The organism is Rhodobacter maris, assembly GCF_900217815.1.
GTDB lineage: Bacteria > Pseudomonadota > Alphaproteobacteria > Rhodobacterales > Rhodobacteraceae > Rhodobacter > Rhodobacter maris.
This window is the reverse complement of record NZ_OBMT01000004.1, coordinates 1-55,507: the sequence shown is the minus strand read 5'-3', so window position 1 is coordinate 55,507 and position 55,507 is coordinate 1. Positions and strand designations below refer to the sequence as shown.

Annotated in this window: 56 protein-coding genes and 1 tRNA gene (1 of these 57 cut by a window edge); 24 read left to right on the top strand and 33 right to left on the bottom strand. The window is 64.9% G+C overall.

Annotation, left to right across the window (positions count from 1 at the left end):
- Nucleotides 1-1,175, top strand: the 3' portion of a protein-coding gene (glmM, locus tag CRO22_RS08050; RefSeq protein WP_097069635.1) for a phosphoglucosamine mutase. It extends 172 nt beyond the left edge of the window; the window shows 1,175 of its 1,347 coding nt (coding positions 173-1,347); its start codon lies beyond the left edge, outside the window; its stop codon occupies nt 1,173-1,175.
- Between the two features lies 1 nt (nt 1,176).
- On the opposite strand, the gene CRO22_RS08045 is transcribed toward glmM, so the two are convergent.
- The 3 genes from CRO22_RS08045 to ilvC form a co-directional block, all read right to left on the bottom strand.
- Nucleotides 1,177-1,545 carry a hypothetical protein gene (locus CRO22_RS08045; RefSeq protein WP_097069634.1) on the bottom strand — a complete coding sequence of 123 codons (369 nt, stop codon included), beginning with the start codon at nt 1,543-1,545 and terminating at the stop codon, nt 1,177-1,179.
- A 60-nt stretch (nt 1,546-1,605) separates the two neighbouring features.
- On the bottom strand, nt 1,606-2,892 hold the full coding sequence (locus CRO22_RS08040; protein ID WP_176518589.1) for a DUF2254 domain-containing protein: 1,287 nt from the start codon (nt 2,890-2,892) through the stop codon (nt 1,606-1,608).
- A gap of 167 nt (nt 2,893-3,059) precedes the next feature.
- Entirely contained in the window at nt 3,060-4,208 is a 1,149-nt protein-coding gene (gene ilvC / locus CRO22_RS08035) for a ketol-acid reductoisomerase (protein WP_281254747.1), read from the bottom strand.
- On the opposite strand from ilvC, the gene CRO22_RS08030 reads away from it, so the two are divergent.
- The 6 genes from CRO22_RS08030 (at nt 4,207) to ureC (ending at nt 8,402) form a co-directional block, all read left to right on the top strand.
- Complete coding sequence (locus CRO22_RS08030; RefSeq protein WP_097069631.1) at nt 4,207-4,665, top strand: Lrp/AsnC family transcriptional regulator; 459 nt, start codon at nt 4,207-4,209, stop codon at nt 4,663-4,665. The genes ilvC and CRO22_RS08030 overlap by 2 nt on opposite strands.
- Nucleotides 4,662-5,120, top strand: a complete 459-nt coding sequence (locus CRO22_RS08025) for an Lrp/AsnC family transcriptional regulator (RefSeq protein WP_097069630.1) — start codon at nt 4,662-4,664, stop codon at nt 5,118-5,120. Before CRO22_RS08030 ends, CRO22_RS08025 begins: the two co-directional genes overlap by 4 nt.
- Before the next feature lie 136 nt (nt 5,121-5,256).
- Nucleotides 5,257-6,069, top strand: coding sequence for an urease accessory protein UreD (locus tag CRO22_RS08020; protein ID WP_097069629.1), 813 nt, complete (start codon nt 5,257-5,259; stop codon nt 6,067-6,069).
- A gap of 9 nt (nt 6,070-6,078) precedes the next feature.
- Nucleotides 6,079-6,381 carry an urease subunit gamma gene (locus CRO22_RS08015; RefSeq protein ID WP_097069628.1) on the top strand — a complete coding sequence of 101 codons (303 nt, stop codon included), beginning with the start codon at nt 6,079-6,081 and terminating at the stop codon, nt 6,379-6,381.
- A 9-nt stretch (nt 6,382-6,390) separates the two neighbouring features.
- Entirely contained in the window at nt 6,391-6,696 is a 306-nt protein-coding gene (locus CRO22_RS08010; protein WP_097069627.1) for an urease subunit beta, read from the top strand.
- On the top strand, nt 6,696-8,402 hold the full coding sequence (gene ureC / locus CRO22_RS08005) for an urease subunit alpha (protein WP_097069626.1): 1,707 nt from the start codon (nt 6,696-6,698) through the stop codon (nt 8,400-8,402). The genes CRO22_RS08010 and ureC overlap by 1 nt, the downstream gene beginning before the upstream one ends.
- A 3-nt stretch (nt 8,403-8,405) precedes the next feature.
- Here the strand turns inward: ureC and CRO22_RS08000 are convergent, their stop codons facing one another.
- Nucleotides 8,406-8,720, bottom strand: a complete 315-nt coding sequence (locus CRO22_RS08000; protein ID WP_097069625.1) for a hypothetical protein — start codon at nt 8,718-8,720, stop codon at nt 8,406-8,408.
- 77 nt (nt 8,721-8,797) lie between these two features.
- On the opposite strand from CRO22_RS08000, the gene CRO22_RS07995 reads away from it, so the two are divergent.
- The 8 genes from CRO22_RS07995 (at nt 8,798) to urtE (ending at nt 16,845) form a co-directional block, all read left to right on the top strand.
- Nucleotides 8,798-9,280 carry an urease accessory protein UreE gene (locus tag CRO22_RS07995; RefSeq protein WP_097069624.1) on the top strand — a complete coding sequence of 161 codons (483 nt, stop codon included), beginning with the start codon at nt 8,798-8,800 and terminating at the stop codon, nt 9,278-9,280.
- Nucleotides 9,267-9,908 (top strand): urease accessory protein UreF, encoded by a 642-nt coding sequence (locus CRO22_RS07990; protein ID WP_097069623.1) that lies wholly within the window; start codon nt 9,267-9,269, stop codon nt 9,906-9,908. Before CRO22_RS07995 ends, CRO22_RS07990 begins: the two co-directional genes overlap by 14 nt.
- Nucleotides 9,905-10,531, top strand: coding sequence for an urease accessory protein UreG (ureG, locus tag CRO22_RS07985; protein WP_097069622.1), 627 nt, complete (start codon nt 9,905-9,907; stop codon nt 10,529-10,531). The genes CRO22_RS07990 and ureG overlap by 4 nt, the downstream gene beginning before the upstream one ends.
- 219 nt (nt 10,532-10,750) lie before the next feature.
- On the top strand, nt 10,751-12,043 hold the full coding sequence (gene urtA, locus CRO22_RS07980) for an urea ABC transporter substrate-binding protein (RefSeq protein WP_097069621.1): 1,293 nt from the start codon (nt 10,751-10,753) through the stop codon (nt 12,041-12,043).
- Nucleotides 12,044-12,104: 61 nt separating this feature from the next.
- Entirely contained in the window at nt 12,105-14,090 is a 1,986-nt protein-coding gene (urtB, locus tag CRO22_RS07975; RefSeq protein ID WP_097069620.1) for an urea ABC transporter permease subunit UrtB, read from the top strand.
- A 94-nt stretch (nt 14,091-14,184) separates the two neighbouring features.
- Entirely contained in the window at nt 14,185-15,411 is a 1,227-nt protein-coding gene (urtC, locus tag CRO22_RS07970) for an urea ABC transporter permease subunit UrtC (RefSeq protein WP_097069619.1), read from the top strand.
- Nucleotides 15,408-16,148 (top strand): urea ABC transporter ATP-binding protein UrtD, encoded by a 741-nt coding sequence (gene urtD / locus CRO22_RS07965; protein WP_097069618.1) that lies wholly within the window; start codon nt 15,408-15,410, stop codon nt 16,146-16,148. The genes urtC and urtD overlap by 4 nt, the downstream gene beginning before the upstream one ends.
- Before the next feature lies 1 nt (nt 16,149).
- The gene (gene urtE, locus CRO22_RS07960) at nt 16,150-16,845 is read left to right on the top strand and encodes an urea ABC transporter ATP-binding subunit UrtE (RefSeq protein WP_097069617.1); all 696 of its coding nucleotides are present in this window, start codon (nt 16,150-16,152) and stop codon (nt 16,843-16,845) included.
- 80 nt (nt 16,846-16,925) lie between these two features.
- On the opposite strand, the gene CRO22_RS07955 is transcribed toward urtE, so the two are convergent.
- The 4 genes from CRO22_RS07955 to CRO22_RS07940 form a co-directional block, all read right to left on the bottom strand.
- Nucleotides 16,926-18,140 carry a UbiH/UbiF family hydroxylase gene (locus CRO22_RS07955; protein WP_097069616.1) on the bottom strand — a complete coding sequence of 405 codons (1,215 nt, stop codon included), beginning with the start codon at nt 18,138-18,140 and terminating at the stop codon, nt 16,926-16,928.
- 65 nt (nt 18,141-18,205) lie between these two features.
- Complete coding sequence (locus tag CRO22_RS07950; RefSeq protein WP_097069615.1) at nt 18,206-18,385, bottom strand: hypothetical protein; 180 nt, start codon at nt 18,383-18,385, stop codon at nt 18,206-18,208.
- A gap of 182 nt (nt 18,386-18,567) precedes the next feature.
- Nucleotides 18,568-18,789: a hypothetical protein gene (locus tag CRO22_RS07945; protein ID WP_097069614.1), complete on the bottom strand. Its 222-nt coding sequence runs from the start codon at nt 18,787-18,789 to the stop codon at nt 18,568-18,570.
- Nucleotides 18,790-18,897: 108 nt separating this feature from the next.
- Nucleotides 18,898-19,557: a pyrimidine 5'-nucleotidase gene (locus CRO22_RS07940; RefSeq protein WP_097069613.1), complete on the bottom strand. Its 660-nt coding sequence runs from the start codon at nt 19,555-19,557 to the stop codon at nt 18,898-18,900.
- Between the two features lie 155 nt (nt 19,558-19,712).
- On the opposite strand from CRO22_RS07940, the gene CRO22_RS07935 reads away from it, so the two are divergent.
- The gene (locus CRO22_RS07935) at nt 19,713-20,348 is read left to right on the top strand and encodes a GntR family transcriptional regulator (protein ID WP_097069612.1); all 636 of its coding nucleotides are present in this window, start codon (nt 19,713-19,715) and stop codon (nt 20,346-20,348) included.
- A 2-nt stretch (nt 20,349-20,350) separates the two neighbouring features.
- Here CRO22_RS07935 and CRO22_RS07930 read toward each other — a convergent pair whose 3' ends face one another.
- The gene (locus CRO22_RS07930) at nt 20,351-22,468 is read right to left on the bottom strand and encodes a glycosyltransferase family 2 protein (RefSeq protein WP_245860919.1); all 2,118 of its coding nucleotides are present in this window, start codon (nt 22,466-22,468) and stop codon (nt 20,351-20,353) included.
- 176 nt (nt 22,469-22,644) lie between these two features.
- Nucleotides 22,645-23,805, bottom strand: a complete 1,161-nt coding sequence (gene carA, locus CRO22_RS07925) for a glutamine-hydrolyzing carbamoyl-phosphate synthase small subunit (protein ID WP_097069611.1) — start codon at nt 23,803-23,805, stop codon at nt 22,645-22,647.
- Between the two features lie 169 nt (nt 23,806-23,974).
- Here carA and CRO22_RS07920 point away from each other — a divergent pair, with 169 nt between their 5' ends.
- A complete protein-coding gene (locus CRO22_RS07920) occupies nt 23,975-24,427 on the top strand; it encodes a GatB/YqeY domain-containing protein (protein WP_097069610.1) in 453 nt (150 codons plus the stop codon).
- Nucleotides 24,428-24,589: 162 nt separating this feature from the next.
- On the opposite strand, the gene CRO22_RS07915 is transcribed toward CRO22_RS07920, so the two are convergent.
- Together CRO22_RS07915 and lipB are read right to left on the bottom strand one after the other, a co-directional pair.
- Nucleotides 24,590-25,003, bottom strand: coding sequence for a c-type cytochrome (locus tag CRO22_RS07915; RefSeq protein WP_097069609.1), 414 nt, complete (start codon nt 25,001-25,003; stop codon nt 24,590-24,592).
- Nucleotides 25,004-25,116: 113 nt separating this feature from the next.
- Entirely contained in the window at nt 25,117-25,830 is a 714-nt protein-coding gene (lipB, locus tag CRO22_RS07910; RefSeq protein WP_281254746.1) for a lipoyl(octanoyl) transferase LipB, read from the bottom strand.
- 141 nt (nt 25,831-25,971) lie between these two features.
- On the opposite strand from lipB, the gene CRO22_RS07905 reads away from it, so the two are divergent.
- On the top strand, nt 25,972-27,753 hold the full coding sequence (locus tag CRO22_RS07905; RefSeq protein ID WP_097069607.1) for a peptidoglycan-binding domain-containing protein: 1,782 nt from the start codon (nt 25,972-25,974) through the stop codon (nt 27,751-27,753).
- A gap of 258 nt (nt 27,754-28,011) precedes the next feature.
- On the opposite strand, the gene CRO22_RS07900 is transcribed toward CRO22_RS07905, so the two are convergent.
- The 12 genes from CRO22_RS07900 to CRO22_RS07845 all read right to left on the bottom strand — a co-directional run bounded on the left by CRO22_RS07900 (nt 28,012) and on the right by CRO22_RS07845 (nt 42,034).
- The gene (locus tag CRO22_RS07900; protein WP_097069606.1) at nt 28,012-28,962 is read right to left on the bottom strand and encodes an ABC transporter permease; all 951 of its coding nucleotides are present in this window, start codon (nt 28,960-28,962) and stop codon (nt 28,012-28,014) included.
- 12 nt (nt 28,963-28,974) lie between these two features.
- Entirely contained in the window at nt 28,975-30,240 is a 1,266-nt protein-coding gene (locus CRO22_RS07895; protein WP_097069605.1) for an ABC transporter permease, read from the bottom strand.
- 90 nt (nt 30,241-30,330) lie between these two features.
- Complete coding sequence (locus CRO22_RS07890; protein ID WP_097069604.1) at nt 30,331-31,404, bottom strand: ABC transporter substrate-binding protein; 1,074 nt, start codon at nt 31,402-31,404, stop codon at nt 30,331-30,333.
- Between the two features lie 184 nt (nt 31,405-31,588).
- Entirely contained in the window at nt 31,589-32,692 is a 1,104-nt protein-coding gene (locus CRO22_RS07885) for an ABC transporter ATP-binding protein (RefSeq protein ID WP_097069603.1), read from the bottom strand.
- A gap of 95 nt (nt 32,693-32,787) precedes the next feature.
- On the bottom strand, nt 32,788-35,502 hold the full coding sequence (locus CRO22_RS07880; protein ID WP_097069602.1) for a Hint domain-containing protein: 2,715 nt from the start codon (nt 35,500-35,502) through the stop codon (nt 32,788-32,790).
- Between the two features lie 157 nt (nt 35,503-35,659).
- Entirely contained in the window at nt 35,660-36,610 is a 951-nt protein-coding gene (locus CRO22_RS07875; RefSeq protein ID WP_097069601.1) for an AEC family transporter, read from the bottom strand.
- On the bottom strand, nt 36,607-37,410 hold the full coding sequence (locus tag CRO22_RS07870) for an MBL fold metallo-hydrolase (RefSeq protein WP_097069600.1): 804 nt from the start codon (nt 37,408-37,410) through the stop codon (nt 36,607-36,609). The genes CRO22_RS07875 and CRO22_RS07870 overlap by 4 nt, the downstream gene beginning before the upstream one ends.
- Nucleotides 37,403-38,197: a TatD family hydrolase gene (locus CRO22_RS07865; RefSeq protein ID WP_097069599.1), complete on the bottom strand. Its 795-nt coding sequence runs from the start codon at nt 38,195-38,197 to the stop codon at nt 37,403-37,405. Before CRO22_RS07865 ends, CRO22_RS07870 begins: the two co-directional genes overlap by 8 nt.
- Nucleotides 38,198-38,212: 15 nt before the next feature.
- Entirely contained in the window at nt 38,213-39,328 is a 1,116-nt protein-coding gene (locus CRO22_RS07860; RefSeq protein ID WP_097069598.1) for a DNA polymerase III subunit delta', read from the bottom strand.
- Nucleotides 39,325-39,948, bottom strand: coding sequence for a dTMP kinase (gene tmk, locus CRO22_RS07855; RefSeq protein WP_097069597.1), 624 nt, complete (start codon nt 39,946-39,948; stop codon nt 39,325-39,327). Before tmk ends, CRO22_RS07860 begins: the two co-directional genes overlap by 4 nt.
- A 3-nt stretch (nt 39,949-39,951) precedes the next feature.
- A complete protein-coding gene (locus CRO22_RS07850; RefSeq protein ID WP_097069596.1) occupies nt 39,952-41,127 on the bottom strand; it encodes a D-alanyl-D-alanine carboxypeptidase family protein in 1,176 nt (391 codons plus the stop codon).
- A 13-nt stretch (nt 41,128-41,140) separates the two neighbouring features.
- Nucleotides 41,141-42,034 carry an SPOR domain-containing protein gene (locus CRO22_RS07845; protein WP_097069595.1) on the bottom strand — a complete coding sequence of 298 codons (894 nt, stop codon included), beginning with the start codon at nt 42,032-42,034 and terminating at the stop codon, nt 41,141-41,143.
- Nucleotides 42,035-42,236: 202 nt separating this feature from the next.
- Here CRO22_RS07845 and CRO22_RS07835 point away from each other — a divergent pair.
- Nucleotides 42,237-42,326, top strand: a tRNA-Ser gene (locus CRO22_RS07835).
- A gap of 460 nt (nt 42,327-42,786) precedes the next feature.
- Here the strand turns inward: CRO22_RS07835 and CRO22_RS07830 are convergent.
- The 8 genes from CRO22_RS07830 to CRO22_RS18555 all read right to left on the bottom strand — a co-directional run bounded on the left by CRO22_RS07830 (nt 42,787) and on the right by CRO22_RS18555 (nt 52,674).
- On the bottom strand, nt 42,787-46,254 hold the full coding sequence (locus CRO22_RS07830) for a class I SAM-dependent DNA methyltransferase (RefSeq protein WP_097069593.1): 3,468 nt from the start codon (nt 46,252-46,254) through the stop codon (nt 42,787-42,789).
- 189 nt (nt 46,255-46,443) lie between these two features.
- Nucleotides 46,444-46,962: a helix-turn-helix domain-containing protein gene (locus tag CRO22_RS18830; RefSeq protein ID WP_176518588.1), complete on the bottom strand. Its 519-nt coding sequence runs from the start codon at nt 46,960-46,962 to the stop codon at nt 46,444-46,446.
- Nucleotides 46,963-47,266: 304 nt separating this feature from the next.
- Nucleotides 47,267-48,766 carry a DUF3987 domain-containing protein gene (locus tag CRO22_RS07820; protein WP_097069591.1) on the bottom strand — a complete coding sequence of 500 codons (1,500 nt, stop codon included), beginning with the start codon at nt 48,764-48,766 and terminating at the stop codon, nt 47,267-47,269.
- Nucleotides 48,763-49,626 (bottom strand): DUF7146 domain-containing protein, encoded by an 864-nt coding sequence (locus CRO22_RS07815; protein ID WP_245860918.1) that lies wholly within the window; start codon nt 49,624-49,626, stop codon nt 48,763-48,765. The genes CRO22_RS07820 and CRO22_RS07815 overlap by 4 nt, the downstream gene beginning before the upstream one ends.
- Nucleotides 49,623-49,883, bottom strand: coding sequence for a hypothetical protein (locus CRO22_RS19030; protein ID WP_217991884.1), 261 nt, complete (start codon nt 49,881-49,883; stop codon nt 49,623-49,625). The genes CRO22_RS07815 and CRO22_RS19030 overlap by 4 nt, the downstream gene beginning before the upstream one ends.
- A 4-nt stretch (nt 49,884-49,887) precedes the next feature.
- Nucleotides 49,888-50,088, bottom strand: a complete 201-nt coding sequence (locus tag CRO22_RS07810) for a helix-turn-helix transcriptional regulator (protein WP_097069589.1) — start codon at nt 50,086-50,088, stop codon at nt 49,888-49,890.
- Nucleotides 50,089-50,395: 307 nt separating this feature from the next.
- Complete coding sequence (locus CRO22_RS07805) at nt 50,396-51,718, bottom strand: tyrosine-type recombinase/integrase (RefSeq protein WP_097069588.1); 1,323 nt, start codon at nt 51,716-51,718, stop codon at nt 50,396-50,398.
- Between the two features lie 716 nt (nt 51,719-52,434).
- The gene (locus CRO22_RS18555; protein ID WP_102024752.1) at nt 52,435-52,674 is read right to left on the bottom strand and encodes a DUF1127 domain-containing protein; all 240 of its coding nucleotides are present in this window, start codon (nt 52,672-52,674) and stop codon (nt 52,435-52,437) included.
- A 90-nt stretch (nt 52,675-52,764) separates the two neighbouring features.
- Here CRO22_RS18555 and CRO22_RS07795 point away from each other — a divergent pair, with 90 nt between their 5' ends.
- Entirely contained in the window at nt 52,765-53,628 is an 864-nt protein-coding gene (locus CRO22_RS07795; RefSeq protein WP_245860917.1) for a LysR substrate-binding domain-containing protein, read from the top strand.
- Between the two features lie 170 nt (nt 53,629-53,798).
- Entirely contained in the window at nt 53,799-54,077 is a 279-nt protein-coding gene (locus tag CRO22_RS07790; protein ID WP_097069586.1) for an SH3 domain-containing protein, read from the top strand.
- Between the two features lie 216 nt (nt 54,078-54,293).
- On the opposite strand, the gene CRO22_RS07785 is transcribed toward CRO22_RS07790, so the two are convergent.
- Nucleotides 54,294-54,500 carry a hypothetical protein gene (locus CRO22_RS07785; protein WP_097069585.1) on the bottom strand — a complete coding sequence of 69 codons (207 nt, stop codon included), beginning with the start codon at nt 54,498-54,500 and terminating at the stop codon, nt 54,294-54,296.
- Nucleotides 54,501-54,635: 135 nt separating this feature from the next.
- On the opposite strand from CRO22_RS07785, the gene CRO22_RS07780 reads away from it, so the two are divergent.
- From CRO22_RS07780 to CRO22_RS07770, 3 genes are all read left to right on the top strand, one after another.
- Nucleotides 54,636-54,944, top strand: coding sequence for an STAS domain-containing protein (locus CRO22_RS07780; protein WP_097069584.1), 309 nt, complete (start codon nt 54,636-54,638; stop codon nt 54,942-54,944).
- Nucleotides 54,945-54,971: 27 nt separating this feature from the next.
- A complete protein-coding gene (locus CRO22_RS07775; protein WP_097069583.1) occupies nt 54,972-55,340 on the top strand; it encodes a response regulator in 369 nt (122 codons plus the stop codon).
- A partial coding sequence (locus CRO22_RS07770) for an Hpt domain-containing protein (RefSeq protein ID WP_141399428.1) occupies nt 55,337-55,507 on the top strand: 171 nt, incomplete at its 3' end. The genes CRO22_RS07775 and CRO22_RS07770, both read left to right, overlap by 4 nt.

Here is a 55,507-nt window from a genome sequence, read left to right as displayed (position 1 = left end):
TGCTCGAAAACGCGCTCACCGCCGGGCTCACCTCCACGGGGATGAACGTGCTGCTTCTGGGCCCCGTGCCCACCCCCGCCGTGGGCTATCTCACCCGCTCGATGCGCGCCGATCTGGGCATCATGATCTCGGCCAGCCACAACCCGGCAAAAGATAACGGCATCAAGTTCTTCGGGCCCGATGGCTTCAAGCTTTCCGATGAGGCCGAGGCGGAAATCGAGGCGATTGTCGCGGGCGAGATCCGGCTTGCACAGCCGCACAACATCGGCCGGGCGCGGCGCATCGACGACGGGCTCGGCCGCTATGTCGAATATGCCAAAACCACCTTCCCGGCGCGTGACCGGCTCTCGGGCCTCAAGGTCGTGGTCGATTGCGCGCATGGCGCCGCCTACAAGGCCGCGCCGCAGGTGCTCTGGGAGCTTGGCTGCGAAGTCGTCTCGCTGGGGGTGGCACCCGACGGGTTGAACATCAACGAAAATTGCGGCTCGACCCATACGCAGACGGCGGCCGAGGCGGTGGTGGCGCATGGTGCGGATCTCGGCATTGCGCTTGATGGCGATGCTGACCGGGTGATGATCCTCGACGAGCGGGGCCGGGTGGCGGATGGCGACCAGATCATGGCGCTTTTCGCCGCGCGCTGGGCCGAGGCCGGGCGGCTGCGCGGGGGGGCGCTGGTGGCCACGGTGATGTCGAACCTCGGGTTGGAGCGGTTTTTGCAGGGGCACGGGCTCGGGCTTGAACGCACCGCGGTAGGCGACCGCTACGTTGTGGAGCGGATGCGCGCGGGCGGCTTCAACCTTGGGGGCGAGCAATCGGGCCATATCGTGATGACCGATTTTGCCACCACTGGCGACGGGCTGATGGCGGGGTTGCAGTTCCTCGCCGCGATGGCGGAAACTGGCCGGCCCGCCTCGGAACTGGTCGCGCAATTCGAGACCGTGCCGCAGATGTTGCAAAATGTGCGTTATCAGGCTGGCCAAGCCCCGCTTGAGGCCGAGAACGTGCAAAATGTGATTGCTGCGGCGGAGGCGCGGATCGCCGGAAAAGGCCGGATCCTGATCCGCAAATCGGGGACAGAACCGCTCATCCGGGTGATGGCGGAATGCGAGGACGAGGGCTTGTTGCAAGAAACCGTGGCCGGGATCGTTGCTGCGGTGGCGCGCGAAACCGCGTGACTCAGAGCGTCGCGGCGGTCAGGAGCGCCCCCGCCGCGATCATCACCGTGAGCACATAGCCGGTGACGGCCCAGCCGCCGCGGCCCCCGCGCGTGATCAGCGCGCGCAAGATCAACAGCGCCCAGAGCGAATAGAGCCCCGCGATCAGCTTCAGGAACGGCACCATGAGCGCTGTGGCCTGCGCATAGAGCAGCCCCGAAATCAGCACCACGCCGGGCACGACAAACATCAAAACGCCGAACAGCCCGAGCCAGAACGTATCGCCAAAGCTGAGCCTTGCGCCAAGGAGATCGCCAAACCAGCGCGGCATGAAGATCTGCGCGCGCTCCCGCTCCAGCGCGGCAAGTTGCTCCTCGTTCAGTTCGCTCATCGCTTCCTCCCGTGTTCGTGCGCGACCCTGCCGCAAAACCGCCGCCCCCGCAAGCGTGGCTCAGGTGCTCTGGTGCCGGGCATCCGCAGGCAAAGTGCGGGCATGGAGCGTGGCGTTCAAGGCTCGCAAAACCTCCGCGTCGGGCGCATAGACGAGGGCCGCCTCGGCGAGGGCAAGCGCGCGGTCCGAGAGCGCCCGCGCCTCCGGGCCAAAGAGCGCGGGGTCGATGTCATGAAGCGCGATCAGCATCTTCTGCAGCCTTATCTGCACCTCGATCAGCCCCGCAGCGTCGCGGGCGATGGCGGCAAAGGCATCTGTCATCATGTCGGCAAGGCTGAGTTCGGCCACCGAGAGGCTTGAGTAGAGCACCACCGGCTCGGGCCGCGTGCGCCAGCGCGAGAGCACCCGGACTTGCCGGCCCAGAATGTCGATGGCGGTGCCGGGGTCGTTCACCGCGGGCGAGAGCGCGCGCGACGCCACCTCGGTGAGCGCCAGAACGCCAAAGCGCGGATCTTGCTCATACGTCCGGGCCTCGGCGACGATAAACCGTGAGGCGATGAATTTTGCGGTGTTTTCGTCGAGCGATGTGTCACTCAGGCAATGCGCGACCGGCGCCGCCTGATGCAGGAAATGGCCGGGCAGGACGGTGATGGCGATGCGTGTGCCCGCAAGCTTGGCAGCCCCTTCTATCCCTTTCATGTCAATTGTTTGCAGATAACCCGTTGTGGGCGCCCGGATCACCTGACCGGGATGCCGCGCCTCTGTCGGGGTGAGGCGCTGCCCGCCCAGAAAGGGCGTTGCAAGCCGGTCCGCCAAGGCGGTATCCGCCGCCGCCTCAAGCCGGGTGAGCGTGTCGCCCAGCCGCCCGAAATCCGCCAGATGCCCGATCCAGCGCACCAGCTGCACCACCACAGCGGCCACCACGGCGAGCGTCACCACAAACAGCACAAGCCGCCCTGAGGCATCGTAGATGCCGCTTTGCAGCCCGATCAGCCCGGCGAGCGCAAAGATGAACACCCCCATGAACGTGGCGAGCACCGAGCGGGAGACATCATCCTCCTGCATCAGCTTGATCGCGCGCGGCGTGGCCGAGCCTGCCGCCGAGGCAAAGGCCGAAAGCATGATCGACAGCGAGAAAGTGGTGACGGTGAGCATCGAGGAGGCGAGGATCTCGAGCAGCGTGCCCACGGACTCGGCGCCGATCTTCAACCCCAGCTCCGCCGGAACGAAGGGTTTTGCCAAAACCGCGCCGCCCGCCGTGGCAAGCCCGAGCGCCGCAAAGGCCGCGATCGGCACCCAGATCTGGCGTCCGATCTGGCGCAGGTTCCATTTCCAGACAGAGCTCATGCCTTCCCCGTTCATGGCCGCAGGTGCAGCCTTCAAGATGGCGCGTTCGCGCCGCGAGAAAAGGGGGGCATCGCTGGCCCCGGGCGGGTCCGGCCCGCCGGGGCCTCATCGGAGGGGTGAACGGGGGCGAGCCGAAACCCGCCCCCGCTCCTGTCAGGAGGACATAATCAGTTGCGGGTCTTGTCGACCATCTTGCCCTTGGCGATCCAGGGCATCATGGCGCGCAGCTTCGCGCCGACCTGTTCGATCTGGTGGGCGTCGTTGTTGCGGCGGGTGGCCTTGAAGAAGGGCTGGCCGACCGCGTTTTCCTGCATGAAATCACGCACGAACTTGCCGTTCTGGATGTCGGTCAGCACGGCTTTCATGCGGGCCTTGGTTTCGTCGTAAGGCAGAACGCGCGGACCCGAGACATATTCGCCATATTCGGCGGTGTTCGAGATCGAGTAGTTCATCGTCGCGATGCCGCCTTCATAGATCAGGTCGACGATCAGCTTCACTTCGTGGAGGCATTCGAAATAGGCCATTTCCGGCTCGTAGCCGGCTTCGACCAGGGTTTCGAAGCCCATGCGAATGAGTTCCACGAGGCCGCCGCAGAGCACCGCTTGTTCCCCGAAGAGGTCGGTTTCGCACTCTTGACGGAAGGTGGTTTCGATGATGCCCGAACGACCGCCGCCGATCGCCGAGCAATAGGACAGCGCGATATCCATCGCCTTGCCGGTCGCATCGGTGTCGACCGCGACGAGGCAGGGCACGCCGCCACCCTTGGTGTATTCGCCGCGCACGGTGTGGCCCGGGCCTTTCGGTGCCATCATGATCACGTCAACGCCCGGCTTCGGCTCGATCAGGCCGAAATGCACGTTGAGCCCGTGGGCAAAGGCGATCGCCGCGCCTTCGCGCAGATTGTCGTGCACATATTTCTTGTAGGTGGCGGCCTGAAGCTCGTCGGGCATGGTGAACATGATCAGGTCACACCAGGCGGCGGCTTCGGCGATCCCCATCACGGTGAGGCCTTCGGCTTCGCATTTCTTCGCCGAGGCAGAGCCTTCGCGCAGCGCGACGACGACGTTCTTGGCACCCGAGTCGCGCAGGTTCAGCGCATGGGCATGGCCCTGGCTGCCGTAGCCCAGAATAGCGACCTTCTTGTCCTTGATCAGGTTCACATCGCAATCGCGATCATAATAGACGCGCATGGCGTTCCTCCACTGTTGATGCCCGCATCCTACGCTTTTTGCCAAAAGGATGCGTTCAGGATTTGAAGAGTTTTGCAATATTGGATAATCATCATGCGTTGAAATAGCGAATGATGGAAAAATCATGCAGGTGGACGATGTGGACCGGCGGATCTTGCGGCAGATGCTGGCAGCGCCGGATGCCGCGCGTGCCGAGCTTGCCGAGCGCGCCGGGGTGACGGCGGCAAGCCTCTGGCGGCGCATCGAGCGGCTGCGCGAGGGCGGCGTGATCCGCGGCGAGGAGGCGGTGATCGACTGGCGCGCTTTGGGCTGGGCGGTCGAGGTGAGCCTGCGCTTCACGCTCGAAAAGGCGCATCCCCGCGCCTTTGACGAATTTCTCGAAGCGGCGCGGGCAGTGCCGGAGGTGATCGAGATCCAGACCTTTCTGGGGCTGACCGATGTGCGGCTCAACGTGATCGCGCGTGACATGGCGCATTATCAGGAGATCTACCGCGCGCGCATCCTGACGCTGCCGCATATTGCCGAGATGGATGCGCTGATGCTGATCTCGACACTCAAAGACAGCGAAGCGCTGCCGCTATGATCGCGCTGGATGATACCGACCGGGCGATCCTGCATGCGCTTGCCGCCGATGCGACTCTGGGGGCGGGGGCGCTTGGCCGCCGCTTCGGCCTGTCGCAGCCGGCGGCCTGGCGGCGGGTGAAGCGTCTGGAAGAGGCGGGAGTGCTCGCGGGGCGCCGCCTTGTGCTCGATGCGCAGGCGCTGGGGTTCGGCGTGACCGTGTTCCTTGGCATCAAGCTCGCGATCAAGGGGCGGATTTCGTTCGAGGATTTCGAGCGCGCGGTGCAGGCGATCCCGGAGGTGCAGGTAGTTCAGCACGTGCTGGGCCGGTTCGATTACCGCCTCAAGGTGGTGGCGCGTGACATCGCCGATTTCGAGCGCGTGCTGCGGCGGCGGATCATGACCCTGCCGGGTGTCGGGCAGATCGAGGCGAATGTGATGTTGAGTGAGGAGCGACGGCCCGGGCCGCTCGGCTGATTCAATTCGGCTTACTTTGCGCGCATGTCGGTGTAATTTTGTGCGAGATGAGGGGGCTAGCGAGCCTGTGCGCCCCTTCTCAACGCAGCCGCATGGACCCTTGGCGCAAATCTGCTCAGATCGGGGCGAGGTTCCAATGTTCGATACCGCGCGCCCCCTTCGTCCTCAGCGCAGCCATGGTCTTGCGGCCGTGCGCTTCGAGGCTGCGCGACTGAAAGGCCTGCGCCAGCAAGGTTCAGCCAAGGCGCTTCTTCCCCACGTGCGCGATGTGCCTGAGGTGGTGTTTCTCAACACCTCGGGCGGGCTTACATCGGGCGATACGCTCTCCTATCGTCTCGATCTCGACGGCGGCACCCGGGCCGTGGCAACCACGCAAGCGGCAGAGCGCGCCTATCGCGCCGAGGGCGAGGCGGCCAAAGTGGCCGTGACGCATGCGCTTGGCGCGGGCGCATGGCTCGATTGGCTGCCGCAGGAAACGATCTTGTTTGACCGCTCGAACCTTGCCCGCGAGACCACGATCCGCCTCGCGCCGGACGCGGGCTGTCTGATGCTCGAAGCGGTGATCCTGGGCCGTCTGGCGATGGGGGAGGCGGTGAACAACCTGCACTTTTCCGACATTCGGCGGATTGAGCGTGCCGGAAAGGTTGTGTTTTTCGAGCCGCTCCTGCTGAACTCCGACATCATCGCAAAGGGCCCGCGCTCTGCGCTGCTGGGCCGCGCCCGTGCCTTTGCGACGCTTGTTTTATGCGCATCGGGCGCCGAAGATGCGGTTGGCGCCGTGCGCGCGGCGCTCACCGAACCCGGCGTCGAGGCGGCGGCTTCGGGCTTTGATGGCAAATGCGTGGTGCGGCTTCTGGCCGAAGATGGCTGGCCGCTGCGCAAACAGATTTTGAAACTGATGCACGCGCTGCGCCGGGGCGCCCCGCCGCCGCGCGTCTGGCAAACCTGAGGAAAAGCGATGAACCTGACACCGCGCGAAAAGGAAAAGCTGCTCGTCAGCCTCGCCGCCATGGTGGCGCGCAACCGGCTGGCGCGGGGGGTGAAACTGAACCACCCCGAAGCGATTGCGATCATTTCGGATTTCGTGGTTGAGGGCGCCCGTGAGGGCCGCTCCGTCGCCGATCTGATGGAGGCGGGCGCCTCGGTCATCACCCGCGAGCAGTGCATGGAGGGCATCCCCGAGATGATCCATTCGATTCAGGTCGAGGCGACCTTCCCCGACGGTACCAAGCTCGTCACCGTCCACCATCCGATCCGCTGAGGTAAACTGATGATTCCCGGAGAAATCTTTCCCGCAGAAGGCGATCTCACCCTCAACGAAGGTGCCGAAGCGATCACGCTGATGGTCGCCAATACCGGAGACCGCCCGGTGCAGGTGGGCTCGCATTACCACTTTGCCGAAACGAACCCCGGCCTGAGCTTCGACCGCGCCGCGGCCCGCGGCTACCGTCTTGATATTGCCGCGGGAACGGCGGTGCGCTTTGAACCCGGCCAGTCGCGCGAGGTGCGCCTTGTGCAGCTCGGCGGCAACCGCCGCGTGTTCGGCTTCAACGCCAAAGTGATGGGAGACCTCTGATGCCCGCCCTGATTTCGCGCGCGACCTATGCCGACATGTTCGGCCCCACCACCGGCGACAAGCTCCGTCTTGCCGATACCGACCTCATCATCGAAGTTGAAAAAGACCTCACAACTTACGGGGAAGAGGTGAAATTTGGCGGCGGCAAGGTGATCCGCGACGGCATGGGGCAAAGCCAGATCCCGCGGTCGGGCGGGGCGATGGACACCGTCATCACCAATGCGCTGATCCTCGATTACACCGGCATCTACAAGGCCGATGTGGGCTTGCGCGACGGGCGGATTGCCGGGATTGGCAAGGCGGGCAACCCCGACACCCAGCCCGGTGTCACGCTGATCATCGGGCCGGGCACGGAAATCATTGCCGGGGAAGGGAAAATCCTCACCGCAGGCGGGATGGACGCGCATATCCACTTCATCTGCCCGCAGCAGATCGAAGATGCGCTCGCCTCGGGCGTGACCTGCATGCTTGGCGGCGGCACCGGCCCCGCGCATGGCACGCTCGCCACCACCTGCACGCCGGGGCCGTGGCACATCGCGCGGATGCTGCAAAGCTTCGAGGCCTTCCCGATGAACCTCGCCCTTGCGGGCAAGGGCAATGCAAGCCTGCCCGAAGGGCTGGTCGAACAGGTCAAGGCGGGCGCTTGTGCGTTGAAATTGCACGAGGATTGGGGCACCACCCCGGCTGCGATCGACTGCTGTCTGAGCGTGGCCGATGATATGGATGTGCAGGTGATGATCCACACCGACACGCTCAATGAATCGGGCTTTGTCGAGAACACGCTCGCCGCCTTCAAGGGCCGCACGATCCATGCCTTCCACACCGAGGGGGCCGGGGGCGGGCACGCGCCCGACATCCTGAAAGTTGTGTCTTCCCAGAACGTTATCCCGTCCTCGACGAACCCGACCCGGCCTTACACCAAGAATACGGTCGAGGAGCATCTCGACATGCTGATGGTGTGCCACCACCTCGACAACAAGGTGCCCGAGGATGTCGCCTTTGCCGAGAGCCGGATCCGCAAGGAGACGATCGCGGCGGAGGATATTTTGCACGACATGGGCGCGATGGCGATTATTTCGTCTGACAGTCAGGCCATGGGGCGCGTGGGGGAGGTGATCATCCGCTGCTGGCAAACCGCTGATAAAATGAAGAAACAGCGCGGGCGGCTCGCCGAGGAAACGGGCGCGAACGACAACATGCGCGTGCGCCGCTATGTGGCGAAATACACGATCAACCCGGCAATCGCGCATGGCATGGCCGAGCATATCGGTTCGGTCGAAGTGGGCAAACGCGCCGATCTGGTGCTCTGGCATCCGGCGTTTTTTGGCGCCAAACCCGAGATGGTGCTGATGGGGGGCGCGATTGTGGCCGCGCAGATGGGCGATCCGAACGGCTCGATCCCGGCGCAGCCGTTTTATACGCGCCCGATGTTCGGGGCCTTTGGCAAGGCGCGCTCCGCGACCTGCGCGACCTTCATCTCTCAGGCGGCCGAGGCGGAGAGGCTTGGCGCGCGCCTTGGGCTCGAAAAGCAACTTCTGGCCGTGAAGGGCACACGCACCATCGGCAAGGCGGATATGAAGCTCAACACAGCCACGCCGAAAATTGACGTGCATCCTGAGACTTATGAGGTGCGGGCGGATGGAGAACTGCTCATTTGCGAACCGGCAGAAAGCCTGCCGCTGGCGCAGCGCTACTTCCTCTACTGAGCCTCAATGGCTGCCAAAGCGCGCCTGAAGCGGCGCCGAAACCTGCATCCGGTGCGGCTCTTGGCGGGGCGCTTCGGTCGTGGTGCCGGTGATCTTTTCGCGGCTGTAGGCCGGGTCGAGGAGGATCTCGGCGGGCAGGAGGCGCGGGTCGAACACGCGCTCGCGCTTGCTTACAAGCGGTTTGGTCTGCATCCGCGTCACCCGCGGCAGGGCGGCGGTGCGCAGCACCACTTCGGCAAGCTCGGCCTCGCGGGCGCGCAGCCGGGCGATTTCGGCACGGATCAGGGTGAGTTCTTCGGCGGCGGTCTGCGGCTGCATCTGGGGCTCCCGTTCTGGGTGGGTTGCACTCATGCTGCCCGTTCATGTTTAAGAAAACTCTAAAGACGGAGAAAATCATGGCGCTGATGCGGCGGGCGACACGGGTTCTGGCGGCGGGAAGCTGGTCGGGCGCGGCAGATCATGTGGCGCTTGATTACGAGGGGCGGTTTTTGCGCCGCAAGCGGCTGGTGGCGGCTTCCGGCGCCGATTTTCTGGTGGATCTGGAAGAGGTGACCAACCTCACTGGCGGCGAGGCCTTCGCGCTGGAGGATGGCAGCCTGATCGAGGTGCGCTGCGCGCTTGAACCGGTTCTGGGGATCACCGGGGATCTCACCCGCCTTGCCTGGCATATCGGCAACCGCCACACGCCGTGCCAGATCGAGCCCGCGCGGCTGGTGATCCGCGACGATCACGTGCTCGAAGCGATGCTGAAGGGGCTTGGGGCGCGCGTCGAGAAGCGGATGGAGCCGTTCCGCCCGGAAAGCGGTGCCTACGGCATGGGGCGCACGATGGGGCATGAACATGGCCACAGCGCCGGCGCCTTCCATGCCCACGGCTGATCTGGCGCTGTTGCGCCTTGTGCAATGGCTTTCACCCGCTTTCCCGACCGGCGCCTTCGCCTACAGCCACGGGCTTGAGGCGGCCGTGGTGGCAGGCGACGTGACCTCGGAAGCCAAGCTTGCGGATTGGCTCAGCGATATTCTCGCGCATGGCGCGGGCTGGAATGATGCGGTGCTGCTGGCCTGTGGTTTGCGGGGCGAGGATCTTGCAACGTTGTGTGATCTGGCGCGCGCGCTTGCGGGCACGGCAGAGCGTCTGAAAGAGACCGAAGAGCAGGGCGCGGCTTTCGCGCGGGCGCGGGCCGAGATGACCAGCACTTGCACAAAGCCGATGCCGCTGCCGCTTGCTCTGGCCGAAGCCGCGCGCGGACTGGGGCTTCCGCCCGAACAGGTGATTGCCCTTTTTCAGCATTCCTTTGCCTCAAACCTCGTTTCTGCCGGGGTCAGATTTATCCCTTTGGGGCAATCTGCCGGACAACGGGTTCTGGCCGCGCTGCACCCGCTCATTGCACAAATCGCACAAAGGGCCGCCACCGCGACCCGCGCCGATCTGGCGCAATCCGCCGTCCGCGCCGATCTGCAATCGGCGGCTCATGAAACGCTCGATGTGAGGATCTTCAAGACATGACCCATGGACCTTTGCGTGTCGGCATCGGCGGCCCGGTCGGTGCGGGCAAGACCACGCTGACCGAACAGCTCTGCCGGGCTCTGGCGCATCGGCTCTCGATGGCTGTGGTCACGAATGATATTTACACCCGCGAGGATGCCGAGGCGCTGATGCGCGCGCAGGTGTTGCCCGCAACGCGCATTCGCGGCGTCGAGACCGGGGGCTGCCCGCATACGGCAATCCGGGAGGATGCCTCGATCAACCTTGCCGCCATTGCCGAGCTGACGAAAGAGATCCCCGATCTCGATCTCGTGCTGATCGAGTCGGGCGGGGACAACCTCGCCGCCACCTTCAGCCCGGAACTGGCCGATCTGACGATCTATGTGATCGACACGGCCGCCGGGCAGGACATTCCGCGCAAACGGGGTCCGGGGCTTGCCCGGTCGGACCTTCTCGTCGTCAACAAGATCGACCTCGCGCCCTATGTCGGCGTTGATCCGGTGTTGCTGGAGGAAGACACGAAACGCGCACGCGGGGCGCGGCCCTATGTGATGGCCGAGCTGAAAAACGGTGTGGGCCTCGACGAGGTGGTCGCTTTCTTGCTGCGGGAGGGCGGGCTTGAGCTTGCGCCGATTCCCGGGTGACCCCGCAAGAAACCTGCGCTCTTTATATCGATGACGCCCGGTTCTTGCGCAAGAGCCGGGCGTTTGCTTGTTTTGCGGGCAAATCTTCGCCGTGACCTGTTTCCGCTCGGCCCGAATCTTGCCGTCCTCAAAGGCCCCGGCTCTCCTCATCACGCGGGTGTGACCCGCCAGTAATCAACACCGCGGCGCCCGTTCCGAGGCGCGAAACGGAGGAATGCGATGACAGGGATTGGGAAACTGCTTTCGGGGGCCGCGCTGGGGCTCGTGCTCACCGCCGGCATGGCGATGGCCGAAGGCGATACGATCAAGGTGGGTGTGCTGCATTCGCTCTCCGGCACGATGGCGATCTCGGAAACCACGCTCAAGGACACCGTCCTGATGCTGATCGACGAGCAGAATGCCAAGGGCGGCGTGCTGGGCAAGAAGCTTGAGGCCGTCGTGGTCGACCCGGCGTCGGATTGGCCGCTCTTTGCCGAAAAGGCGCGCGAGTTGATCTCGGTCGACAAGGTCGATGTGATCTTCGGCTGCTGGACTTCGGTGAGCCGCAAATCGGTGCTGCCGGTGCTTGAGGAACTCAACGGGCTGCTGTTCTACCCGGTGCAGTACGAGGGCGAGGAAAGCTCGTACAACGTGTTCTACACCGGTGCGGCGCCGAACCAGCAGGCGATCCCGGCGGTGGATTATTTCCTCGACGAGCTTGGTGTGCAGAAATTCGCACTGCTCGGCACCGACTATGTCTACCCGCGCACCACGAACAACATCCTTGAGGCCTATCTGCAATCGAAGGGCATCGCCAAGGAAGACATCTTCGTCAACTACACCCCCTTCGGCCATAGCGACTGGTCGAAGATCGTGGCGGATGTGAAGGCGCTGGGCGCCGACGGCAAGAAGGTCGGCGTGATCTCGACGATCAACGGCGATGCCAACATCGGCTTTTACAAGGAGCTCGCGGCCTCCGGCATCACCGCCGAAGACATCCCCGTGGTGGCGTTCTCGGTGGGTGAGGAAGAGCTTTCGGGTCTCGGTGAAGGCGATCTGAAGAACCTCGTCGGCCAGCTTGCCGCCTGGAACTACTTCGAGAGCGCCGAAAGCCCCGCGAACGAAGAGTTCATCAAGGCCTGGAAAGCGCGGATGGGCGAGAACAAGGTCACGAACGACCCGATGGAGGCCACCTATATCGGCTTCAACATGTGGGTGAATGCGGTCGAGAAAGCGGGCTCCACCGGGACCGACGCTGTGGAAGCGGCGATGATCGGCCAGGATTTCCCGAACCTCACCGGCTCCACCGCGACGATGCTGCCCAACCACCACCTGACCAAGCCGGTGCTGATCGGCGAGATCAAGGAAGATGGCCAGTTCGACATCATCTCGCAAACCGATCCGGTGCCGGGCGACGCCTGGACCGATTATCTGCCGGAATCTGCGGTGCTCGAGTCGGATTGGAAAGATCTCCATTGCGGCATGTACAACACCGAAACCAAGACCTGCGTGCAGCTGAAATCGAACTACTGAGCCGATTGCCAACCCTACCGGAGGGGGCCCTGCGGCCCCCTCCCTCCAGTCGGGATCTCCCATGCGACGCTTGCTTCTGGCGCTGGCCGCCAGCCTTGCCCTGAGCGCGCCTTTGTGCGCGCAGGATGCCCCCTCAGAGCCCTCCCCCGTTGCCGCCGAGGCACCCGCAAGCGGGCTGGCCGCGGTGATTGCGGAGCACAAGGCCGATATTGCCAAACCCTCGCGCCAGAGCATTGCCCCGGTGATCGCCGCGCTTGGCAAGGCGGGGCCGGGCGCGCCGGATTTTCTGGAAGCCTGGGCCGACAAGGCGCTCGGGAGCCGCAAATCCGATGGCGCGATCTTCCGGGTGAAAAAGGCGGGCGCGGGCTATGCGCTCTTTGATCCCGTTACCGGTGCGGATGCGGGCGAGGCGCCGCGCGCCGAGATCTCCGAGATCAAACCCAATGCCGGGGTGCGCGGGCTGATCGCCGCTGCGCTGATCCGGTTTCAGCTTTCCGATCCCGATATCGCCAAACGTCAGGCCGCGCTGACGGCACTGTCCCGCGATGGCGGGCCGCAACATCTCGAGCCGCTCGCCGCCGCGATTGCCGACGAACCAGATCCAGCAATCCGCGCCCAGAAAGAACGGATGCTTGGCCTTCTGACGATCCGCTTTGGCACGGATCCCGCCGCCCGCGTGGCGGCGATTGAGGGTTTTGGCGCCGATCTGGGCCTCGATTTCCGCGCTGCGCTGAACCCGCTTCTCGCCACCAAGCGCCAGGCGTTTAACGCCGCCCCCGAGGGGAATGTCGCGGCCGAGCTGCGCCCCGGCAAGCCCGGCTTTTCCGCCGAAGAGGCCTATGACCTCCTTGTGGCGGAGGGCCGCGCGCCCGCGCGCCTCACCCGCGCCGATCTGCGCGCGGCGCTTGAGGCGCATATTGAAAACGGGGCGGTCGCAGGCATTCCGCTCGCAGATCTCGACACGCCCGCCCGCCGCGACGCCGCCTATACCGCGCTCGAAGGCGCGGGCGCCGTCCCCGCGGCGGCCACCGATGACGAAGTCGCACAGAGTGTCGCCGCGCATCGTTATGCCGATATCTATGCCGAGCCGGATGCCGCCGTCACCGCCGCCGCCGCTTCGGCCCTGAAGTCTGTCTCGCTCAAGGTCGATGCCATGCATGGCGCCGATCTCGCGCTCGATGCGCTTTCGCTTGCCTCGATCTATTTTCTGGCCGCCATCGGCCTCGCCGTCACCTTCGGGGTGATGCGGGTGATCAACATGGCGCATGGCGAGTTCATCACCATGGGCGCCTACACCGGCTATGTGGTGCAGCAGCATATATCCGACTACACGATCTCGATCCTCGTCGCGCTGCCGCTCGCCTTCGCCGTCACCTTTGCCGCCGGTGTGGCGATGGAGCGGCTCGTCATCCGCCACCTGCTGCGTCGCCCGCTCGAAACGCTGCTCGCCACCTTCGGGATCTCGATCGCGCTGCAACAGCTCTTCAAGAACATCTTCGGCACGCAGGCCCGCCCGCTGACCGCGCCCGAATGGCTCGATGGCGCCTGGGTGCTCAACGACATCGTCGGCATCAGCTATATCCGCATCGCGATCTTCGTGCTGGCGCTCGTCTTCCTCGGCCTTTTTCTCTTCGTGATGAACCGCACGCGGCTCGGGCTCGAGGTGCGGGCGGTGACCCAAAACCCCTCGATGGCGGCCTCGATGGGCATCAATCCGGACCGCATCAACATGCTCACCTTCGGGCTTGGCTCGGGCATCGCGGGCATCGCGGGGGTTGCGATCGGGCTTTTCGCCAAGGTCACTTCCGAGCTCGGCGCCGATTACATCGTGCAGAGTTTCATGACGGTGGTGGTCGGCGGTGTCGGCAATATCTGGGGCACGCTCGCGGGCGCCGCGCTTGTGGGGGGCTTGCAAAAGGGGATCGAGGCCCTCAACCCCTCGAACACGCTCGCCGCCCAGACCTATATGATCCTCTTCATCATCGTTTTCATCCAGTTCCGGCCGCGCGGCATCATCGCGCTCAAGGGCCGCGCCGCGGGAGATTGATCATGCAAACATCCCGCGCGCTTTCATCTTGCTTCAAATATCCCGCGGGGGTCCGGGGGCGCGAAGCCCCCGGCGCCCGGCCGGAGGCCCGCGCATGACCCAAGGCTTTCTCTCCCGCAACCCCTCGGTGCTGATCTTCCTTCTGGCCCTGTCAATCTTCACGCTTGTGGTGACGGTTCTTTCCAACGCCTACGGGCTCGACCTCGTCTCGACCTCGATGGTGAAGACGCTCGGCAAAACACTCTGCCTGTGCCTCATCGCCCTCGCGATGGATCTCGTCTGGGGCTATATGGGCATTCTCTCGCTCGGCCATTTCGCCTTTTTCGGGCTTGGCGGCTACATGGTCGGCATGTGGCTGATGTATGCGCGCACCCGCGATATCGTGCTCTCTTCCGCCGCCGGTCTGCCGATGACGCCGCAAGAGCTGAACGACGCGATTGCCACGCAGATCTTTGGCGTTGTGGGCACGTCTGAAATGCCCGCCGTCTGGGCCTTTGCGGGCTCTTTGCCCGCCCAGCTTGCGCTGGTGCTGATCGTGCCGGGGCTGCTCGCCCTCGTGTTCGGCTGGCTGGCCTTCCGCGCCCGCGTTACCGGAGTTTATCTCTCGATCCTGACCCAGGCGATGACGCTCGCGCTTGCGCTTTATCTCTTCCAGAACGACTCGGGCCTGCGCGGCAACAACGGGCTGTCGGGGCTGCAAAACATTCCGGGCCTTGCCTGGGCCGGGCAAGACCGGCTCTCGGTCTGGTTCCTCTGGGCCTCGGCGCTCGCGCTCGGGCTCGGTTATCTCGCCGCGACCTTCATCGTTTCGGGCAAGTTCGGCTCGGTGATGCGCGCGATCCGCGATGACGAGGCGCGGGTGCGCTTTCTGGGCTACCCGGTCGAGGGCTACAAGCTCTTCGTCTTCACCCTCACCGCCCTTATAGCGGCCATCGCGGGCGCGCTCTATTACCCGCAGGCGGGCATCATCAATCCCGCCGAGATCGCCCCCATCGCCTCGATCTATCTGGCTGTCTGGGTGGCGATCGGCGGGCGGGGGCGACTTTGGGGCGCGGTGCTCGGGGCTGCCTTCGTCTCGCTCGTCTCGACCTGGTTCACCGGGGGGCGCGCCCCCGATCTCAACCTCGGTTTTTACATCGTCAAATGGGTCGATTGGTGGCAGGTGCTCTTGGGCCTTTCCTTCGTGCTTGTCACGCTCTTCGCGCCGAAGGGGCTTTCGGGCCTTGTCGATCTGCTCACGGGGCTGCGCCCGCCTTCACGCCGCGGCGCGCCGCTCGGGCCGAATGAGGGCGCGCTTCAGGAGCGGGAGGCACAGGAATGAGCGGGCTGCTCGAAGTGTCCGGGATCTCCGTCACCTTTGACGGCTTTCGCGCGATCAACAACCTCTCCTTCTCGATTGGCGCGGCAGAGCTGCGCGCGGTGATCGGGCCGAATGGTGCGGGCAAGACCACCTTCATGGATATCGTCACCGGCAAGACCCGGCCCGACGAGGGCAGGGTGCTCTGGGGCGAGCGCTCGATTGATCTGTTGCGGCTCGATGAGGCGCAGATCGCGCGAGCGGGTGTGGGGCGCAAGTTCCAGCGCCCGACCGTGTTCGAAGATCAGACCGTGGCAGAAAACCTGATGATGGCGCTAAAAGCGCACCGCAGCCCGTGGCGGGTGCTGCTCTGGAAGCCCGCCGCCGCGGATCATGCGCGGGTTGAGGCCTTGGCGGTGCAGGTGGGGCTCGGCGACAGCCTCTCGCGCAAATCCGGGGAATTGTCGCACGGGCAGAAGCAATGGCTCGAAATCGGCATGCTGCTCGCGCAGGAGCCGCGGCTTTTGCTGGTGGATGAGCCTGCCGCGGGCATGACGCTGGCCGAGCGCGAGCAAACCACAACGCTGCTCGTGGAGCTTGCCAAAACCCATGCCGTCGTTGTGGTCGAGCATGACATGGATTTTGTGCGCCGGCTCAACTGCAAGGTCACCGTGCTGCATGAGGGCTCTGTGCTGGCCGAGGGCTCGCTTGATCATGTCACGGCAAACCAACAGGTCATCGAAGTTTATTTGGGGCGATGAAATGCTGAAAACAGAGGGGCTTACGCTCCATTACGGCGGCTCGCAGATCCTTTATGGCATCGACATCGAGGCGCGGGCGGGGGAAGTCACCTGCATCATGGGCACGAATGGCGTGGGCAAGACCTCGCTTCTCAAGGCGATTGCCGGGGCGCATCCGCGCTCGGGGGGCCGCCTCACGCTGGATGGTGAGACGGTGGGGCGCGTGCCGCCGCAGGCGATGGCCCGGCGCGGCCTTGGCTATGTGCCGCAGGGGCGGATGATCTTCCCGCTTCTGACCGTGCGCGAAAATATGGAAACCGCCTTTGCGGTGCTGCCGCGCTCGGAGCGGTTCATCCCTGACGAGATCTATGACTTGTTTCCGATCCTGAAGGAATTCCTCAACCGTCGCGGCGGCGATCTCTCAGGCGGCCAGCAGCAGCAACTTGCCATTGCCCGCGCGATGCTGATGAAGCCGAAGCTCCTGCTGCTTGACGAGCCGACGGAAGGGATTCAGCCCAACATCATCCAGCAGATCGGTCGCGTGATCAAATATCTGCGTGATACCAAGGGGATGGCGATCGTTCTGGTGGAGCAATATTTCGATTTCGCGCATGATCTGGGGGACCGGTTCTATGTGCTCAAGCGCGGCGCGGTGGCGATGGGGGGCACGAAAGAGAGCCTCTCCCGCGAGGCGTTGCGCGACGTGGTGAGCGTGTAGGGGGGCGCTGCCCCCCGTCCGCAAGCGGACTCCCCCCGCTTCTTTTTTGTCGGTCCGAAGCGAAGAAACCGGTCTGCGCCTCAGCGCAGACCGAGCCCCGCCTTCATCAGTGTTTTGCGCACGGGCTTGAACGCGTAAAGCGCGCCGAGCGCGCCCGCGCGCAGATCGCGCAGCGGGCGCGGTTCCAGCATCGAGGCGCGGTTGAGAAGATCGATGCCGATCTCGCGCGCCTTCACTTCGGGCCAGCGCCGCCGCGTATAGGTGGCGAGCATCGCGGCTTCGCCCAGATGCGCCGGGTCGGCCTCGGCCAGATCAAGCAGGCAGGCGAGGTCCGCAAGGCTCATGTTCAGCCCCTGCGCCCCGATCGGCGGGATCACATGCGCGGCCTCGGCCAGCAGCGCCACGCGCGCGCCCGCGAAGGTGCAGGCGATCTGCGTCATCATCGGCCAGAGCGCGCGGCGGGTGACGAGGCTGAGCGGGCCGAGCACGCCGGTCGAGCGCTCGGTCATCGCCGCCTCGAACTCTGGCGCAGGGAGGGCGGCGAGCCGTTCCGCCTCGGGCCCCCGCTCCATCCAGACGATCGCGGAGGAGGGCACCCCGTCGCGGTCGGGGAGCGGCACCAGCGTGAACGGGCCGCCCGAGCGGTGGATCTCGGTTGACACATTCTCATGCGGTTTCGGGTGGGTGACGGCGCAGACAAGCGCCTTTTGCCCGTAATGCGTGGTCTTCACGCCGATCCCGGCCGCCTCGCGGATGAAGGAGTTGCGCCCGTCTGCGCCGATCACGAGCTTTGCCGTGACCCGCGAGCCATCCGAGAGCCGCACCTCTGCGCCGCTTTCATTCGTCACGAGCCCAACCGTCGCCACGCCGGGGCGGAAGTCGACGAGCGGCAGTTCGGCGAGGCGCGCCACCATCTCGCGGCGCAAAAGCCAGTTCGGGAAGTTCCAGCCGAAGGGCTCTTCCGAGAGATCGGCGGCGTCGAAATCCCGTACGAGGCGCGCTTTTGGCGTTTCGCCGCCCGCGTCGATGATGCGCATGATCTGGAGCGCGGCCGCATGGGGCGCAAGCCGTCCCCAGAGCCCGGCGCGCTCCAGCACCGCGCGCGAGGGGTGCAGGAAGGCGGTGGTGCGCATATCCGCGCCCGCTGCCCCTTCTTCCGTCACCGGGGGGGCAGGGTCGACACAGACCGTAGTGAACCCCGCCGAGCCGAAGGCGGCGGCGGCAACAAGCCCCGCGACGCCACCGCCGGAAATCAGAACATCGGTTTGCGGCCGCGGCGCGGTTGTTTCATGCATGGCACTCTCCCTGAGCTTTGCCCAAAGATGGCCTGCCCGGCCGCCATGTCAATCGCTTGCGGGTGTCAGGCGATCGACATCACCACCATCAGCGCGAGCATGAAGAAGGTGAGCCCGACGAACCAGAGCGTCATCATGCCGATGCCGCCCATCAGGAAGCCCGCCACCGCGCCGCCGATGATGATCAGCGCGACCAGATACATGACAAGCGTGCCCTTGACCGAAGACGTTTCCGTAGCGCTCATGATCGTTTCCTCCCCTGCGCGGCAGGTATTCATGGATAAATAATATATGAATAATTGACTCAAATGCGGCGATTTGACCATGTCGCAGATCGTCGCGGATCACAGGTGCGGAGCGGGGCGGGGCCGGTGAAACAAAAGACCCGGGCCGAGGCCCGGGTCTTTTTCAAGGGATGCGCGGGGGCTCAGCCGCCTGCGGTCATCACCACGAGAAGCGCGAGCATGAACCAGGTCGCGCCGACGCCGCAGAGAATGAGACCGCCCAGGCCCATCGTCACAACGGCGGCCGCCACAACGCCGATCACCACGGCGGCAATCAGATACATGGCGAGGGTGTAATCTTTCTTTTCGTCATGCCCATGCGAGGCGGACGAAAGCATGCCGGTGTCGGCGGTGGTCATGGTCATGGCGATTCTCCCGTGGGTGTCTCCCTGACACCGGGGCATTGCATACAATGGCATGCGACAAAATGAAACAGTTTTCTGGCAATACAGTATATAGAATTTGAAGCCCGTTCAGTGGTGGCGCGGCGCGTGAAGCGAGCGCAGGAACTGCGGCAGATCGGCGGTGTGATGCTCGATATGCGGTGCGGGCGCGGGGGCGGGGGCGACATGGACCGTGCGCATGCCAAGCCCGTGCGGCACGGCAAGATTGCGCGGATCATCCTCGAACATCGCGGCGCGGGCCGGGGTGAGGCCCGCTTTGGCAAAGACCGCGGCGAAAGCCTCGGGATGCGGTTTGGGATGATATTCGGCATGCTCGACGCCGAACACGCCGTCAAACAGCCCTGAGAGCCCGCGCGCCGCCAGCACCTGCTCGGCATAGGGTGCCGAGCCATTGGTGAAGACGATCTTTTGCCCCGGCAGATCGGCAATGGCCGCACGCAGCTCCGGGTCAGGAGTGAGCACGCCAAAATCGATGTCATGCACCTCGGCCAGATAGGGGCCGGGGGCGACGCCGTGCTCGTGCATCAGCCCGGCCAAGGTGGTGCCGTAAAGCCGCCAGTAATGGTCGCGCAGATGGTTCGCCTCGTCTTCGGGCACATCGAGCACCCGGGCGACATAATCCGTCATCCGGCGTTCGATCTGGTCGAACAGCCGCGCGCTTGGCGGGTAAAGCGTGTTGTCGAGGTCGAACACCCAGTGCGCGACATGGGAAAAGATGGCATGCGGCATGGCGCGAGGCTAATCGGGCGGGGCAGGGCGTGCAAGCGGGGGATTTTGCGCCTGTGGCGGCTTGTCACGGGGCGATGGCTCGCCTAAGTTGGCGGCGCCGGGTTTGCGCATACCGCGGCATACAATGCGAGTGCAGCACGAAAGGCCGGAATGCGATGCAGAAGGATGCCTATACGCTGATCCTCGAAGCGATTGACGCGGGGCTTTACCGGCCTGGCGACCGGCTGGTGGAATCGGAGCTTGCCGAGCGCTTCGGCGTCTCCCGCACGCCTGTGCGCGAAGCGATGCAGCGGCTCGAGACCCAGGCGATGCTGGCGCGGGACGGGCGCTCGCTGATCGTCGCCTCGCTCGATCACAACCAGCTGGCCGAGCTTTATGTGGTGCGCGCGGAACTTGAGGCGCTGGCGGCGCGGCTTGCCGCCAAACATGCCGCCCCCGAAGAGATCCGGGTGCTGCAGGAGATGATCGATCTTGACCGCGGCCAGCAAAACGACCCTGTCGCGCTGGCCCGGGCGAACAAGCGCTTCCATCACCAATTGCATCTTGCCTCGCACAATCGCTACCTGGTGCAGCAGCTTGACCTTGTGCATCGCTCGATGGCGCTTCTGGCCACCACGTCGCTTGCCGCCGAAGGGCGCGGCGCGCGGGCGCTCGACGAGCATCAGGCGATTGTCGATGCGATCCGTGCCAGCGACGAGGAGGGGGCTGCGCTGGCGTTGCGCACGCACATTTCGCAGGCCTTCGAGACCCGGCTGAAGCTCGACGCGGAGAGCCGCGGCGAGCATCCCTGAGGTCAGTCGATCTGCGGCGCAAGCGCGGTGCGTGCCGGTGCCGGGGAGCGTCTGGCCGCCGCGGCGATGCGTGCGACAAGCACAGAATGCGACCGGTGCGGGCGCCCCGGGACGCGGTCAAAGAGCCCATGCGCAGTCTTGTCCCAATAAAAGGGCTTGGTGATCACTTCGTAGATCGCTTTCCAGCCCGCGAGCGCACCGAGCGGAAAATAGACATGCAGGCTCGGCACCCAGGGGATCAGGTGACGATGCGTTGGCCCGCGCACCGCCCAGGCGCCGACCGCGATATTGACGAGTTCGGCCATCACGAAGCTGAGCAGGAGAAGCGTCTCCAGTTGCGGCGAGAGCAGTGCCGCGACCGGGTGCCAGAAGCCGAACAGAATTGCCCAGCAACTCCACAGGACCGGCGCGAGCAGATATTGCGACAGCGTGCCAAGGATCAGCACCTGCACGCCCAAAAAACGCCAGGGTCCGAGGTCGCGCCATAATCTGCGCGGGGCGCGCATATGCACGGCCCAGGTCATGGCATAGCCTTTAAGCCAGCGCGAACGCTGCTTCACCCAGGGCAGCGCCCGGCAGTTTGCCTCTTCTCCGGTGACCGTGGCGATGAGCTCGGTGCGATAGCCGAACCGGGCGAGGCGTAGACCGAGATCGGCGTCTTCCGTGACATTGTGGGCGTCCCATCCCCCGAGATTCTCAAGCGCCTCGCGGCGGAAGAAGAGCGTCGTGCCGCCCAGCGGCACGACGAGGCCGAGCCGCGCCAGCCCCGGCAGCACGGCGCGGAACCATACCGCATATTCGATGGTGAAACAGCGTGCGAGCCAGTTGGTGCGGGGATTGTAATAATCGAGAATGCCCTGCAGGCAGGCCACCTCGGGCGGGCTCTCGGCGAAGCGGCGCGCCACCACATGCAGTTGATCGGGGTCCGGGCGGTCCTCGGCATCATAAACGCCGACAATCGTGCCGCGGCAGAAGTTCAGGGCATAGTTCAGCGCGCGCGGCTTGGTGCGGATCGGCCCGCCGGGCACGGAAACAACCCGCATCCAATGCGGCAGCGTGGTGGTGGCGAGCGCGTCGCGGGTGGTGGTATCGGCCTCCTCGACGACGAGCAGGATGTCGAGCAACTCGCGCGGATAGTGCAGGCGTCCAAGCCGCTCGATGAGCCGGGCGGCAATGTCGCGCTCCTGAAAAAGCGGTACGAGGATCGAGATCATCGGCAGCGCCGCTTGCGGCCCGCGCAAAGACGCGCACAGCGCCCGCGGCGGCGCGCGGTGGCGCAGCGCCAGATATTCCGCGACGGCGGCGGCAATCTTCAGCCCCATCGTGGCAAAGAGCGTGACGATCGCCCAGAAGAAGAGCAGCCCGAAGACCGCGACCGGGGCAAGGGCAAGGCCGAGCCCGAGGCCGAGTACCGCGCCCAGGGCGAGCCATGCGGCGCGCCGTTCGTTGCGGGTGCGGCAGCTCTGCGCCGGATCGACACGGATCTCCGCGCGCCGGATCAACGCGGTCTGGCGTCGGCAAAGAAGGGCGGTGTGGATGTCGCGCTCGGGGGCAAGCACCATCCGGCAGGGTTCGAACCCGGGGGGCAGGAAGGCGCGGGCGCGGGCAAAATCGTCCGGCCGGGCCGTGGCGATCAGCGTGAGCCCGCCAACCCTGCGCCAGGGCAGGAGCGCCCCCGTCAGGCAGGCTTCGGCCCCGAGCCTGTCGATCAGCCGCGGGTCGGGCGGCTCGGCGATCAGATCGACCACGGCAGCCTTCCATTGCCGCGCGAGCGCCGCCATCAGATCGGCCTCGCTGACCCAGTCATGCGCCAGCAGGATATCGCCCAGCCGCACCTGTTGGCGCGCCCGCAACGTCACCGCTTTCAGAAGATCGCCCGGTGCCACTGCCTCCATCTCGAGCAGGATCTGTCCGAGCGGCTTGCGGCCCGGCTGCGGGCGCGGGGCGGCTGCAGCGGTCGCGGTTTGCGACGGGGCGGTTTGCGACGGGGCGGTCTGGGGAGGGGGAGAAGAGGGGGAAGCCTCCGCCGCGAGCATCGGCCGGGCAAGCTTTGCGGCCTGCGCACGCCGTGCGGCGCCGAAGTCGGCATGGATCACCTTGCGTTCCGCCGCGTCCCGCATTCTGCCCTCGTCACCGAACCACCGTTCTGCCTTCAGGGTGCGGATCTTTGGTTAAGAATGCGTTAATACCAAAGATCGTCGCCCTATCCTTTCGGAGGGGCGGCGACGATTTCGGGTGTTTTCGCGAAATCTTCAGCTATTTCAACGCGCCGCAGTCTGGCGCGTTGAAACCGGTTTCAGCGGCGCGCGGCCATGGCGGCGGCGAAACGTTCGAAGAGATAGTAGCTGTCTTGTGGTCCGGGGCTCGCCTCGGGGTGATATTGCACCGAAAATACCGGGCGATTCTCAAGCGCGATGCCACAATTGGACCCATCGAACAGGCTCACATGGGTCTCGGTAACGCCTTTGGGCAGGGTTTGCGCATCGACGGCAAAACCGTGGTTCATCGAGGTGATCTCGACCTTGCCGGTGGTGATGTCCTTCACCGGATGGTTCGCGCCATGGTGGCCGTGGTTCATCTTGATCGTCTTCGCACCAAGCGCGAGCGCGAGCATCTGGTGACCAAGGCAGATCCCGAACACCGGGAGTTCGGTTTCCAGCACGCCCTGGATCATCGGCACCGCATATTCCCCCGTCGCCGCCGGATCGCCCGGTCCGTTCGAGAGGAACACGCCCTCCGGTTTGAGCGCGAGCACCTCTTCCGCCGTCGCGGTGGCGGGCAGCACGGTCACGTCACAGCCCGCCGAGGCGAGGCAGCGCAGGATGTTGCGTTTTGCGCCATAGTCGATGGCGACGACTTTGAAACCGGGTTCCGAGCGTTTGGTATAGCCATCGGGCCAGGCCCAGCGTTGCTCGTCCCAGTGGTAGCTTTGCGCGCAGGTGACATCCTTGGCGAGGTCAAGGCCCACAAGCCCTTTCCACTCGCGCGCCTTCCTCACCAGCGCCTCGATGTCGAAGACGCCGTCGGGGTTGTGTGCCATCGCCACATGCGGCGCGCCCTGTTGGCGGATCGCCCGGGTGAGCCGGCGCGTGTCGATGCCGCCAACCCCGATCCGGCCGCGTTTTTCCAGCCAGCCAACGAGGTTTTCCGCCGCGCGCCAGTTCGAGGGCTCGGTCGGATCCCATTTCACCACCAGCCCGGCGGCGACCGGCTCGGCGGTCTCGTCATCCTCCGGGGTCACGCCCACGTTGCCGACATGGGGGAAGGTGAAGGTGACGACCTGCCCGGCGTAAGAGGGGTCGGTCATGATCTCCTGATAGCCGGTCATTGCGGTGTTGAAGACGAGCTCCGCCACCGTTTCGCCGGTGGCACCGAAACCGCGCCCGTAGAACAACTGCCCGTCTGCGGTGGCGATCAGCGCGGTGGGTTTTTCCGACGGCTGGTGGCTGATGGGCATGGCGCGACTCCCCGGGGCAAAATCCGGCCGAACCTACGGGGCGCGGCGGGGGGCGTCAAGGCTTTTGGATAAATGATGAAATTCAATGAAATCAGTATTTTGCCGCAGTTGTGCGGGGCGGCGCTTCGGGCTAGAGTGGTGTCAAGAGCACTCAGGGATAGGCAGGGGCATGCGCGAAAAGCTGGCATCGGCGCTGAAAGAGGCGATGAAAGCCAAGGAGGCGGCGCGGCTTTCGACGCTGCGCCTGATCAATGCGGCGATCAAGGATCGCGAGATCGCGCTGCGCGGTGCGGGTGATGGCGCCACAGTGGGCGATGCGGAGATTCTCGCGATTCTGGGCAAGATGGTGAAGCAGCGTCAGGAATCGGCGCGCGCCTATGAGGAGGGCGGGCGGCTTGAGCTCGCCGAAAAGGAACTCGCCGAGGTGGCGGTGATCGAGGAATTCCTGCCACGCCAGCTCACGCCCGAAGAGGTAGAGGCGGCGGTTTCAGCGGCGATCGAGAAGCTTGGCGCGGAGTCGATCCGCGACATGGGCCGAGTGATGGCAGAGCTCAAGGCCGCCCATACCGGGCAGATGGATTTCGGTGCGGTCGGGCCGATGGTGAAAGCGCGGCTGAGCTGAAGCCCGCTTCCAGTCGGTCGAGGAGGGGGCGACTCTCCCGCGGCTGTTTCACATCGTCAAAAGGGTGCGGTCGGGGCCGCTCCGGCGCAACGGTCTCCTTTCGGACAGCAAAAGGCCCGGTCGGCAAGCGACCGGGCCTCTTTTGCGCCGAGGCGCAGGATCTTATTGCGCGACCGAGGCGAGATAGGCCGCGACGTCTTCGCCGCCCTTGGCGAGTTTGAACGCCATGCCGGTCTTGGCTTTCTTGTCGTCGAGCTTGGCCTTGAGGAATTTCCCCGGATCTTTCACGTATTCCGCGATTTCGTCTTCGCTCCAAGCAAAGCCGGTCTGGCCGAGCGCGACGATCGAGTCTTTGTAGGCGAAGTCCGGATAGGTGCCCGCGGTGCGGCCGACCACGCCGTAGAGGTTTGGGCCGACCTTGGCGCCTTTCACGATCTCGGTCCCGTCGGGGGCGATGATCGAGTGGCAGGCCTTGCATTTCGAGAATTCTTTCTCGCCCTTGGCGGCATCGCCCCCGGCGAGCGCGGGCGTGGCCAGAACGAACGCGGCGAGGGTGGCGTAGAGGCTGATCTTCATCGCTGGATCCTTGGTCTGTTTGATGCTTTGTTGCCCGGCTCCGCCGGGATCACCAGGCAGTCTTGGTGCCCACCCATCCCAATACCACAGGGCAAATGGTCGCGCATCTCCCATTATGACCTGTTGGTGACTATATCCTTGGGTTGGCCCGAAGGCTGCAAGGCGCCGAGCGTCGTTTCGAACCGCGCCTCGAGGGCGAGATCGAGGTCTTCCATCTGCACCGGCAGGCCGAGATCGACGAGCGAGGTCACCCCATGCTCGCGGATGCCGCAAGGAATGATGCCGGAGAAATGGCTCAGATCGGGGTCGACATTGATCGAGAGACCGTGAAAGCTGACCCAGCGGCGCAGTTTGACGCCGATCGCGGCGATCTTGTCTTCGCGGATATGCCCATCGGGGCCGATCCCCTTTTCGGGGCGGCTCACCCAGACACCGACGCGCCCCTCGCGGATCTCGCCCCTCACGTTGAACTCTGCGAGCGCCGCGATCACCCAGGTTTCCAGCGCCTGCACGAAGCGACGCACATCGCGGCCGCGCCGGTTCAGATCGAGCATCACATAGACCACCCGCTGGCCCGGCCCGTGATAGGTATATTGTCCGCCGCGCCCGGCGGCATAAACCGGAAAGCGGTCGGGTTCGACCAGATCCTCGCGCCGCGCCGAGGTTCCCGCGGTGTAAAGCGTCGGATGTTCCAGAAACCACAGGGCCTCGTCGGCGGTGCCCGCGGCAATCGCCGCGACGCGCGCCTCCATGACGGCGAGCGCTTCCGGATAGGGCACGGGGGTTTCGGAGCGGATCCATTCGGGCATGGGCGTTTTCCTTTGCATCCGACCTAAAAGAACAAATCGCTTGCCTCAAGCCCGATTCTTGCGAGAAACTCACGCAGGTTTGATCTGCGTCGGGTGCAGCGTCGGGGAGTGTGGCCTCCCTCCGCAACACCGCCCCGGGGCCAAGATTTGGAGAGAGTCATGAAAACCCGTCACTTGCTCACAAGTTTTCTCGCCCTGAGCGTTGGGATCACCGGCAGCACGCCGGTGCTTGCTGGTGGCGGCGATGTCGTCGGCGGCCTGATCGGCGGGATGATCGGCGCCGCCATCATCAACGAAGCGAACCGCAGCCACCAGCCGCGCACGACGGTGCGCCGGTCGACCTCTTCGGTTTCCTCGGCGACCCGCGAGCGGAACCGCGAAGTGCAGAACTCGCTCAATTACTTCGGCTATCCGGTGGGCACGCCCGATGGTGTTCTGGGTTCCAAATCGCGCGCCGCGATCTCGCAATATCAGGCGCTGCTCGGCTATCCGGCGACCGGCCAGCTCACCGAGATGGAGCGCAACATTCTCGTGACCGCCTATAACCGCGCCCAGCTTGGCGGGCCGCAGGTGCAAAACATCATCTCGACGAGCCCGCAGGGGATCCGGGGCATGCTGCTGGCACAGCGTGACCAGATGATCGGCGGCGGGCCGGGCACGGCGCCCGCGGGCTATGCGGGGGGCACGATCGGCGGGTTGCCGCCCGAGGTCTCGGAGGCGGTGTTCGAGATTGCGCGCAACACCAATGTCGAGCCGATGCAACTGATGCAGCGCGCGGGCTTCGTGCAGCTTGCCGACATGAATGCGGACGGTCGGACAGACTACATGATCGATACCTCGGTCACCGGCTCAGGCTTCTGGTGCAACGGCCCGGCCTGCACGGTGCGGGTGTTCGCCTCGACACCGCAGGGCTATCAGCGCAACGATTTCCAGCTCGCCAATGCGACGCCGGCCTCCTTCTCCTGCTCGCACGGGCTGTGCGAAGTGAAGCAGGATGGTGCGATGATGGCCGCAACGCCGGCGCCGCTTCCGATGCCCACCGCGCCGCTGCCGCCAACAGTGATGGCGGCGCAACCGGCCGCGCCGGCGCCGGCGACCGCGCTGCCCAGTTTCGGCGCTGCAATCGTGCCGCCGAAGGTGACTTTGACGAGCTATTGCGCGGGTGTGAGCGCGAAGACCGGATCTTTCGGCGGGCCGCAGACGGTGGCCATGCTCTCTGATCCGGGGCAGGCGCTCGGCGAGCAGTTCTGTGCCGTCTCCGCCGCGGCCAAGGCCGATGGCGAGGCAATCGGCAAGCAGATCCAGGGCTTCACGCCCGAGCAGATCGCCACGCAATGCCGCGGCTTCGGCGCTGCGCTGAAGGATCAGGTGGCGCTGCTGACGACCACGCCGCGCGACGACATGATCGCCTCGATCCAGGGCTGGATCGCGCAATCGGGGATGTCGCAAGATCAGCTCGTCTCGACCTCGAAAGTCTGCCTGTCGATGGGCTACGGGCTGGACGAGCCGGAAGTGGCGATTGCTTCGGCGCTGGTGCTGACCGGGGCCGGGCAGATGGTCTATGCCGAAATGCTGGGGCACCACCTGACCTCGGGCGTTGGCCTTGAGGCGCATCCCGATCTGGCGCTCGACTGGTATGATCTGAGCGGCAACGCGCTCTCTGTCGGCCAGACGCCGGTGTTCCTGCCCGAGCAGGCGGACCGCGCCGGGCTGATCAAGAAGGCCTCGATGGCGCTCAACGGCCGTGCGAGCCTGGTGCCGATGCTGCCGGTGCCGGTGGCGGCCCCGAGCGCAACCGCACCTGCGATCCCGGCCTCCGCATCGGCGGCGACCGTCTCGACGCAATCGGCTCCGGGCGGGCTTGCGGGCCTCGCCGGGCTGGCGGCGGGGGCGGCCAACATGGTCGCCACCGGCGCGGCGCAACTGCCGACCCAGCCCTGAAGAACAGGCCAGAACACTCTTCAAAGGGGCGCTCCAGCGCCCCTTTTGCATGGCGTGGGGGCGCGGCGAAGTTTTGACGCGGTGCGATGGCTCTTCGCCGGTCACGCGCGGGATGCTTCGGGCATACTGCGGCAGGTTTGCGCCGAAGCGGGAGCGCTGATCATAGGGAACAGGGGCAAGGCTGAGGTGCCGCCGCCGACAAATGAAAAGAGGGGGCTGGCGCCCCCTCTTGCGTTTCTTTTGGGCCGTGCCGTCCGATCAGCTCGGGGTCATGCCGCGGAGCCGTTCCGAGCGGCGGCGCAGCAGTTCAAGCACGGTCAGCATTGAGATCGACAGCAACACGAGGAGCGTCGCCACGGCGAGGATCGCAGGCGAGATCTGCTCGCGAATGCCGTTCCACATCTGCCGCGGGATCGTTTGCTGGGTGTGGTCGGCGATGAACAGCACCGCCACCACCTCGTCAAACGAAGTGACAAAAGCGAAGAGCCCGCCCGAGATCACGCCCGGCATGATCAGCGGCATCACCACCCGGAAGAAGGCCGTGCGCGGGTTCGCGCCGAGCGAGGCGGCGGCGCGCACGAGCGATTGATCAAAGCCCGAGAGCGTCGCGGTGACGGTGATGATCACGAAGGGGATGCCAAGCGCGGCATGCGCGAGGATGATCCCCGCATAGGTGCCCGCGAGGCGCCCCCATTCGAAGCCATCCGGGCCGACGTTCGGCACCCATTTGCCGGAGTAGAAGAAGAACATGCCCGTCGCCGAGATGATGATCGGCACGATCATCGGCGAGATCAGCACGGCGGTGATCTGTTTGCGGAACGGCATCTCGGGCCGGGTGAGGCCAAGCGCCGCCACCGTGCCGAGCCCGGCCGAGAGCACCGTGGCGCAAACGCCGATGATCACCGAGTTTTTCGCCACCTGCATCCAGGTCGCATTGTGCCAGAAATCGAGCCAGAAGGCCATGTTGCGTGGGGCATCGGGCTCGGCCATGCCGAAGGTGATCAGCTTGTCATACCAGCGCAGCGAGTATCCTTCGGGGTCGAAGGTCAGCATCTTGTCGGTGAAGGTGAAATAGGGCTCGGCGTTGAAGCTCAAAGGAATGATGATGATGATCGGCGCGATCAGGAACACGAAGATCAGCGCGCAGAGCACCAGATAGGCATAATGCCAGAGCTTTTCGAGCGGGCTTGCATAGACGGGTAGGGCCATCGGTTCGTCCTCTCAGCCGAGCTTCATCTTGTCGATGCCGACGAGCTTGTCGTAGATCCAGAAGAAGATCAGCACGACAACAAGGAGCTGTGCGGCAAGGGCGGCCGCAAGCGACCAGTTGAGCGATTTCTGCATGTGGAAGGCGATCATGTTGGAGATCATTTGGCCATCCGCACCGCCGACGAGGGCCGGGGTGATGTAATAGCCCATCGCCAGAATGAACACCAAAAGCCCCCCCGCGCCGACGCCCGGCAGCGTTTGCGGCAGGTAGACCCGGCGGAACGCCGTCCATGAGGTGGCGCCAAGCGAGCGGGCGGCCCGCACATAGGAGGGCGGGATCGTCTTCATCACCGAGTAAAGCGGCAGGATCGTGAACGGCAAAAGGATATGCGTCATCGCGATGATCGTGCCCATCTCGTTGTAGATCATCTGAATACGCCCATCCTCGCCGATCACCCCGAGCCAGACGAAGACATCGTTGAGCACCCCCTGGCTTTGCAACAGCACCATCCAGGAGGTGGTGCGCACCAGAAGCGAGGTCCAGAACGGCAAGAGCACGAAGATCATCAGCAGCATTGCCTTGCGCATCGGCAGGGTGGCGAGCAGATGCGCGATCGGGAAACCGAGCAGCAGGCAAAGCGCTGTGATCTCGATCGAGAGCATGAGCGTGCGCCCCATCAGTTTCTTGTAGACCTGCTGATCTTTGGGAACGGCGGTGATTGCGCCGGTTTCGTCGCGCGTCATGTCATTGGCGGCGAGATAGAAATCGATCGTGAACGGGTTCGCGGCCGAGCGCAACGCGCGCCAGACATTCGGGTTGCCCCAGTCCTTGTCGAGCGCGATGAAGGCCTCTTTGTAAGGCGGCTCCAGCTTCTCTGCCTTGCGTGCCGCACCGGTGAAAAGCGAGCGTGTGCCGGAGATGTCGTAGTTGATCCGGGTGCCCGCTTCGCCGGCGGTTTTTTGTTCGCGCATCAGGATCAGGTCCGATCGGAGCGCGGCATAGGCGCTTTCGTCGATCTCCGACCCCTTGGGGTGCTCATCGAACCATTGCACCAGCGCAGGCGCATTCTTCGAGAACCCGTCATTGTAGATGGATTTGAACAGCATCTGGCCGATCGGCACGATGAAGCTGATCAGGATAAACAGAAAGAGCGGCGCAACAAGCATCAGCGCACGGCGGCGGCGCACCGCGAGCGAGGCGGCGAGCGCAGCCTTGAGCGGGCGGCCATCGGCAGTGGTCAGCGGCCCGGAGGGAGTAGGGAGAGTTGCGTCGGTCATTCGGTTCCCCGGTCAATAGGAATACCGCCGCCGCAGGGGATGCGGCGGGGAGATCGGGCGGGGTTGCCCCCGCCCGCGGTGGTCAGACGATCAGCTCGCCAGCCAGGCGTTGAACTTCTCGTTCAGTTCGGTGTCGTGATCCGCCCAGAAGGTCGGATCGGTCCAGATCGGCGACATCATGTTTGCCGGGTTGGTCGGCATGTAGGGCGCCATCTCGGTCTTGCCGTCCTGATAGAGGCCGACAAGCGCGTTCGACGATTTGCGGGCCGGACCGTAGGAGATCCATTTCGCCTGATCGGCAAGGCGCTGGGTGTCTGTGGAGAAGGCGAGGAACTTCATCGCATCTTCCTTGTGCGGCGCGTCTTTCGGGATCACCCAGAGGTCGTAATCCATGTACGAGCCGTCCCAGACGGTGCCGAAAGGTTTGCCCTCGGCAACTTCGGCGGCGAAGAAGCGGCCGTTATAGCCGTTCGTCATCACCACCTCGCCATCGGCAAGAAGTTGCGGCGGTTGCGCGCCGGCTTCCCACCAGACGATGTCGCCCTTGATCGTGTCGAGTTTGGCGAGCGCGCGTTTCACGCCTTCGTCGGTGCCCAGCACGTCATAGATTTCTTCGGGAGCCACGCCATCGGCATAGAGCGCGAGTTCCATCGTGCGCTTGGCCGATTTCAGCAGGCCGCGTTTGCCCGGATATTTGGCGGTGTCGAAGAAATCGCCAACCGTGGTGGGCGGGGTGTCGCCGACCTTGGTCTTGTCATAGGCGATCACGGTCGCCCAGACGATGTTCGCCACGGCGCAATCCTGAATCGCGCCCGGCACGAAGTCTTCGGTCGCGGGGGTGCCATCGGGGGCGGGGGGCAGGATCGACGGGTCGATCTCGGCCAGCAGGCCCTCGTCGCACATCTTGATCGCGTCGGAGAGTTCCACGTCGGCGAGGTCGATCGAAACGTTGCCGGCTTCGGCCTGCGCCTTCACCGGGGCGGCGGGGTTGTCGGCGTCGATCGAGTTGATCTTGATGCCGGTCATTTCGGTGAAGGGCTTGTGATAGGCCTCGACCTGGCTGACGGTATAGGCGCCACCCCAGGACACCACGTTGAGCTCTTGCGCTTGCGCGGCAAAGCCCGTGGCGACCAGAGCGGTGCTCAGGACCAGAAGTTTCTTCATTTGGTTACTCCCTTGTTGATTGCGGGTCTTCGTGATGCTTGCGGATGTGCCCCCGCTTTGCATCTTGTCTGCTGTCGTCTTGTGCACACCGGTTGACCCTTCTCCGTCAGGGTCCGCCGGTGTCGGCAGCTCTTCGGCCCCTTGTGCCGCGCCGGCCCGACCGGCGGCGGCCCGGGCCGCATCTTCACATCGGATCGAGCGCGCGCGCATCCGCCGGGTGCCAGCCGATCTTCAGCCGCTCGCCGGGCTTGAGCTTGGTCTGACCAATGGTGTTGCGCGATTTCATCACGAAATCGGTGGTCCCGGCAACCCGCATCCGGGTGCGGAAAATGTCGCCCATGTAGATCACCTCAAGCACTTCGGCCTCGATCATATGGGCGCCCGGCGGCATCATCTCGGGCTTGAACTCGACCCGTTCGGGGCGGATCGAGACCAGCGTCTGCTGGCCCTTGTGGCGAATGTTGACGGGCGTGGCGTCGATCATCTCCCCGGTTTCGAGCCGCACGAGGCATTTCTCGTCGTCAAGTTCCTCGACCGTGCCGGGCAGCTTGTTGTTCTCGCCGATGAATTGCGCCACGAAGCTGTTTTTCGGGCGTTCGTAAAGCTCGTCGGGGGGCGCCAGCTGCTGGATCCGACCGTCGTTAAACACCGCAACGCGGTCCGACATCGTCAGCGCTTCGCCCTGATCATGCGTCACATAGACAACGGTGATCCCGAGCGTCTCATGCAAGTGCTTGATTTCGAACTGCATATGTTCGCGCAGCTGCTTGTCGAGCGCGCCGAGCGGTTCGTCCATCAAAACGAGGCTCGGGTCAAACACCAGCGCACGGGCAAGCGCGATCCGTTGCTGCTGGCCGCCCGAAAGCTGGGCCGGGCGACGGTTGGCAAATTTGCCCATCTGCACCATGTCGAGCGCGCGCATCACCTTGGCCTCGCGCTCGGCCTTGCCCATGCCCCGCACCTCAAGCGGGAAGGCGAGGTTCTCGCCCACCGTCATATGCGGAAAAAGCGCGTAATTCTGGAACACCATGCCAATGCCGCGCTTGTGCGGCGGCATTTCGTTGATGTTGGTGCCATCGAGCAGGATGCGCCCGTTCGTCGCCGTCTCGAACCCCGCCAGCATCATCAGGCAGGTGGTCTTGCCCGAGCCCGAGGGGCCGAGCATGGTCAGAAATTCGCCCTTGGCGATCGACAGATTGAGATCTTTGACGACGAGGGTTTCGCCGTCATAGCTCTTCTGGACATGGTCGAAGACGACGAAGCCTTCGTCGGTCGGTACAGCAGTCAATGCGGGCTCCCCGTGATTTTTCTGGTTCGTTTGCTCCCGTGCGGCAACTAAAACAGTGCCTTTGCGAGATTTCAACCGTCATTTCCGACAGGGTGTCACAGAGTTGATGCCTGCCCGGACGAGGCTTGGAAACCGTCCGAATGCGGCTTCTCGCGGGCAAGGAGCGACCAGTTCGAACATGCCGCACGATCAATTTCTCGGCGCCTTAAAAACGGCGCTGCGGGCTGCGAGTAGCAGGCTGCGACACTGGCGCCGCCCCAGAGCACCTGTGCGAGCTGCGGGCGAGCGCGAATCAACCGTGTCCTTGAAGCCGGATCGAGCCCCGCCAGCCCCTGTCGCCCGGGCCAGAAGCTTTCCACCCAGAGCCCCGCCACCGAGATCAGCGCATGGCGAGGCAAAAGCAAATGATGATAGCGCAGCCCGGCCTCCTGCCGCGCCAGCCCGTGCAGGATCCGCGCCCCGCCCCAGCCTGTTGCCGCCATATGCCCCGCCCGCGCGAGCGCGCCGCCGCGCGCGGGCACATGCACGGCATGGAGCGCCGAAAGTCGCACCGGTGCGGCATTGCCGAGCCGCCCCGCGCCGATTTCCACCGGCAGAAGCCGCGGATCGGCCGCCATCTCCGCCGCGGTGACCGCGCGCGCCCCGGTCCAGAGCACCGGTTCGGCTGCCCCCGAGGCGGTGATCACCAGATCGCCCGGAACAAGTTGCTCCACCGCCACCGGGCCGCGCGGCGTTGCCACCGGGCTCCCCGCGACGAGGCAGGGAATGCCCATGGCGTGGAGCATCGGCGCCGTGTTCACGCTGGTCTTCGAGACACCGATGAGAGTGACCGAGGTGCCATCGGGGAAGAACAGCACGGCATTGCCCTGCTCGTCGCTGTCGACCGTGACATCCCAGACGTTGACGGGATTGCCTTCTGCATCTTTCAGGCCGCTGACATCGAACTGGTCGGTGGTCAGCCCCGACACCATCGTCATGTCGAAATCGGTGACGGTATCGGCGCCGTCGCCATCCGACATCACATAGGTGTCCGCCCCGGTGCCGCCCGTCAGCGTATCCGCGCCGGTGCCGCCCGCGAGCGTATCATCGCCCAGATCGCCGGTGATCACATCGTTATCGGCACCGCCGCTGATGCTGTCGGCCCCGTCGCCCCCGGTGATCGTGTCGTTTCCGGCCTCGCCATAGATCAGGTCGTCGCCGATCCCGCCGAGGATCGAATCTGCGCCATCGCCGCCCCAGAGCGTATCGGCGCCCTCGTTCCCCCAGAGCGTATCGGCCCCGGCTCCGCCATAGACAAGGTCATCTCCCGCCTCGGCATGGAGCTGGTCATCGCCCTCACCGCCCAGGATCGTATCCGAGCCGCCGCCGGTGAACACCGTGTCATTGCCCGCGCCTGCATCGACGTAGTTGGTGTAGGTTTCGGCCAGAACGCCGGACTTGTCGTCGATGGAATCATTGCCGTCGCCGCCATAGACAGTGTCATTGCCGAAGCCCGAGAAGATCGTGTCATCGCCCGCTCCGCCGAGGATGCAGTCGTCCCCCGAGCCGCCGATGATGCTGTCATTGCCCGCCTGACCGTCGAGTGTCAGCCCCGAGCCATCGGCAGAGGCATTGATCGTATCGCCGAAGGCAGTGCCGTAGATGCCCTCGATATTGTCGAAAGTAACCGTGCTGGTGCCATCGGTGGCGGTGCCGTCTTCCCAGTCGGTGAAGGTGACCGAGACGCCGCTGACCGTGTCATAGCTGAAATCGAGCGTATCGAGATCAACGCCCCCGGCGGTGGTCGTCGAGCCGCCATAGACCGTATCAGAGCCCCAACCGTTTTCGAAATAGAACCGGTCGGCATCGGCTTCGCCATAAAGCACATCGTTGCCGGTGTTGCCGGCGAGGTAATCGGCACCATCGCCGCCATGGATCGTGTCGTTGCCGTCGCCGCCCAGAATGATGTCCGTGCCGGTGCCGCCGTCGATGCTGTCAGCTCCCGCGCCGCCCTCGATCCAGTCGCAGCCCGCCCCGCCCAGCAGCGTGTCGTTGCCATCCTCGCCGTAGATGTTGTCATTGTCGGCGCCGCCATCGACATAATCGTTGCCCGATCCGGCAAAGATCGTGTCATTCCCCGCATCGCCATAAAGCGTGTCGTTGTAAACGTATCCGGTCGAGCCTGCGTAATCGTCGATGTAATCGTTGCCGTCGCCGCCATGCACGGAATCGCCGCCGGTGCCGAACTGGATCGAGTCATTGCCGGTGCCGCCGTCGATCGTGTCCGATCCGGCGCCTGTGGTGATCGTGTCGTTTCCCGCGCCGCCCGTGATCGAATCTGCGTAATCACCTCCGGTGACGGTATTGGCCAGGTCAGGGTCATACGTGGTCGAGGCGAGCGCGGTATAGAGCGGCCCCGTCGTGACGTCGTTGATTGCGGTAACATGATACGTGACGCCCGGCACCAGCGGCGCCGAGGTGACGGTTCCGACAACGACGCCGTTGACCTCAAGCGTGTAAAGCGTGATCGAGGAGCCGTCGGGCGCGGTGAAGACCGCCGAGTCCTCGATATAGACCTGCCCCGAATGGATCAGCGTACCCGAGGAATCATAGACGTTGATCGTCTGGTTGCCGTCGTTGCCATGTTCGTTGTTGAGGTTGTCACCGGAAAGGTTGGTGTCGTCCGGGTCAGTAAATGTGTAGCTGGTGGCATCTGTCGAGGCGTCCCAGGTTGGATCGAGCATGAAGTTCGACCCCACCGAGAGGGTGCTGCCGCCCTCGGCGATGATCAGATCCGATCCGCTAAAGCCCTGGATCGTCCAGGTCGTCATTCTTGCCCCCGGCTCATCGCCTCAATCTCTCATCGATGCGGATGTCCAGATCCGCGCGGAGTCCCCCGCAACGGATATTGACGATCTTCCCTGAAACGACGGTTAAGTCGGCTCAGAAAAGATTTGGCAATTTTAGGAGCCTGGGGGGGCTGCGCGGTCAGGGCAGGAGCGCGAGCCAGAACGAGATCGTCAGGATCGAGCCCGCGGTGGCGACGAGCACGCTTGAGGCGGCCACGCGCCGCGCCGCGCCATACATGTTGGAGAAGAGATAGGCGTTCACGCCCGGCGCCATCGCTGCGGTGAGCACCGCCGAGCGCAGCGCGGGCGTGCCGAGATCGAAGACGAAATGGCCGAGCAGATAGGCGATGCCCGGATGCAGGATCAGCGAAAGCGTGGTGACCATGGCAATCGCGCGCCCGTCGCCCTCGGGGCGATAGCGTACCAGCACCCCGCCAAGGCCAAAGAGCGCCGCAGGCAGTGCCGCGCCCGCGATCATGTCCATCGCAGACCAGACCGGGGCGGGCAGCACCATGCCGGTGAGCGCCTGCCCCGCCTGAATCGTGAAGCCCGTCAGGATACCGATCACGAGCGGCGTGCGCAAAACGCCCATCAGCGCATTGAGCCCGACGCGGCTCAGCCCCGCGCCCGTGCCATGACTGCGCACGGCCTCCATCGCGACAATGCCGATCGTGTAGAGAAACGGCGAATGGATCGAGATGATGGCAAAGTTGCCCGCAAGCGCATCGTGCCCGTAGGCGCGCTCCGTGATCGGGATGCCGAGGAGGAGCGAGTTGGAGAACAGGCAGGCAAAGCCGATCGCCACCGCATCCGGGCCGGTGCGGCGCAGCCAGAGCCGTGCCGCACCCGCGCCGATGACAAAGGAGATCAGCGCGCCCGCGTAAAAGCTCACCATCAGCCCGAAATCGTAGCTCGCGCCAAGGTCGAGCTTGGCGATCGAGCGCGCAAGCAACACAGGTACGGCAAAATTCTGCGCAAAGCGCATCAGCCCGTCGACCGCGCTTTCGGAAAAGAGCCCTTTCCAGACCACCAGATAGCCGAAGCCGAGCACCAGAAAGACCGGCAGGATGACATCGATGAGCCCGCTCATGGCGCGGGCAGCTCCAGCACCATGCCATCATAGGCGGCGCGGATATGATCGGGGGTTTCCGCCTCAACATCGCTGTGGTCGAGGTCGATATGCATATTGGTGAGCACGGCGTTTTTGGGCTGCGCGCGCGCGATCCATGCGAGCGAAAGCGCAAGATGGGCGTGGCTCGGATGCGGCTTGCGGCGCAGCGCGTCGAGCACCCAGCAGTCGAGCCCCTCGAGCGCGGCCCAGGCAGGCTCCGGGATCGCCGAGACATCGGGCAGATAGGCGAGCCCCCCCACCCGGAAGCCAAGCGCCGGGATATTGCCGTGTTCCACCTTGAAGGGAACGAAATCGATCCGCCCGCCGGCGCCCTGCACGCTGAAGGGTCCCTCGATCTCGTGCAGATCGCAAATGGGCGGGTAGTCGCTGCCCGCAGGCTGCACGAAGGCATAGCCAAAGCGGTTGATCAGCGCATCCGTGGTGGGCGCATCGGCCCAGACCGGCAGCCGCGCGCGCATGTTGAAGGTGATCTGGCGAATGTCGTCGAGCCCGTGCAGGTGATCGGCATGGGGATGGGTGAAGGCCACCGCATCGAGCGTCGCGATCTCGGCGCGCAACAGCTGTTCGCGCATGTCGGGCGAGGTATCGATCAGCACCCGGGTAATGCCCGCGGCGCCCACGCGCTCGACGAGCATCGAGCAGCGCGTGCGGCGGTTTTTCGGGTTCTTCGGGTCACATTCGCCCCAATGCCCGCCGATCCGCGGCACGCCGCCCGAGGAGCCGCAACCGAGGATGGTGAAGCGGAGCCGGTCAGCCATGGCAGGCCTTCGCAAAAAGCCGCTCGAAATTGGCGGTGGTGGCGGCGGCGAACGCCTCGAAGCTCAGGCCAAACACCTCGGCGCCGACCTTGGCGGTATGGACGGTGAAGGCCGGCTCATTGCGCCGCCCGCGATGGGGCGGCGGGGCGAGATAGGGGCTGTCGGTCTCGACGAGCACGCGCTCCAGCGGCACTTGGGCGAAGATCTCGCGGATCTCGCCGCTTTTGGGGAAGGTGGCGACGCCCGACATCGAGAGATAGAAGCCAAGCTCGATGGCCGTTTGCGCAAGCGCCGCGCCCGACGAAAAGCAATGCATCACGCAAGCATAGGGCTTGCGCTTCATGCCCTCGGTCAGGATCGCGGCCATATCCTCATCGGCGGCGCGCGAATGGATGATGAGCGGCAGCCCGGTCTCTTGCGCGGCTTCGATATGCAGGCGCAGCGAAACCTTCTGCACCTCGGCGCTGTCGGCGGTGTAATGGTAATCGAGCCCGGTCTCGCCGATGCCGACGAATTTCGGATGGTGGGCGAGGGCGACAAGCTCTTCGAGCGTCGCCATCGGCTCCTCGGCGGCGCTCATCGGATGCGTGCCCGCAGCCCAGAACACGCCCTCATGGGCCTCGGCAATCGCGCGCACCTGCGGCACGGACCGCAGCCGGGTGCAGATCGTCACCATCCGCGTCACGCCCGCGGCCTTGGCGCGGGCGATCACCTCGGGCAGTTCCGCGCTCAGTTCGGGGAAATCGAGATGGCAGTGGCTGTCGACGATACGGGGCAGGGTGGTCACGTCTCTCTCCTGCCGCTAGGGGGCGGCGTTGATTGCCAACACCATATCCATGACCAGCGCGGCGGGGTCAAGATTGACCGCCTTGCCGTGACGCGCGCGCGCGCCCAGATCCTGATGCAGCCCGGCCCATTTCAGTGCGGCCGCGCCATCGGGGGAGAGCCGGGCCATCAGCTTTGCCTCGCCCGGCGCCGCCTCGGGCATCGGCGGGCCGGTCAGCCCCGCGCGCGCGAGCCGGGACAGGAACAGGTCGATCAGCCGCAACATCAGATCAAACCGCGGCTCATTGGCCCGCCCGGTCACCGATTCCGCCAAGGCCCAGGCGCGGGGGCGCTCCAGCCGCGGCAACGGGGCGAAAAGCGTCACGAGCGCGGTGTAGCTTTCAAGCCCGTCGAGGTTGATCAGCCGCAGCGCCTCCCCCACCGAGCCCCCCGCAAGTGCCGAGAGCGCAAGGGTTTGCTCTGCGCTCACCTCTGCCTCGGCGGCGCTGAGGGCCAGCGCGAGCTCTTCGGGCGGCAGGGTGGTGAGCCGCAACTCGCGGCAGCGCGAGCGGATTGTGGGCAAAAGCCGGGCGGGCTGGTGCGTGACGAGCAGAAAGGTGACAAGCGGCGGCGGCTCTTCGAGCAGTTTCAAAAGCGCATTGGCGCCCGCGGTGGCAAGCTCGTCGGCGGCGTCGATCACCACCACGCGGCGCCCGCCATCCGCCGCCGAGAGATGCAGGAAAGAGGTGAGCTTGCGCACCTCCTCAACCCGGATGTCCTCCGAAAGCGCGCTTTTGGTGCTGTTGAGCCCACGTTTGAGATGAAAGATGCGCGGTTCGGCCTCGGCCAGGATGCGGCGGCACACCGGATGCTCGGGGTCGGCGTCAAGGTTGCGCGGCGGTTCGGGGGCGCCAAAGAGCCCGCCGCCCTCTTCAAGCGGTTGCGTGAGCAAAAACCGCGCGATGCGCCAGGCGAGGGTGGCCTTGCCCACGCCGCGCGGGCCGGTGAGCATCCAGGCGTGATGCAGGCGGCCAGAGGTGAAGGCCTCCAGAAAGGCCTGTTCGGCGTGCTCCTGCCCGTAAAGCCGTGCGGTCTGGCGCGGGTGCGGTGCGCCCTCGACCGCGGTCGGGTCAGGGAAGTCGGTCGTGCTCATTGCCCGCGCGCCTCAAGTGCTGCGGTTGCGAGAGCGCGCACCTCGGCGGCAACGACCTCGGCCGGGCGGGCGCCGTCGATCACCCGGAACCGGGGCGCAAATTCTTTTGCGAGCGCGAGAAACCCCGCCCGCATCTGCGTCTGCATGCCAAGCCCCATATCCTCGAACCGCTCCTCATGGCCCTGCCGCCCCTTGGCGCGGGAGAGTCCCACCGCGGGGTCGATGTCGATCAGGAAGGTGAGGTCCGGCTCGCGCCCGATCATCAGCCGGTGCAGGGCATCAACCTGCGCGCGCAGATCCCCGCGCGAGAGCCCCTGATACATCCGGGTGCTGTCTGCGAAGCGGTCGCATACCACAACGTTTCCGGCAGCAAGCGCGGGGGTGATCGTACGTTCGAGATGGTCGCGCCGCGCCGCGGTGAAGAGAAGGATTTCGGTCTCGGCCGACCAGCGTTCGGGATCGCCCTGCAACACCAGCGCGCGAATTTCTTCCGCGCCGGGGCTGCCGCCGGGCTCGCGCGTGCGCACGACGCTGTGCCCCGCCGCCCCGAGCGCTTCCGCAAGGAGCCGCGCCTGGGTGGATTTGCCCGATCCGTCGATCCCCTCGAAGGTGATGAACATCGCTCAGCTGCTGGCGGTCATCGCCACGGCGCGTTCAAAGAGCCGCAGCGCCGCCGAGGTGAAGCGGGTCAGAAAGCCGCCCGAAGGGACCTCTGCCTCGGCCACCAGCGGCACCACGCGCGGCGCGTCAAACCCCGGCACGGCGATCTCGAGCCGCCCGACCGTCGCTCCCGCGGCAACCGGCGCGGTGAGGGGCGCATCAAAGACGGCCTGGGCCGTCACGCCTGCCGCGGCCCCCGCAGGAAGCAGCAGCGCCACATCCTCCGCGGGCGCAAGCCCGACATGGGATTGTGCCCCGAGCCAGACCGGTGCCTCGGCCAGCCGTGTGCCCTTTTCCGCCACGGTTTTCAGCACGAATTGCCGGAATGCCCAGTTCGCCACCGCCTCGGCCTCCTGCGCGCGCTCGGCTTCCGAGCCGAGGCCCGAGAGCACGAAAACGATCCGGCGGTTGCCCATCACCGCGGAGCCTACGAGGCCGTAGCCCGCCTCTTCGGTATGGCCGGTTTTCAGCCCGTCGGCATGCCAGTCGGCCGCGGCGATCTTCAGAAGCGGGTTGCGGTTGTGCGCATTGGCGGGGGCACGGTTCTTGTAATTGTAGGTCGTTTCCGCAAAGAGCGGATAATATTCCGGGAATTGCGTGATCAGGCGCACGGCAAGCACCCCCAGATCATGCATCGACATGCGCTGGTTCGGATGCGGCCAGCCCGAGGCATTGGCAAAGCTCGATTGCGTCATGCCCAGTTGCGGCGCCCGCTCGGACATGCGCTGTGCAAAGGCCTCTTCGGAGCCCGCGAGCCCCTCGGCCACCACCACGCAGGCATCGTTGCCGGAGTTGATCGCGATCCCCTGCATCAGCTCGCGCACGCTGGGCCGGTCCATCTCGTTCAGAAACATCGTCGAGCCGCCCATCTGCTTGGCGCGGGTGGTGACGGCGAAAGTCGTGTCAAGCGTCACCCGGCCCTCGCGGAGCGCTTCGAACAACATGTTCAGCGTCATCAGCTTCGACATCGAGGCGGGCGGCAGCGCGACATCGGCGTTCTTTTCCAAAAGCACGGTCTGCGCCGTGAGGTCATAGACCCATGCGGCCCGGGCGCGGGTCTCGAAGGCGGCGGCGGGAAGCGCGGCAAGGAGCACGCTGACGAGCAGGACAAGGCGAAGGAGCGGTCGGACGAGCGTCATCGGGCCGAAAACCTCATTTCGAAACGGGATAGGCGTCGGCATAACCGACGGATTTGATCTTGCGGATCAGCGCGTCACGGTCTCCGCGCGAGGCCGCAGGCCCGGCCACGACGCTCCAGAAAGTCTTGCCCTGGCTCTTCTCGGTGCGGATCGTGGCAATCACGCCCGCTTTCGAGAGTTGCTCGGAGGCGCGCTGGGCATTCGCCTCGGTGGAGAAAATGCCGATCTGCACAAACATCTTGCTGCCCGCAGCCGGTTTGGCGGGCGCAGGTTTGGGGGCGGGTTGCGCAGGCGGGCTTGCTTCGGCTGCGGCAATCGCCGCCCCGGCGCTTGCGGCAATATCGTGCGCCGGTTTCGGTGGCGTGCCGGGTTCGGAAGGCGCCGCGAGCGGCGCGGCGGCAATCGTCTCTGCGGCGGGCAGGCGGCCCTCGGGAGCCGCCGGTTCCGTCGCGGCCGGGTCTTCGGGCGTTTCTTCGCGGCGCAGCGCGACGACGGAGAGCTTGGTCGGCGCGCCCGCGAGCACATCAAGCGCGGCCGCCGCATCGGAAGAGACCTGCAGTTTCGGCCCCGGATTGTCGCGCTCGCGCCGGAACAATGCGCCGATCACGAACTTGCCGTTCGCCGGGTTGCGGATGATCACCCGCTCGGGGTCCTTCACGCCCGGATGGGCGACCCAGACACCGCCGAGAGAGGGGCGTCCGTCCCAGAGCGCGGCTTCCTCGGCCGAGAACACCTCGGGCGCCTCGACATCGCGTTCGACGATCCGCGCCGAGGTGGCTTCCGGCACGGCACCACTTTCCTCTTTCGGCGCGCCCTTGAGAAAGCCGAAGGGCTGCGTGCCCTCCTGACAGCCGGCGAGCGCCGCCACGGCTGCGACAGCCCAGATCCAGCGGATCGAATACGACATGCTCCAGTGCCCCTTTTTGGCGCCGGTGCGCCCCCTGACCAGCGCCCGGCTCGCATTATTTGACCGCGGCGGCAGGCTGCGGGCGTTCGGCGCAAGCTTACAGGTTCAAATCCGGCAAGAAAAGCCGCCCGGGGACGCGGGGCGCGTTTTCGCCACGCCGAGGCTTTCAGAATCGCGTGAGAGCGGCTAGGGCGAGCGGATTGGAAGCGTGGCCGAGTGGTTTAAGGCTCTGGTCTTGAAAACCAGCGAGGGGGAGACCCCTCCGTGGGTTCGAATCCCACCGCTTCCGCCAATTATGCACATTAAGTACTTGAAATGGTTGAATAAGGCGAAATCTTATCCCCCACGTTATCCCCCACCTAAACGTGGACTGCCCCGGATCGTGCCGGAAAAGTCCGACCGAATTCTGTCTTGTGACGGGCGGGGACTTTGAGCGGGGATCGAGGCCAAGCGGCCCCGATCGGCGCAACCGCCCCCCCCTGCGCGCGCGTGAGGGCGAAAAACTGCGTTAGCGTTCGAGCGGCGGGAAGGCAGCCGGTCCTCCGTGCGTAGCCCCAGAGATCATATGCCCCCCACCCGGAAAACTGCCTCAGTTTCTTCCGCGCGAGAATTTTACGGAGCGCGCCGGTTCTCTGTCTGACTGCTCCAAGATTGAAGCCCCCCCGCGTTATTCAAACGGGCCGATTTTTTCCCTGCGTGCGTCGTGGTGCCGGTCTGGGCAGGTTGACGCCTCAAAGATTCGGCGCCCCCGGTCAGGCAGCGAATTGGCCGCCTTCCACGAGTCGGGCCTGGCCAAGCGCGGTCAGGCTTTCGAGAAGCGGTTGCACCGAAGCGGCGCGGCCCCGGTGGAAGTGGCGGGCCACTTGCTCGGGGGTCGCGGTGCCCAGATCGGTCAGCGCGGCGCGCACGGCGGCAATCTGCTCGGGCAGGTTTTTCGGCCATGCGTCCTTGGCGGCGGTGTCGGCGGGGCCAATGTCGAGCGCGGTTTGTTCGCCCTTGGCCACGGCTACCCGGCCAGCGGGGTTTTGATACTCGGGGCGCAGCCAGCGGATATGCCCGCGCGCTTCCTCGGCCACCCGTTCGCGGTTGAGCGCAACCAGCCGGTGCAGAATGTCATCCTCGGACAGGTCCAGCGGCCAGCCGTAAGCCTCGGCAACGGCGGCGTCGATCTGGTCGTGCAGGTCTTTCAAAATGCCCACAAGGCCCTGGTCGTAAATTTCGCGGTCCTTGCCTTCGATGCGTTCGCCCGCGCGCAGCTTTTCGAGCACGTTATACATGCCGGTCAGGGTCAGCTTGGGGTGGGCTTTTTGCTGCGCCTTCCTATGCGCGTCCAGTTGCTCGCCCAGAGCGCGCAGGCGGGTATTCTGCGCCTCGGTCGGATCGGGGAAAGGAAAGGGGTTGAAGCATTTGGATTTGTTGTAACGCGGATCGTTGCCAAACCCGAGACGCCCGCCAGCGGTCAACGCCCAGATGACGTGAAAGCGCGACGACAGAACGGCCAGCGCGGCGGCGTCATCAAGGGCAATGGCAATCAGCATGTGATCTGGCAGCGTGGCTACCGGCAAAAACTGAAACAGCCTGTGCTTGGTCGTTTCAACAGTTGCGATGTATCGCGTGAGACTGTTCAGCGCAGGACGTATGCCTTTACGGGGTTCCCCGAAGATCCACCACCTTTTCACGAATGAAGGCCGCTTGTTCTCGTCCCGAATGGGCTTCACCTTATCCAAGAGGTGTTGAAAAACGAGGGGGAAACGGTCTTTCACCTCAGTTTGTTCCAATCCCAGCAAGTCGATAACCATCACACCTCGGGGGCTTGCGGTCAGGTCTCGCCCATTTCTGTATGGTCTGATGTGCTGCTCAAGCCCTTTGACAGAACCTAGCCCAAGCGATTGGGCCTCCGATGGCGAAACAATAAATCCCTCCCCGGCCAACATCACGCCATTTGAGGAAATTGCATCATTCGCCTTAAGCGGCACTGCGCCCGCCACATCCGCGCCGATACGCAGATCGGCAAAGACCTTGCCCTTTTCCACCTCGAAGCGCACCGGGCGGCCTTCGGCCTCGTATCGCCCTTTCGCTTCCTCGGTCACCGTGCCCAACCGCCCCGGTGCCTTGCCCGCCTCGGCCACCGTCATGGCAATGCGCACCGCCGCCCCGTCGCCAGCATCCACCCAGGGGTGGTCGGGGATCGCGAAGGCAAGGGACAGCGGCGTTTTCGGGTCGTTCAGATGCGGTTCCAACACCCGACGATTGAAGGTCTGGCGCAGCGAATTGGTGGTGATGAAGCCAAAACGGCGGGTGCCCTTGGCGCGGGCTTTCTCGGTCGCGGGTTTGAAGGCGCGCGCGGCCAGCGCCGCCTTGTGCCACCAGAACATGACGAAATCCGCGCTTTGCGGAATGGTCGGGTAAGCCTCTCGCAAAGCCTCGGAATACCCTTCTCCCAAAGCCTCGCGCATCCGCTTGTCGCCGATGAAGGGCGGGTTGCCGACGATGAAATCGGCCTCGGGCCATTTCGCGGGGGCGGGTTTGAGATAGTCGAGCACGGCAATGCGGGCCTGCGGGTCGGGCACTTCGTCGCCGGTCACCGGGTGGCGGGTAGTGGTGGTGCCATCCCAGCGGGTGACGGGGGCGCCCGAGGTGTCACACCGGGGGCGAGTGCCGTCCCATGTCAGCACCGCGTCGCGGTTCTCGATATTGTGGAAATCGCGCAGCACGGGTTCGGCGGGGCTGGCCTTGCCGTGGGTGCGGAAGTGCCATTGCAGATAGCCGATCCACAGCACCAGCTCGGCCACCGCTGCCGCCCAGGGGTTGACTTCGAGGCCAAGGAATTGGTGCGGGTCCACGGTATGACCGGCCAGCGCGAGGGCGGTTTGTTCCTCGCCCAGATCGTGCAAGAGGTCGGTCACCTCGCCTTCAAGCCGCTTCATTAGCTCAAGGGCGACGTAAAGGAAGTTGCCCGAGCCGCAGGCGGGATCGAGCACCTTGATTTCGCAAAGCCGGGTGTGGAAGGCGCGCACGGCTTCGCGGGCTTCATCCTGTTTGCCCTGGGCGGCAAGGGTGATGGCGGCGGCCTGCACATCGCGCCAATCGGCGCGCAGGGGGTCGATGATCGTGGGCACCACCAGCCGTTCGACATAGGCGCGCGGCGTGTAATGGGCGCCCAGCTTGTGACGCTGGCGCTTATCGAGGGCGCGTTCAAGAAGGGTGCCGAAGATCGCGGGTTCAACCTCGCGCCAATCGCGGCCTGCGGCGTCGATCAACAGCGACAGTTGCACCTCGGTCAGAGGCAGCGCCTCGGCATCCTTGAAAAGCCCACCGTTGAAGCGTTTGAGATCGGCGGTCAGGACCGGGGAAAAGCCGCCCGTGTTCATCGTCGCCCAAAGGGCTTTGAGCGTGGGGGCTGCATGTTCGGGGTGGCCGCGCAGGCGGTGCAGAAGCTCGGAAAAGCTGCCCAGCGGGATCAATTCCACATCTTCGGCAAACATGGTGAACAGGCAGCGCATCAGGAAGCGGGCCACGGTATCGGGTTCATGGCCCTGCCCGTCGAAGGATCGGCCCAGCGCGGCCAGCCGATCAGCCACTTCGCGGGTGACCTTGGCGGCGATCTTGGCGGGGTCGAGCGCGTGGGGATCGGTCCAGATCGCGCGCAGTCTCTCGCGGGTCTTTTCGTCGCGCAGATCGTCTAGGCGGATGCGATAGCGGTTGCCATCGGGGAATTGGGTGTAGCCCTGCCCCTGCCCCGAGAAATCGGCATAGACTTCGATGACGTGGCCCACGTCCACCACCAGCAAGAACGGCGGCCAGCCATCCTTGCGCGAGACCGCGCGGGCGTAGCCATCGGCCTGGGCGCGGGCGCGCAACATGGTGTCATCCCAGCGTTTGCTGCCTCGGGTGCCGTGGCCCTTGCGGGTCGGGCCGGGCAGATCGGGGATCAGGGCGGGTTGGGCGTCATCCTCGCGCGCGGCATCGGTGCCCTGTTTGGCTTCCATGACGAAATGGCCCGCGCGGTAAAGGTCGATGAAGCCGCGCGATTGGGCGCCCGTGTGAATGAAGGTCACGGGATGTTCGAAGCAATAGGAATTGGCCTGCGTGGCCTCGGTTGCCGGGGCGGGCCGGGGCAGGCCCAGCACCTCGCACAATTCATTCGCGAAGGTCTGGAAATTGGCGCGTTCGCTGCCGCCCGAATGTTTCCAACGCTCAATAAAATCTTCGATCTGCAAGGTGCTGTTCCCATCCTGCCCAAGAACATTCTTGCAATGTGAGGGCGAAAAGCGAAAGGGATTCGTGCAAGGGGCGCCTCGCGTAGAGACCGGAGATAATCCGGCAAGACGTAAAACCCCACCCCCACGCGCGCGCGTATTGGCCCAGAAACCCGACAGCGCCCGAGGCCAAGCCGGTTGATTTCCCGTCTAACAGCCCATGTCGCGAGGCTTGGCTTGATTGTTTTTCAATTGCTCGGCCCGCCACTTCGCCCAGCGCCGCCGTTGCGCTTCGCGGATGCGGTCCAGCCCCTCGGGGGTTCGTGCGCCAGTGCTTTTGCCGCCGTGAAACTTGCACCGCCGCTTTCCCGGTTCGCTCAGGCACCGGCAAGCTGTTCCCTTGCGCGTCATGGCGCCGCAGATCACGCGGCGCCTTGCGGCGGCGGCATCGCAGCGGGCCTTGAGCCGCAAAGCGTATGCGATGAAAGCCGCCTCGGCTTGCGCTTCCAAAGCCCGTTCCCAAGGCGCGCGCAAACGCCAGCCCAGAGCGGGTTTCTTCGGCAAGTCGATCACCTCGGCCATGCGCTCAACTGCCCACGCGCGAAGGTCAACCTGCGGCCTGTTCTCCCAATATGAAACCGCATGGCGCCCAATGCCCGCGCGTCGGGCGAGCACGGTTTGAGACAACCCCGCCGCCTTTCGGATCGCCGCGAGTTCTGCCCCGGTCACGCCGCGCCGCCTTCGCTCGGTTCCCATTGGCGGGTGTTGCCGTTCCAGTGCTTCCCATGAGGCCCGTGCCGCTCCCAATCTGTCAGCCCGCGCCAATCGGCCAAGGAAACGACACGGCCCGCCCAGGTGCGCGGCGAAAGCCCAAGGTCGCAGGCGGAGCCATAGGGGAAGGTCTCGGGGGGCGGTCCGACAGGGGGCTGCCCTTCGGACAAAACCGACACAACCGACGAAACCGGCTTCAGGTCGGGATTGATGCCTTCGGAATTTGAAGGTGCGGCTTGCTTTGCGGCTTGCAACCATCGCGTCATTGAGGCCCCCCGAAAACAGCCGGGTTCACCGCGAATTGCCGGGGGGGCCTTCCACCTTTCGGATTGGCGGGCTGTTCGATGGCGCGGATGCAATCGCCCTCGGTCAATATCACCAATGCGGGGTCGAGTTCCGCCGCCGTGGCAAGCCCCGCGCGGTCAAGCCGCAGCACATCGCGCGACGTGAAGCGATTCCAGTTCTCTTTGCGCAAGATCGCCAAGAGCCGTCGCGCAGCCCGAAGCGGTTTCGGCGTAGCGGCATCGGCATAGGCCCGCCGTGCCATCGGCAACAGATAGGCTTCCACCAGATGCGCGGCCCGGCCAAAGTGCTCTACCGTGATTTCGCGCGGTTCCCCGGAATCATCCGCCGCCCAGTCGAGATAGGCCAGCACCAGCGCCAAACGCGCAGCAAGCCCCGGCAACTTGCCGATGAAGGACAGCAAAAGCCCCTCGACATCAGCTTCCCAGACGCGTTCGGTTTTTCGGAATTCCTGCATCAGGTCACGGGCGGATTCGGAAAAGTGCACAAACCACGGGCGCTTTTCGCCGGTTTCGTCGGTCACCATTTCAAGCGACAAGAGCCGCGCCAATATCGCTTCCATTTCCGCCGCCCCCGCCCCGTTCAATGGGCGGCACAAGGGGGCGGGATCGGGCCAGATCGGCAGAAAGCGGGCCAAAAGCCCGTCATCGTCGGCTTTGAAAAGCAGGCTTTTCAGGCGGTCAGGCTGAATTCCGCCCAGCACACAAATGGAAAGCCGGGAAATGGTCAGCGGTTCCCGCCCCATCCGTTCCACCGTGAAGTCGCGGCCCCCGAAGGCTTCGAGCCAAAACGGGCGGTCGGTGCCCCCGGCTGCATAGCGTTGCATCCCTTCGAGCCATCCGGCCAGTTCGTCGCGCATTTGCAGAGTGCCGCGCGGTTGCTGCGCCAAGATCGCGCCCAGCTTTTCAATCGTGCCATCATTGACCACCAGCCGGGGAACATGCGGGGGCGGCCCCGCATCGCAGCTTTTCGGTCGATCCGGGGGCGTTTCGCCCGCTTTGATCGCCAACTTTGCCGCTTCCTTCCATGTCTGTTCGGCAAGTTTGGCGATTTCCGCCCGTTCTTCCCAAGCCTTGCGTTCGGCTTTTGCCGCTTCGCGCATCGGGCGTTCGACTTTGCGAAGCGGTTGCAAAAGGGCGTCAATCGCAGGGCTTTTGCCCGCGCTGGGCAAACCAATGCACATTGCCCAGATCATCGGCGGTTCGCTCCAATCTTCCCAGATCGTCACCCATCGGGAATTGCCGATGACCGAAGCGGCAACGGTCAGAAGCGCTGCGAAAACATAATCGGCAGGCGCCCCTTTCGCCTGGGCGGCATTGGCCACCCATCTGGCCAAGCGCGGTTTGAGCACTTCGGCAACAGGCAATTCGGGGGCGGGCGGCAGATCGGACCGAAGCAAACGCAAGTCGGGTGCTGGCCAGCTCGGGTTGAACGGGATTTCTTGCGGTCGCGCGTTCATGTCAGCACCGCCTTTCCGGTCAGAATGTCGTTGAAGTCGGCCCCGTCGCCGGGATCGAGGGTGCCCACGTCCCAGCCCAGCTCGTGCGCGCGCTCGGCAAGTGCGAGCGCCGCCGCGCGGCCTGCGGTGTCGCCGTCGCAGGCGATCGTTAGCTGCCCTGGTCGAGCGGGCAACCGCAGCCCGCGCAGGCCCGATGTCGAAAGCGCGGCCCAGATCGTCGCCGGGCCATCCAGAAGTCCGCAGGCAAGCGACAGCGCAGTTTCTATGCCCTCGGCCAGCACCAGCCGCGCAGGCCCTTGGGCGAGCCGCACAGCGCCGCCCGCGACTGCCCCAAGCATCGCCTTGGCTGGGTCCACCTCGGCCTTGCCCAAACCGTCCGGGCGCAGATAGGTGCGATGCACCGCGAAGCCGTCGCCGCCCTCAACAAGCGCCACCAGTGCGGGCAATCGCCGGGCGGTCGCCCCGTGCCACGCCTCGGGGTGGAAGCGCAGCACCGGGGGCAGATCGCAGCCGATGCGGCGCTTGCGCAGATAGGTTTCGGCCACCGTTCCTGCGATCGGCTTTGCCTCGCCCCATAGCGCCCTTGCCTGGCGTTCGCGCCTTTCGGCTTCGGCCCGCCGCTCGGCATCGTATCGGGCCAGCGTCTCGGCATCCGGGGGGGAGTAGCTGCCAGCGGAAACCCCAGCCGCCGCCAAAATGTCACCGAAGCCGCAACTAAGGCGTTTGCAATGGGCGAGAAGCCCCTTTGTGCCATCGGCAAGGGTCAGGGCGTCCTGCCCCCTGCGGCGTGCGGGCTGGCAAACCGGGCAAGCACAGGTGCCATATCGGCCATGCCACTTCCCACCCAGGGAACGGGTCAAGGATTGCGCATCCATAATTGCCGCCCCCCTTGCACAGTGGAAAGGACAGCCCCCACCAGTTGCCCGCCGATCGGCACCAGAGCCGCAAGGGCCAGAGGATCAATCGCTGCGAGGATCGCGAGGCGCTGGGCCAGCAATCCCGATATGCCGCGCGAGGCGCTGGCCGCGAAGGTGTTGAAGCCCGCCGCTAACGCATGGCAAAGCCCACCTGCCCCGTTGGAAAGGTCCACCGGGCTTGGAATTCGATCGCCTGCCATGTTGTCAGAGGGCTTTCGGTTCGCGGGCGGCGAGCCATGCCTGAATGTCGCTTTCGCGCCACCCCACCAGCCGCGCGCCAAGCGCAACGGGTTTCGGGAACAGGCCCCGCTTCATCCAATCGTAAATCGTCGATCGGGCAAGCCCGGTGCGATGTTCAACTGCGGTTCGTCTCAGTATGGCTTCTGCCAAGGTCGTTCCTTTCATTGTCAAAATTGCCGCAATCTTCGCAGTTGCGAAAAGTAGCGACTCAGACCAGAAAGGGTGTGTGAGGCGGTTCAACCCTTACACCCGGCCCCTTCGCGCGTTGCAATCGTGCGTTGGGGCCTCTCCGATCTTGCTCCTGTTCGATGCTAGTCTCTTCTATCCGGTTCGAGGCTAGTAGACATTCCACTCATGTCCGGGTGGAACATGGCGTATTGTCCGTTCACGATTTGGCCACGTCAAGGGCTTCAGGATTCCAGCAGGGGCTTGAGCAAGCCGATAGCTTCTGCCAATTGCCGATCAGTCGCCATCAACGCGTCGATCCTGCAAATGCCAGCACCGTTTCAACACCTGCCTCACCGCTCAGGAAGCGCGCCCAAGCAGCCATCATCACCCGCCGCCGTTCGAGCATGTCGGATCGCTGATAGGCCCGCTCCACGTCAGAGCCGATGAAGTGCGCCAAGGCTATTTCGGCCATGTCGCGCGGATAGCCCCGTTCGGCGGCCCATTGCCGGAAGGTCGAGCGCAGCCCGTGCGGCACGGCGGGGCGCTTGTTGCGAGGGTCTAGATAACCGGGGCGGCCTGCCTTGCTTTCGGTTTCCTGCATCCGCCGCATCACGGCAGAAATCGTCATGTCGGACAATGCACCCCCCATCGGCGCGGGAAACACGAAAGGCGAGTCAGATCGCCGTGGCAGACGTTTCAAGATCGCCACCGCCTCGGGGGTCAGGGCCACCCGATGTTCCCGCCCGTTCTTCATTCGAGACGCGGGAACGGTCCATGTCGCAGAAGTCGCGAGTGTCGCAACGGGGGTTTCGTCGGTTGCGTCGGTTTTGTCCGATACACCGAAGTCGAGTTCATCCCACGTCATGCCGCGCACTTCGCCCGATCTGGCGGCAGTCAGGGTCAGGAATTCGAGCGCCCGCGCCGCCATGCCCTCGCGCAGGGCCAGATCGGCCCACCAGCGCGGCACATCGGCCAAGGCAAGCGCAGGCTGATTTTCGGACTTCGCAACCTTGGCGACCTTGGGCAGAAGCTCCGAAAGGTTGCCCTTCCATCGGGCGGGGTTGTCGCCCACGCGGTGCCCGGCCACCGTCGCCCACGACAGCACGCTTTCGATCCGCCCGCGCAGGCGTGATGCGGTTTCGGTTTTGCCCTGCCAGATCGGTTCCAGCACCTTCAACACGTCCTGCACCGAAATTTCCGAAACCCGCTTCGGCCCGAGCGTCGGGATTGCGTAGGTTTCAAGCGTGGCTTCCCATTGCTTGCGGTGCTTGTCGTTGCGGAATTCATCCAGCTTCGCCGCCAGATACTTTTCCTTCGCCTCGGCAAAGGTCAGCCCGGCCCGAGCCTCGCGCCGATCCTGCAACGGATCACCCCCGAGCATCGCCTTGCCCCGGTTTTCCAAGGCCAGCTTGCGGGCAGTTGCAAGGGAGATCGCCGGGGGACTTCCCAAGCCAAGCTCGCAACGCTTGCCACGAATGACGATGCGTTGCACCCATTGCTTCGATCCGTTCGCCTGCACCCGAAGAAACAAGCCGTTCCCGTCGAAGTGCTTGCCGGGTGCTGTCACGGTCTCCACAAAACGGGGCGACAGCGCCTTTTCCGGTCTCCGAATTCCTTCCTTGGCCATTTTGTATCCCCCATTTTGTCCCCCACCTGAACGTGGATCAACAAGGAAGATGGTGGAACAGCGTGGACAATGAAAGGCCGTAAGACCCTTTTATTTATGGGATTATTTGGAAGCCCCCAGAAACATCCGGAACATGCAATGGCAGTCACCGCTTCCGCCAGTTCCTTCGCGTCATATATTTTGCCTTAAAATTAATGCCTTGACGGAATTGGGGCCGCTCCCCCACATATGTTTTCCACACATGTCGTAACCAGTCTCTTTGCCGAGAGAACGCCTGGAGACTTCAACAGATGCCTTCATTCAGAGATGCCCGAGCTGCGAGAACTGCACTGACGTTCTCGAAAGCAGGCTGAGAGCTGCTGAAAACATTGGCCGCACTGGCGTTACAGCGCTGGCTTCGTGCTTACTGCCACCAACCCCCTGAGCCGGGGCGACTCGCGGCTGTGCCGGGCCCTGTTGCGCGGTCGTGCCCCGGCCTCCATGCTGCTAACCACGCAGGATCGATCACCTCGCCTGCGGCGATGATCGGCGATCTCACCAAGGCTTCATCGGCGCGCCGGTCTCTGCGCCGACCCGGGCAAGGCTGGAGCGGGCAGCGCAAGAGCGGCAGGTGTTGATGACAATGCGACTGGCGGTGCGACTGACGGTGCCGCGCGCGTGACGGGAGGGAGGGCCAAACGCGGGAAGCCTGGATGGTGCCCGATCCGCCGCGCGCGTCAGCGATCCATGCCGCGCCAGAACCACAGCCCGCATTCGGCGCGGCGCTCCGCCTCGGTCACCCCGATGTCGCGCAACGCCTCTGCCCCGAGTTGGGCGAGATGCGCGCGGGTGCGGGCGCGCCGAAACCAGAGCGTGACGCGTTGCGTCGGCGGCAGAGGCGCGACGCGGCGAACCCGCTCCGGAGGGCAGGGCGCGGGGTCTTCGACGGGGGGGGGTGGAGGGAGAGCCTGTGACATGAGCGAAACCTGCCCCGGTGCAACCGCCTTGACAAACGATCTCTGGGCCAGATTGATGTGAGTAAATCTCACAGCCACCCGGTGCCGCCCGTGTCCTTTCCGCCCCTCACCGCCCTGCGCGCCTTCGAGGCTGCGATCCGTCACGGCCGCATGACCCGAGCTGCCGAGGAACTTGGCGTCACCCATGGCGCGATCAGCCGACAGGTGCGGCTGCTGGAAGACAGCTTCGGTACGCAGCTGATGACGCGCAGCCCAAGCGGCCTTGTGCCGACCGAGACGGGCGTCGCCTTGGCCCAGCACCTCTCCCGCGGCTTTCGTGAGATCGAGGCGGGCGTTGCCATGCTGCGTGCGGATGCGGGGGGCGTGCTCGATGTCTCCTGCCTTGGCACCTTCACGCTGCGCTGGCTGATCCCGCGGCTTGGCCGGTTTGCGACCGCCCATCCCGGCCTCGAGGTGCGGCTCTCGCAATCCGATGCGCCCTGCGATTTCAGCCGGGGCCGCTACGATGTCGCGATCCGGGTGACCGACCACGACCTGCCCGCGGGAACCCATGTCACGACGCTTTTTGCCGAGCGGTTCGGCCCGGTGCTCGCCCCCGCACTGGCCGCGAGGCTGGCGTTGCGCAGCCCCGCCGATCTGATCCGCGCGCCACGGCTCTGGGCCCGCACCCGGCCCGGCGCCTGGGCCGATTGGGGCGCCCGCAGCGGCTGCGCGGTGCATGAGGGCGGCACCGCTTACGAACATTTCTATTTCCTGCTCGAGGCTGCCGCCGCCGGGCTTGGCGCCGCAATCGCCCCCGAGCCGCATGTGGCCGACGACCTCGCCGCGGGGCGGCTGGTGGCGCCCTTCGGCTTCCTTCCCTCGGGGCTCTCTTATGTGGCAGTCCGCCGCCTCGATGCGCCCCGAAAGGCCCGCGCCTTTTGCGACTGGATCGGCCGGGAGGCGGCGGGCTGAGGGCTGAGGGCGCCGCCCTACCACCCGCTCCCGCTTTTCACGCCCCCCATCGCCGCCTCCTGCACCTGCGTCCCCCGCTTGCAGAGACTGTTCCGGTAAAGACCGGTGCTGCCCGGCTTTCTTCGCGCCCGAAGATATTCTATGCAGGGGAAAACCCGACAGGACAGATCATGCGACTTCATCTTGCCGTCCTCTTCGCCCTCCTGATCGCCACCGGCTGCGCGCCCGGCAACGGCGCCGTGGTCAAAGGCGCGGGGCCGGATGATCTTCTGAAGCTGCGCGACGGCCCGGGCCTCGATCACAAGATCATCCTCGGCCTGCCCGACGGAACGCGCCTCACGCGTGGCGCCTGTGTGACAAAGGCAGGCAAAGTCTGGTGCCGGGTGTCCCTCACCGACAGGCCCAATGTTTCGGGATATGTTTCGGCGGAGTATCTCGCGCATCGCTGACGGGCGCACCGGGCCTGAACCGCCTCCAGCCGCTCTGGCGCAGTCATCCAAAGCTGCCGCGGATGCCTTTCGCAGCGAGAGGCGTGCGCAGTCCTGATCTGCCGATCGTTCGGGGCGCAGCATGGCCAAACGCCGTCACAGAGAACGAGGAGCAGCCTCCCCACAGCGCAGAATTGCATATGCAAAATACCACGTAGAGCGGAGCTTCGTTTGCCTTCACGGTTGCTGTGCTGGGGCCGACCAGCCCGGTGGCCGGTCGGCAGGGGCCATGCGACGCGCGTTACCGGTCAGGCACATCACGAAGGGGAAGAAGACCGGCACGAAGACCACGGCCGGGACCGTTGCCGAAATCATCCCGCCCAGCATCGTGACGCCAAGCGCATTCTGGCCGAGGGCATTCCAGCAAGTCCCCGACTGCGTCATTCTGCGTCATTTTTGCAGGAAATGGTAAATTTCATAGGCATAATTCGCCAGAAATTAACATCTGATGCCACAAATGCGAGGCGGAAGCGAGCCTGTCTCGATCCATTGTCGTGTTCCTCTTGACCGGAAAATCAGATGTCCAACGAGACTCGAGTTTCTTCTGCGCTCGATACGATTATGCTGGCCGAGGAAGTCGGCCTGCGTGATGCCTCCGAATTGTACGCCAGCCTGCTTCGAGCATTCGAGTGCGGTGGGCCCGTTGTGGTCGACGCATCCCACGCTGTCTCCATGCATGTCTCTGCCCTGCAAGTGCTTGCGGCCGCGTCCCGGCATGCTGCGGAGCAGGGAAAAGGGTTCACCCTGATCGCGCCGGAATCCTGCGCCTGCGTCAATGCATTTTCCCGTGCCGGCATGACGCTGCCCGCTGCCGTGCAAGCGGCCTGACCGAAATCCCTTCCAAGGACAAATGTCATGACGAAAACGATCCTTACGATCGACGATTCTCCCTCTGTTTTGCAGATGGTTTCCCATACGCTCAGCTCGGCGGGCTACCGGGTGATCGAAGCCTGCGACGGGTCGGACGGTTACTCGAAAGCTGTCGCCAATCGGGTCGACGCAGTGGTCACCGATCTCAACATGCCCGGCATGAACGGGCTTGAATTCATCCGCAAATATCGCGCCTCGCCCAAAAGTGCCGGGGTGCCGATCGTGTTCCTGACCACCGAGACCGATGACGCGCTCAAGCGCGAGGCTCGCGAGGCGGGCGCAACCGGCTGGATTTCGAAGCCGTTCCGGCCTGAACAATTGCTCGCCGTGGTCAAGAAGGTGGCCGGGGCATGAGCGGCGCACCCGATCCGACGGAAACCTTCCGGCAGGAGGCGCGCGACCTTCTGGAAACGCTTGAACAGACCTTGCTCGATCTCGGGCAGGATCCGCAAAACCGCGATCTTGTCGATGCGAGCTTTCGCGCCATGCATACGCTCAAAGGGTCGGGCGCGATGTTCGGC

Bases quoted from the DNA above. Each gene is read 5' to 3' on its own strand.
- CRO22_RS07875 (WP_097069601.1), bottom strand. From the start codon at position 36,610: ATGAGCGGGCTCATCGATGTCATCCTGCCGGTCTTTCTGGTGCTCGGC.
- CRO22_RS07780 (WP_097069584.1), top strand. From the start codon at position 54,636: ATGTCCAACGAGACTCGAGTTTCTTCTGCGCTCGATACGATTATGCTG.
- CRO22_RS08025 (WP_097069630.1), top strand. From the start codon at position 4,662: ATGATCGCGCTGGATGATACCGACCGGGCGATCCTGCATGCGCTTGCC.
- CRO22_RS07845 (WP_097069595.1), bottom strand. From the start codon at position 42,034: ATGTCGTATTCGATCCGCTGGATCTGGGCTGTCGCAGCCGTGGCGGCG.
- CRO22_RS07775 (WP_097069583.1), top strand. From the start codon at position 54,972: ATGACGAAAACGATCCTTACGATCGACGATTCTCCCTCTGTTTTGCAG.
- ureC (WP_097069626.1), top strand. From the start codon at position 6,696: ATGCCCGCCCTGATTTCGCGCGCGACCTATGCCGACATGTTCGGCCCC.
- carA (WP_097069611.1), bottom strand. From the start codon at position 23,805: ATGCCCATCAGCCACCAGCCGTCGGAAAAACCCACCGCGCTGATCGCC.
- urtA (WP_097069621.1), top strand. From the start codon at position 10,751: ATGACAGGGATTGGGAAACTGCTTTCGGGGGCCGCGCTGGGGCTCGTG.
- CRO22_RS07805 (WP_097069588.1), bottom strand. From the start codon at position 51,718: ATGGCCAAGGAAGGAATTCGGAGACCGGAAAAGGCGCTGTCGCCCCGT.
- CRO22_RS07860 (WP_097069598.1), bottom strand. From the start codon at position 39,328: ATGAGCACGACCGACTTCCCTGACCCGACCGCGGTCGAGGGCGCACCG.
- CRO22_RS08040 (WP_176518589.1), bottom strand. From the start codon at position 2,892: ATGAGCTCTGTCTGGAAATGGAACCTGCGCCAGATCGGACGCCAGATC.
- CRO22_RS07785 (WP_097069585.1), bottom strand. From the start codon at position 54,500: ATGACGCAGTCGGGGACTTGCTGGAATGCCCTCGGCCAGAATGCGCTT.
- CRO22_RS18555 (WP_102024752.1), bottom strand. From the start codon at position 52,674: ATGTCACAGGCTCTCCCTCCACCCCCCCCCGTCGAAGACCCCGCGCCC.
- tmk (WP_097069597.1), bottom strand. From the start codon at position 39,948: ATGTTCATCACCTTCGAGGGGATCGACGGATCGGGCAAATCCACCCAG.
- CRO22_RS08000 (WP_097069625.1), bottom strand. From the start codon at position 8,720: ATGCAGCCGCAGACCGCCGCCGAAGAACTCACCCTGATCCGTGCCGAA.
- CRO22_RS07995 (WP_097069624.1), top strand. From the start codon at position 8,798: ATGGCGCTGATGCGGCGGGCGACACGGGTTCTGGCGGCGGGAAGCTGG.
- CRO22_RS07890 (WP_097069604.1), bottom strand. From the start codon at position 31,404: ATGAAGAAACTTCTGGTCCTGAGCACCGCTCTGGTCGCCACGGGCTTT.
- CRO22_RS07990 (WP_097069623.1), top strand. From the start codon at position 9,267: ATGCCCACGGCTGATCTGGCGCTGTTGCGCCTTGTGCAATGGCTTTCA.
- CRO22_RS07950 (WP_097069615.1), bottom strand. From the start codon at position 18,385: ATGAGCGCTACGGAAACGTCTTCGGTCAAGGGCACGCTTGTCATGTAT.
- CRO22_RS07955 (WP_097069616.1), bottom strand. From the start codon at position 18,140: ATGCATGAAACAACCGCGCCGCGGCCGCAAACCGATGTTCTGATTTCC.
- CRO22_RS19030 (WP_217991884.1), bottom strand. From the start codon at position 49,883: ATGGCAGGCGATCGAATTCCAAGCCCGGTGGACCTTTCCAACGGGGCA.
- urtC (WP_097069619.1), top strand. From the start codon at position 14,185: ATGACCCAAGGCTTTCTCTCCCGCAACCCCTCGGTGCTGATCTTCCTT.
- CRO22_RS07820 (WP_097069591.1), bottom strand. From the start codon at position 48,766: ATGAACGCGCGACCGCAAGAAATCCCGTTCAACCCGAGCTGGCCAGCA.
- CRO22_RS07930 (WP_245860919.1), bottom strand. From the start codon at position 22,468: ATGCGGGACGCGGCGGAACGCAAGGTGATCCATGCCGACTTCGGCGCC.
- CRO22_RS07945 (WP_097069614.1), bottom strand. From the start codon at position 18,789: ATGACCATGACCACCGCCGACACCGGCATGCTTTCGTCCGCCTCGCAT.
- CRO22_RS08020 (WP_097069629.1), top strand. From the start codon at position 5,257: ATGTTCGATACCGCGCGCCCCCTTCGTCCTCAGCGCAGCCATGGTCTT.
- CRO22_RS07915 (WP_097069609.1), bottom strand. From the start codon at position 25,003: ATGAAGATCAGCCTCTACGCCACCCTCGCCGCGTTCGTTCTGGCCACG.
- CRO22_RS07900 (WP_097069606.1), bottom strand. From the start codon at position 28,962: ATGGCCCTACCCGTCTATGCAAGCCCGCTCGAAAAGCTCTGGCATTAT.
- lipB (WP_281254746.1), bottom strand. From the start codon at position 25,830: ATGCAAAGGAAAACGCCCATGCCCGAATGGATCCGCTCCGAAACCCCC.
- CRO22_RS07905 (WP_097069607.1), top strand. From the start codon at position 25,972: ATGAAAACCCGTCACTTGCTCACAAGTTTTCTCGCCCTGAGCGTTGGG.
- ureG (WP_097069622.1), top strand. From the start codon at position 9,905: ATGACCCATGGACCTTTGCGTGTCGGCATCGGCGGCCCGGTCGGTGCG.
- urtE (WP_097069617.1), top strand. From the start codon at position 16,150: ATGCTGAAAACAGAGGGGCTTACGCTCCATTACGGCGGCTCGCAGATC.
- CRO22_RS08030 (WP_097069631.1), top strand. From the start codon at position 4,207: ATGCAGGTGGACGATGTGGACCGGCGGATCTTGCGGCAGATGCTGGCA.
- CRO22_RS07790 (WP_097069586.1), top strand. From the start codon at position 53,799: ATGCGACTTCATCTTGCCGTCCTCTTCGCCCTCCTGATCGCCACCGGC.
- ilvC (WP_281254747.1), bottom strand. From the start codon at position 4,208: ATGATTTTTCCATCATTCGCTATTTCAACGCATGATGATTATCCAATA.
- CRO22_RS08010 (WP_097069627.1), top strand. From the start codon at position 6,391: ATGATTCCCGGAGAAATCTTTCCCGCAGAAGGCGATCTCACCCTCAAC.
- CRO22_RS07880 (WP_097069602.1), bottom strand. From the start codon at position 35,502: ATGACGACCTGGACGATCCAGGGCTTTAGCGGATCGGATCTGATCATC.
- CRO22_RS07935 (WP_097069612.1), top strand. From the start codon at position 19,713: ATGCAGAAGGATGCCTATACGCTGATCCTCGAAGCGATTGACGCGGGG.
- CRO22_RS07920 (WP_097069610.1), top strand. From the start codon at position 23,975: ATGCGCGAAAAGCTGGCATCGGCGCTGAAAGAGGCGATGAAAGCCAAG.
- CRO22_RS07940 (WP_097069613.1), bottom strand. From the start codon at position 19,557: ATGCCGCATGCCATCTTTTCCCATGTCGCGCACTGGGTGTTCGACCTC.
- CRO22_RS07870 (WP_097069600.1), bottom strand. From the start codon at position 37,410: ATGGCTGACCGGCTCCGCTTCACCATCCTCGGTTGCGGCTCCTCGGGC.
- CRO22_RS08045 (WP_097069634.1), bottom strand. From the start codon at position 1,545: ATGAGCGAACTGAACGAGGAGCAACTTGCCGCGCTGGAGCGGGAGCGC.
- urtB (WP_097069620.1), top strand. From the start codon at position 12,105: ATGCGACGCTTGCTTCTGGCGCTGGCCGCCAGCCTTGCCCTGAGCGCG.
- urtD (WP_097069618.1), top strand. From the start codon at position 15,408: ATGAGCGGGCTGCTCGAAGTGTCCGGGATCTCCGTCACCTTTGACGGC.
- CRO22_RS07850 (WP_097069596.1), bottom strand. From the start codon at position 41,127: ATGACGCTCGTCCGACCGCTCCTTCGCCTTGTCCTGCTCGTCAGCGTG.
- CRO22_RS07810 (WP_097069589.1), bottom strand. From the start codon at position 50,088: ATGAAAGGAACGACCTTGGCAGAAGCCATACTGAGACGAACCGCAGTT.
- CRO22_RS08015 (WP_097069628.1), top strand. From the start codon at position 6,079: ATGAACCTGACACCGCGCGAAAAGGAAAAGCTGCTCGTCAGCCTCGCC.
- CRO22_RS07895 (WP_097069605.1), bottom strand. From the start codon at position 30,240: ATGACCGACGCAACTCTCCCTACTCCCTCCGGGCCGCTGACCACTGCC.